The organism is Streptomyces sp. NPDC088706 (genome assembly GCF_044752765.1).
GTDB lineage: Bacteria > Actinomycetota > Actinomycetes > Streptomycetales > Streptomycetaceae > Streptomyces.
On record NZ_JBIVLW010000009.1, the window covers coordinates 1 to 55,968 of the forward strand.

Here is a 55,968-nt window from a genome sequence, read left to right on the forward strand (position 1 = left end):
GGGGCCCCCGCCCGCCCGGTCGGGGACCCCCGCCCCCCCCGGGGGGGGGGGGGGCGCGCCCCCCCGGGGGGGGGGGGGGGGGCCCGGGCCCCGCCGCCCTGCTGCGTCCGGCCGGGTCAGCCCCTGCCGCCCGGCTGGACCACCATGGCCGAGCCACCGCCCCGCCGCACCTTCTCCGCCGCCGCCAGCCAGCGGCCGTCGGGCAGCCGCTGTACGCCGGTGGCGGCGCCGATCTCCGGGTTCTGCCGGAAGGCGTGGCCGAGCGCTTCGAGCTCGGCACGGACCGGGCTGTTCCACAGGTCCGGCTCGATCTCGGTGGTCGCCGCGTTGCGCTGGCTGGCGCGCGGCGCGGCGATGGCCTCGACGAGCGGCAGGCCGCGGTCGAGATGGCCGGTCAGGGACTGGAGCACGGTGGTGATGATCGTGGCGCCGCCCGGCGAGCCGAGGGCGAGGACCGGCTTGCCGTGCTGGAGCACGATGGTCGGGGACATCGACGAGCGGGGCCGCTTGCCCGGGCCCGGCAGGTTCGGGTCGTGCACCGCCGGATTGGCCGGGGCGAAGGAGAAGTCGGTCAGCTCGTTGTTGAGGAGGAAGCCACGGCCGGGGACCGTGATCCCGCTGCCGCCGGTGGACTCGATGGTCAGGGTGTAGGAGACGACGTTGCCCCACTTGTCGGCCGTCGTCAGGTGGGTGGTGTTCTCCCCCTCGAACGTCGTCGGCGCCGCCGTACCACCGCTCCCGCAGCGGGCCGGGTTGCGCGGGTCACCGGGGGCGACCGGGCTGGTCAGCGCCGCGTCGTCCTTGATCAGGCACCCGCGCGCGTCGGCGAACCGCTGGCTCAGCAGTTCCTTCGTGGGGACGTCCTCGAAGGCCGGGTCGCCCACCCAGCGCCCCCGGTCGGCGAAGGCGATCCGGCTCGCCTCGATGAGCCGGTGGAGGTAACGGGTCCGGCTCGCCCGCGAAAGGTCGGTGGACTCCAGCATGTTGAGCGCCTGGCCCACGGTCGTACCGCCGGACGAGGAGGGCGCCATGCCGTACACGTCCAGGCCCCGGTAGCCGATCTTCGTCGGCTCCTGCCGGAGCGTGCGGTAGCCGGCCAGGTCCTTGCGGGTGAGGTCGCCGGGGCGGACGGTCCGGGTGGCCCGCGGGTCGACGGGCGGCTTGCGGACCGTACGGACGATGTCGTCGGCCAACTCGCCCCGGTACAGCGCCCCGACACCCTTGCGGCTGAGCTCGTCGTACGTACGGGCCAGGTCGGGGTTCTTGAACACCGAGCCGACCGCGGGCAGTTCACCGCCCGGCAGGAACAGCTTCGCGGAGGCCGGGAAGTCGGCGAAGCGGGCCTGGTTGGCGGCCGTCTGCGAACGGAAGGTGGAGTCCACCACGAAGCCGTCCCGGGCCAGGCGCTCGGCCGGCTTCAGCAGCGTACGCAGGGGCGTGGAGCCCCACGCGTCGAGTGCCCGCTCCCAGGTGGCCGGAGTGCCGGGGGTGCCGACGGAGAGACCGCTGGTGACCCCTTCCTCGAACGGGATGGGCTTGCCGTTCTCCAGGAAGAGGGAGGCGTCCGCGCTGCGCGGCGCGGTCTCGCGCCCGTCGATGGTCCTGACGGTGCGTTTCTTCGCGTCGTAGTGGACGAAGTAGCCTCCGCCGCCGATGCCCGCGGAATACGGCTCGGTCACCCCGAGCGCGGCAGCGGTCGCCACGGCGGCGTCCACCGCGTTGCCGCCCTTGCGCAGCACCTCGATCCCGGCGGCCGACGCGTCCCGGTCGACGCTGGCCACCGCTCCCCCGTACCCCACCGCCACCGGGGACTTGGGCGGGACGGGATGCCGCTGGTCGGTTTCGGCGGAACCCGCCGGAGCGGCGACTCCGAGCGAGGCGAGGACGGCGAGCGCGGCCACTATCGACATGTTCCGGCCGACGGAACGGTGCATACGAACCTCCAGTAAACGGATCTCCGCGCAGGCTAGCCCGCGGGCACCCGGATCGTCAGGACCGCCTCGAACGGTTACCCGAATGACCGATGAAATGCCCGGCTATGACGGACGGGCCCCGCCGCGCCCGGCGAGGTCCCCCTCGGCCTGAGGGTGGCGGGCGTTCCCCACCGACGGGCACCGGCGAGGAGGGCGCGGGCGGAATCCGACATGGGGGAAACGGAACCCGGCAGAGGGGAAATCGCCTCTCACCTGTCGAGTCCTGTCGCCCTGGAGGTTTTTCCGTTGAGTTCCGCACGCCCGCGCATCCGTCGTACCGCTCCGACCGGCCGGAGCGCCCGGCTCGCCCTGACCGTCCCGGCGGCGCTGCTCGCCGCCGCGCTCACGGGCTGTTCGGGCGGTGGAGCGGCCGGTTCCGCCGCGCGGGAGGGTGGGGACGGCAAGGGGCCCGGGACCAGCATCTCGGTCAGCCTCCGAGGGGCGGCGGCCGTCCCGGGTGAACCGGTGAAGGTCACGCTGGCCCGGGGGAAGCTGAAGACGGTGTCGGTGACGGCGGGCGAGGGCGGTGCGCTGACCGGGAAGATATCCGCCGACGGCCGGACCTGGACATCCGAGCGGGCCGCCGCGCCGGGCACCGCGTACACGGTCGAGGCCGAGGACGCGGACGGGGGCAGCGACACGGCCACGTTCACCACCGCCGAGGCGGAGAAGGTGAACAAGCTCTCGCTGGCCCCGGGCAAGAACACCACGGTCGGCATCGCCCAGCCGCTGTCGGTCGTCTTCGACCACCCGGTGAAGAACAAGGCGGCGGTCGAGAAGGCCCTGAAGGTGTCCACCTCCAACAGGACCGAGGGCTCCTGGGGCTGGCTACAGGACTACTCGGGCAAGGACCGCGTCGACTGGCGGCCCAAGGAGTACTGGAAGCCCGGTACGAAGGTCACTCTGGCGGCGGAACTGAACGGCATCGACACGGGGGCGGACGGCGGCTGGTTCGTCCGTGACTACGCGACGACGTTCACCATCGGCGCGGCCCAGGTGGTCAAGGTCGATCTCGACGGGCACCGCCTGTCCTTGCACCGCGACGGCAGGCAGGTGCTGACGGCGCCGATGTCGGGTGGTACGCCGGGCGGCGACAAGGCGTCCTGGCGGGGCACCGCCGTCCTGATGTCGAAGGAGGGCACGATCAACATGCGCTCCGAAACGGTGGGCCTCGGCGACGCCTACGACAAGATGGTCGACTACTCGATGCGGCTGACCTGGTCGGGTATGTACGCGCACGCCGCGCCGTGGAACTCCGGCTACTTCGGCAACGCCAACCGCAGTTCGGGCTGTCTCGGGATGAGCGACGCCGACGCGTCCGCGCTCTACGGGCAGGTGCGGGCGGGCGACCCGTTCGAGATCACCGGCGCCGACGCCAAGGGCACGGTCGCCGAGGGCAACGGGTACGGCGCGTGGAACGTGTCGTGGTCCGACTGGCAGACGAAGAGCGCGCTGAAGTGAGCGGCTACTGACACGGCGTCCAACAATCGTTACCTTCACGCAACACACCCAGTAGTTACCAGCGGTAAGGAACTGAGGTTACCGTCGGGTCACTTTGCACTGACCCGCGTGAGGAGTGACCCGTGGTACGTCCGAAACCGGCACTGCGCACCACCGCTTCGATCACCACCGCCGCCGTCCTGCTGACCGGAGCCGCCCTCGGCGCGGCTCCGGCGGCCGTCGCCGCCCCCGCCCCCGCCCCGGCGAGCGCCACCGCGCCGGGCCTGACGTTCCACGACATCCCCGGCTCCGGGGGCATCACGCTCAAGGGCAATGTGGTCACACCGTCCGGAGCCCCGGCCGGGGCGAAGCATCCGCTGGTCGTCTTCCCGACCAGCTGGGCCATGCCGCAGATCGAGTATCTGGCGCAGGCGCAGAAACTCGCCGACTCCGGTTACGTGGTGGTGAGTTACACCTCGCGCGGCTTCTGGCTCTCCGGCGGGAAGATCGAGGTGGCCGGTCCGCCGGACATCGCGGACGCCTCCGCCGTCATCGACTGGGCGCTGGCGAACACCTCGGCCGACCCGGACCGCATCGGCATGGGCGGAGTCTCCTACGGGGCGGGTATCAGCCTGCTGGCGGCCGGGCACGACCCGCGGATCAAGGCGGTGGCCGCGCTCAGCGGGTGGGCCGACCTGATCGACTCGATCTACAGCGGGCGGACCCAGCACCTCCAGGCCGCGGCACTGCTCGGCGGCGCCGGGCTGATCACCGGCCGCCCCAGCGACGAACTCTCCCAGACGCTCCAGGACTTCCTCGGGTCGAACCTGGCCAAGGAGCCCGAGATGATCGCCTGGGGCGCCAAGCGCTCCCCCGCGACCTACCTCGACAAGATCAACGCCAACGGCGCGGCCATCATGATGGGCAACGCCTGGGGCGACACGATCTTCCCGCCCAACCAGTACGCCTCGTTCTACGAGAAGCTCACCGGTCCCAAGCGGCTGGAGTTCCGCCCCGGCGATCACGCCACCGCCGAGCTGACCGGCCTGTTCGGGCTGCCCAACGACACCTGGACGAACACCCGGCGCTGGTTCGACCGCCACCTCAAGGGCGAGCGCAACGGCATCGACACCGAGCTCCCCGTCCAGCTCAAGTCCCGCAACGACAAGGGGTACGAGGGCTACCCGGACTGGAAGTCGGTGGGCGCGGCGAAGAACCGCATACAGCTCGACGGTACGAAGAAGGTGTGGGCGAACGTCGACTCGGGCGCCAACGGCGGCATCACGCTGCTCTCCAACGCCCTGGACCAGTTCCTGAAGCTGCCGCCCACCGTCTCCGTACCCCTTCTGCCCCGCACCTTCGCGAGCGTCTGGCAGTCGGAGAGATACGGCTCCGAGCAGCGCGTGCGGGGGACCTCGAAGCTGCACACCACGGTCACCAGCACCAAGTCGAGCGGCACCTTCGTCGCGTACCTCTACGACGTGGGGCCGCTCGGTGTGGGCAAGCTGGTCAGCAACGCCCCGTACACGTTCCACGGGCAGACGCCGGGCCGGCCGTTCCCCGTCGACCTGGAGCTGTACTCCACGGCCTACGACGTCCCGGCCGGCCACCGGCTCGCCCTGGTGATCGACACTGTCGATCCGCTGTACATCGAGCACAACCCGACCGGCGCGCAGCTGACCTTCTCCTCGCCCTCCACGGACCCGAGTCATCTCTCGGTCCCGCTGCGCGAGAAGTGATCACCGACTGCTGCCGGGCGGGCAGGGCCCGGCTACTGCCCGCCCGGCAGCAGCTTCCCCGGCTCGGCCGGGGCCACCCCCACCGCCTCCGTCCTCGGATTGCGCCGCTGCCTTCGCGCCACCCAGGTGGCGAACCACGAGAGCAACATGCACATGCCGATGTAGATCGGAGAGATCACCATCACGACAGGGATGAAGGGAAGATCGTAGTCGAGATTCGACGCGATCAGCTTTCCCGCGTGGAGGAATTCCTCGTAGGTGATCAGATAGCCCAGTGAGGTGTCCTTGAGCGCGACCACCAGCTGACTGATGATGGTCGGCAGCATCGCGCGTACCGCCTGGGGGGCCAGGACGAACGTCGTGACCTGGGTCTTGCGCATCCCCAGGGCGTACGCGGCCTCCCGCTGGCCCCGGTCCACGGAGTCGATCCCGGTCCGGAAGACCTCCGCGAGGACCGAGCCGTTGTAGAGGGTCAGCCCGGCGACCAGGGCGGGCAGCGCCTGGACCTTCAGCGCCACGAAGATGAAGAAGATCATCACCAGCACCGGCATGGCCCGGAAGAACTCGACCAGCAGGGTGGAGATCCAGCGCACCGGCCGGTGCACGGAGAGCCGGCCGACCGCGAGGACCGCACCCAGGGCGAGGGAGAGGACGGCGGCGTACCCGAACGCCTTGAGCGTGTTGCCGAGGCCGCGCAGCAGCAGTTCCTGGATGCCCTGGTATTCGAAGGGGCGCCACTTCTCGGCGGTGAACTGGTCGGTGTCGAAGAGCAGGTGGATGATCCAGCCGACGAGGGCGAGGATCACGGCCGTCGAGACGATCCCGTACAGGAGATGCCGTCTGCGGGTCTGCGGCCCCGGGATGTCGTAGAGCGCGGAGGCCGAGGGGGCATGGGTCATCGTGCGACTCCCCAGCGCTTCTCCATCACGTTGAAGAGCGCACTGATGGTGAGGGTGATGATCAGGTAGCCGACGGCGATCCAGATGAACGTCCAGATGATGCTGTAGCCCAGCTCGTTGAGCGTGCGGTAGGTGCCGAGGAGTTCGGTGACGCTGAACGCTCCCGCGATCGCGGAGTTCTTGGCCAGCGCGATGAGCGTCGATCCGACGGGCGGGATCACCGAACGGAAGGCCTGGGGCAGGACGACGTTGTTCAGGGTCTGCCCGAAGGTCATCCCGAGGCTGCGGGCGGCCTCGCCCTGGCCGGTGGGCACGGTGTTGATGCCGGAGCGCAGCACCTCGCAGATGAACGCGGAGGTGTAGCAGCCGAGCGCCAGGACGGCGAAGAGCTGGAAAGGCAGCACCAGACCGAACCGGGGCAGGCCGAGGAGGACCGCGAAGAACAGCAGCGTCAGCGGGGTGTTGCGCAGCACGGTCACCCAGACCGTGCCCAGCACCCGCAGCGATCCGACGGGGGCGACGCGGAAGGAGGCCATCACGAAGCCGAGGGCGAGGGCGAGGGCCGAGGCGTAGACGGTCAGCTCGACGGTGCCGAGGAAGCCCTTGCCGTAGAGGGAGAAGTTGTCTGTCAGTACGTCCATGGGTGGGCCGTCCCCCTCAGTTCGCCGGGTAGCGGTCGATGGGCGGCGGGGTCGGCGCGGGCACTCCGGAGAGCCCCAGCGTCGCTTCGAACGCCTTCTTCCAGTTGCCGTTCTTCTCGTTCGCCTCCAGCGCGTCGTCGAGGGCGAACCGCAGCGCGTTGTCGGAGCGCTGCACCCCGATCCCGTAGGGCTCCTCGGAGAAGGACGTGCCGACCACCTTCATCTCGTCGGGCGCCTTGGCCGCGAAGCCGAGCAGGATGGCGTCGTCGGTGGTGACGGCGTCGACCTGGTAGGTCAGCAGGTTGTCGACGCAGACCGAGTACGTGTCGTAGGCGACGAGGACCGCCTTGGGGTAGTCCTCGGCGATGCGCTGGTAGGGCGTGGTGCCGGCCGCCGAGCAGACGGTCTTGCCGGCCAGGTCCTGGGGGCCCTTGATGTCGTTCTCGTCGGTGCGCACCAGGAGCCCCTGGCCGGCCAGGTAGTACGGCCCGGCGAAGCCGACGAGCTTCTTGCGCATGTCGTTGATGGTGTAGGTGCCGACGTAGTAGTCGATCTGGCCGTTCTGGAGTGCGGTCTCGCGGTTCGCGGAGGCGATCGTCCGGAAGCGGATGGTCTTCGGTTCGAAGCCGAGCGATGCCGCCATCATCCGGGCGATCTCGATGTCGAAGCCGGAGTACACACCGCCGGCCGGGTCCTTCTCGCCTAGGTAGGGCTGGTCCTCCTTGACGCCGACGATCAGGTGGCCGCGCCGCTCCGCCTTTTGCCAGGTGGCCGATCCGGGCAGTTCGAAGCCCTTGTCCACCCGGTAGACCGGCAGTGCCTCGGCCTTCGGGCCCTTCACCGGCGGGCTGCCCTCCTTGCCGCAGGCCGCGGCGAGCACGGCGAGCAGGAGGCAGAGTGCGAGGACCGCGGTTCGGCGGACCCCGCGGTCACCGCTGGTACGCGAATCTCTGGTACGTGACACGAAAGGAAGCCCCCCGTCAGTGCTTGAGGATCTTGGACAGGAAGTCCTTGGCACGGTCGCTCTCCGGGGAGGTGAAGAAGTCCTCCGGGGTGCGGTCCTCGACGACGCGGCCGTCGGCCATGAAGACGACCCGGTTGGCGGCGGACCGGGCGAAACCCATCTCATGGGTGACCACGACCATGGTCATGCCCTCCCGGGCGAGCTGCTGCATCACTTCCAGCACCTCGTTGATCATCTCCGGGTCGAGGGCCGAGGTGGGCTCGTCGAAGAGCAGCACCTTGGGGTCCATGGCCAGGGCGCGGGCGATCGCCACGCGCTGCTGCTGGCCGCCGGAGAGCTGGGCGGGGAACTTGTCGGCCTGGGAGGCGAGGCCGACCCGCTCCAGCAGTTCCCGGGAGCGCCGGTCGGCCTCCTCCTTCTTGCGCTTGCGGACCTTGAGCTGGGCCAGTGACACGTTGGCCAGCACGGTCTTGTGGGCGAAGAGGTTGAACGACTGGAAGACCATGCCGACTTCGGCGCGGAGCTGGGCCAGGCCCTTGCCCTCGGCGGGCAGGGGTCTGCCGTCGATCAGGATGGAGCCGGACTCGATCGTCTCCAGCCGGTTGACCGCCCGGCAGAGCGTGGACTTGCCGGAGCCGGAGGGCCCGATGACCACCACCACCTCCCCGCGGCCGACGGTGAGATTGATGTCCTGAAGTACGTGCAACTCTCCGAAGTGTTTGTTGACGTCCCTCAGTTCGATCAACGGATCGACGGCCATGCGCTGCCCTACCCACTTGTCGCTGTGTCGAGGTCAGCGCAAACTATCCATCCCGGAAAGGGACTTCGCACCCGACACGCGCAAATGGCGCATAAGGCTGCTTATCGCCCTTCGGGTCCGTCGGCCGAGCGGGCGGGTCCGGCCAGGGGCCTCAGTTCTCGGCCGACTCCGCGTACACCTGGGAGAGCTCAGGGCTGCCCGACATCGCCCAGTCCAGCCCGGCGGCGACGACGTCGATCTCCCGCCCGGACTCCAGCCGCACCACCGGCTGCCCGCTCGGCCAGATGTCCCACGCGGCCCCCGGGACGGTGCGCACGATGACCGAGCCCAGATAGAGGCCGGCGTCGTTGCCCAGCCAGGGCAGCTCCTCGGGGTCGTCGCGCCAGCGGGGCGGCAGCTGGTCGAGCGCGGCCAACGAGGCGGGGGTGTCGTCGAGTTCGAGACCTTGCTGTCCCACCCGGGCACGCAGCAGTTCGCATTCGGCGAGCAGCTCGGCCACACCGTCGGGATCTGCCTCGACGGCGGCCGCGAGCGCGTGCCCCTGCGTACCACCCTGACGCTTAAGCCAGTTGTCCAAGAAGGGGATGTTCATACCACTAGGGTCCCATCCCTGTCAGGTTCCGCACCACAGGGCGCGCGGGCCTCGGTGGCCGGGGCGGCCGGTCCGGGGGCGGCCGGGGCGGCCGCAAGCCGCCCTTCTAGGGTGCGGACATGAGTGCGCATACGTATGTGTCGGACCTGTTCTCGCTGGCCGGCCGGGTCGCCGTGGTGACCGGGGGGAGTTCCGGGATCGGTCGGGCCATCACCGGGGCCCTCGCCCGGGCCGGGGCGAGTGTCGTCGTGGTGGCCCGGCGGGAGGCCGAGTTGCAGGCGGCCGTCGAGGCGTTGGAGGCCGACGGGTGCCGGGCCGCCTGGGTGAGTGCCGACCTCGGGACCCCCGAAGGTGTGCGGGCAGCGGCCGAGGGGGCGGTCGAGGCCTTCGGGGAGCCGGACATTCTCGTGAACTGTGCCGGGATCAACCAGCGGCCGCCCCTGGGCGAGCTCGGTGAGGACGTCTGGGACACCACCATGGCCGTGAACCTCAAGGCGCCGTTCCTGCTGGGACAGCGGTTCGGGCCGGCGATGGCCGAGCGGGGGTACGGGCGCATCATCCACGTCACCTCGCAACAGGCCCACCGCGCCTTCGTGAACAGCGGGGCGTACGGGGTGTCCAAGGGCGGTCTGGAGTCGCTGGCCCGCTCGCAGGCCGAGGCATGGTCACCGTACGGCGTCACCGTGAACACCCTGGTCCCGGGGTTCGTGCTGACCCCGCTCAACGAACGGCTCGCCTCCGACCCCCAGAAGGTCGCCGCGCTCGCGGCCCGCACCCTTGTCGGGCGCAACGGGCTGGCGGAGGACTTCGCGGGTGCCGCGGTGTTCCTCGCGGGGCGCTCCTCCGCGTACGTCACCGGGCAGTCGGTCTTCGTGGACGGCGGGTTCTCCGTGCACTGACGGCCCGCTCAGAGGTCGAGGTCCACCACGACCGGCGCATGGTCGGACGCGCCCTTGCCCTTGCGCTCCTCACGGTCGACGTAGCTGTCGGTGACGGCGGCGGTGAACGGGGGGTTGCCGAAGGTCAGGTCGATCCGCATGCCCTTGTTCTTCGGGAAGCGCAGCTCCCGGTAGTCCCAGAAGGTGTAGGCGCGGTCGTACTTCAGCGGGCGGGGCAGGACCTCGCCCAGCCCCTCCCCCTCCAGGGCGGAGAGGGCCGCGCGCTCGGCGGGCGTCACATGGGTGGCGCCCGCGAAGAGCGCCGGGTCCCAGACGTCCTCGTCGGTCGGGGCCACGTTGAAGTCGCCCAGCACCGCGAACGGCGGCTTCCCCGCCGCGTCAGCCGCCACGGCCTTCCGCAGGGCCTCCAGCCAGGCCAGCTTGTACGCGTAGTGCGGGTGCTCGATCTCCCGGCCGTTGGGCACGTAGACCGACCAGAGGCGCACCGGCCCGCAGGTCGCGGAGATCGCGCGGGGCTCCTCCACCCCGTCGTACGCCGGGCCGCCCGGCAGCCCGGTGACGACGTCGGTGAGGCCGACCCGGGAGAGCAGCGCGACCCCGTTCCACCGGCCGGTGGCGTTGACGGCGGATTCGTACCCCAGCTCGCGGAGGGCTTCGGCGGGGAACTGCTCGGCCGTGCACTTGGTCTCCTGGAGGCACAGCACGTCGGTGCCGGTGCTCTCCAGCCAGGCCAGCAGCCTCGGCAGCCGGGCGGTGATCGAGTTGACGTTCCAGGTGGCGATGCGCATGCCGGTAAACCTAGCGGCTCCCACTGACAGTCGGCGAAACCCCGCCGCCCGGTCGCCGGGGGGGCGGGGTCCCGGCCGTCAGAGCCGCGTGACGCCGCCCGGGGCCAGCCGGTCGTGCTCCGCGCCGCCCAGGGCGCCGATCTGGTTGTCGTAGATCGGCCGCGCCAGATCGGTCAGCAGGGCGTCGTGGACGTCGATGGCGCGGCGCGGCTCGACCTCGCGTACGTAGTCGATGACCTCGGAGATCTTGTTCCACGGGGCCATCACCGGCAGCAGCAGGGTGTCCACGGGGCGCTCGGGTACGGTGAGCGCGTCGCCGGGGTGGAAGACCGAACCGTCGACCAGGAAGCCGATGTTGGTGATCCTCGGGATGTCCGGGTGGATCACCGCGTGCAGCTCGCCGTGCACGGTGACGTCGAATCCGGCCGCCGAGAACGCGTCTCCGTCGCCCACCGTGTGCACGCGCCCCGGGAACGCGGCCGAAAGCCGCTCGGCCACGCTGCGCAGCGTCCAGATCTCGGCCGCCGGATCGGCCTCCAGCCCCGCCCGCAGCCGCGCCTCGTCGAAGTGGTCCGGGTGCTCGTGCGTGACCAGGAGCACGTCGGCGCCGAGGGCCGCGTCGTCCTCGGAGAAGCCGCCCGGGTCGATGACCAGGACGCGCCCCGCCTTCTCGATCCGCACGCAGGAGTGGGTCTTCTTGGTGAGCGTGATTGCCTCAGGCGATGCGTTCATGTCTCCATCCTGCTACGTGGGCGGGGTGGTTTCCTCCTGGATCACCGACCGCGCGATGTCGAAGGCCGCCCCGGCCGCCGGAATCCCGCAGTAGACGGCGCTGTGCAGCAGAACCTCCTTGATCTCGGCGGGTGTCAGTCCGTTACGCAGAGCCGCGCGGGTGTGCGCGGCCAGGCCCTCCAGGCGGCCGGAGGCGACGAGCGCGGTAAGGGTGACGCAACTGCGGGTACGGCGGTCGAGCCCGTCCCGGCTCCAGACTTCGCCCCAGGCGTACCGGGTGACCAGCTCCTGGAAGTCCTCGGTGAACGCGTCGGCCGAGGCGGTCACCGCGTCGACATGGGCGTCCCCCAGCACCTCGCGGCGCACCTTCGCCCCCTGCTGGTGCCGGCGGACAGGGGAAGGAAGAACAGGGGTGTGAGAGCGGTCACAGTCCGTCGGGCGACCGTGTGACCGGCGTTCTCGTGCTCCGAAAACGCGTGCGTTACCTGCTCTTCACGGAAACCGCTGCCGACGCCCAGGACCCCCTTTACGGGGTGCCGCCTAGGGGCCTGTTAAGGGTACGGAAGGTGAGAGGTGAATGCGTAACGTAGCCGATGCCGGGGGAATTCGTCGCACATCGTGCCTTCCCTCATGACATTCGGTCCGAGCCGGCGGCTCTCACGCGAAAGCCGCTGAATTCCGACAAAGAGGGTTGGCATGGATGCGTTGACCGAAGCTCTGCTGGCAGGGGTCGACGCGGAGAGGATCGGGGAGATCGATCTGCCCGATGACTATCTGGCCGCGCATCTGCGCGTCGACGACCTGAACATGTTCGACGGATTACCCGAGAGGGACGTACGCAAATCCCTGCACGTGGACCGCGTTCCGCTGCCGGAACTCGCGCCGGACGAGGTCCTGATCGCCGTGATGGCGAGTTCGATCAACTACAACACCGTGTGGTCGGCGACGTTCCAGCCGGTGTCGACCTTCGGATTCCTGCGCCGGCTGGGCCGGGAGGGTGGCTGGGCGACCCGTCACGACCTCCCCCATCACGTCGTGGGCTCCGACGCATCAGGTTTCGTCGTGCGGGCGGGCGCCGGCGTGCGCTGGAGGAACAGGCCGCCCCGGGCCTCGACCTGGGCGGCGAAGGACGCGAGCAACTGGGTCTTGCCGCAGCCGACGGGACCGCGGACCACGGCGACCGCGCTGTGTCCCTTTTCGCTCCTGTCCAGCATTCCGCCCAAGCTGGCGAGCAGTCCCGAATGATCAGGTAAGCCGTCGGAAGGCCTCCGCCGCCCCGGTACCTCGACGCTAGGCGTGAAATTACCTATGGTGCCCATACTCGTTCCTTCCCCCCGCAGACGAGCAGCAGCGTCAGAGCATAGTTGTCGCCTGACATTTTCACTATTCAAATACCGAACACCTGTACTTGTCAACGAAAATGATCTTGGCGCATACCCGTCGATCCGCCCTCACCGCACCCGCGTCACGCCGATCCGAAGACCGGGACGGCAACGATGGATCTCCTCCAGGCCGGATCGCGTGCCGTGCATTACACCTGCACACAAGGTGAACCATGTCACAAGGGAATTGCGCCAGCCGAGGACCACGAAGATCAACTCAAGGCTTTACGTCAATATTAAAGAAATAGTCGGCACCGCCGACTGCGGCGCCACGGGATTCGACGGCACCCGGCCGCGCCCTCCCGGTCCGTCAGGGGGTCGCCGCCGATACGACATAGACGACAGGGCTCGCCGGGTCGGACATATTGACCGTGATGGTTTGGGTGGGGCGCGGCTTGTGGTTGGTGTGTGTGGTGCCCGCCCAGTACTCGCCCGGGCCGAAGTGCCAGCCGGTGATGTCGAGGTCCCGGGCGCTGATGTTGACGGCCCCGGGCTCCAGGGCCGCACGGCCGGTGCCCATGCCGGTCAGGAAGCGGTCGAGCCCGGCGGAGGTCGTCCGGAACTTCGCGTACATCCGGCTGGCCTTCCAGTTGTTCGTCTCGTAGTACTGGACCCCCAGGGCGTTGCCGGGGATCGGGATCTCGAAGATCCGGCGCTGCATCCGGGAGGGCCAGCCCTCGCGGAGACCCAGCGCCGCCGCCTCGGCTTCCTTGTCCTTGCCCGAGCGGCGGCTCTGGCCCGCGGAGATCAGCAGGTAGCCGGCCGGGATGCCGATCAGCAGCACGATGATCGTGGCCGTAATGAACCGCCGCTTGAAGACCCGTCGGCGGTCCTCGGGCGGCTTGCTCTCCCCGCCGCCCGGCGACTCGGACTGGGGCGGCACCACGGGGTGGTCGGCTGCGATCATGATCAGGGTGGTCCCTCGTGCTGCGGGGCGGGGTACGGAGGCTGAGACGCCGGGCGGGCGGCTGCGGTTCAGTCGACCGTGCGGGTCGACCGGGTGTTGCGGATGGTGCTCGCGGCCTGGTCGTAGATCTGCGCGTACCGCTCGTACCGCTCGACGCGGCGCCGGTTGGCCCGGCGGAACCGGCGGGCGACCAGCCGGGCGAGGTCGGCGGCGCCGACCATACCCGCCTCCGGGCCGAGCTGCGCCTTGGCGATCCTGGCCTCGGGGCGGTAGCCGCGGCCGGTGAGGTGGCGCTTGAAGGCGTCCCGGGCCGGGCCGATCAGGAGGTCGTCCGCCGCGCTGACGCCGCCCCCGATGACGAAGCAGGAGGGGTCGAGCGCGGCGGCCAGGTTGGCGATGCCGACGCCGAGCCACTGTCCGATGTCCTGGAGGAGTTCGATGCACATGGCATCGCCCTCGCGGGCCAGTTCGGTGATGAGCGGACCGGTGATGTCGGGGATGTTGCCCTTCACCCGGTCCAGCAGATAGTGCGCGACCGGGGAGTCGGCGGCGGCCAGCTCCCTGGCCTCGCGGACCAGGGCGTTGCCGGAGCTGTACTGCTCCCAGCAGCCCCGGTTGCCGCAGGGGCAGCGGTGGCCCGAGGGCACCACCTGCATATGGCCGAACTCACCGGCCACCCCGTACTTGCCCCGCTTGACCTGGCCGTCCTCCAGGATCGCGCCGCCGATCCCCGTACCGAGCGTGATCATGACGAGGTGGTCCTCGCCGCGGCCCGCCCCGAAGCGCCACTCCGCCCAGGCGGCGGTGTTGGCGTCGTTGTCGACCATGACGGGGACGACGAGGCGGGAGGCGATGGCGTCGCGCAGGGGTTCGTCGCGCCAGGCGAGGTGCGGGGCGAAGAGGACCTTGGAGCGGTCCGCGTCCACCCAGCCCGCCGCGCCGATGCCCACCGCGTGGACGTCGTGCCGGTCGGAGAGGTCCAGGACCAGCTCGACGATGGTGTCCTCGACGACCTTGGGGCTCTTGGACTTGTCCGGCGTCTCGGTGCGCAGCTGTTCCAGGATGTTGCCGTCGGCGTCCACGACGCCCGCCATCACCTTCGTACCGCCGATGTCGATCCCGACCGTGGGGACGCGGGGAGCGGTGAGGTGCGAGCGGCGTTCCTTGGTGCCGACGGTCTTGAGGACGGTGGCGCGGGCGGAGCCGCGGTGTGCGAAGTCGCGGTACGTGCTCATCGTCCCTGCGGGGTCTGGGGGGCCGGGCCGCTGTCGCGGCCGGCGGCGGACGGCGCCCGCCGCGCTCGATTCTGCCACTGCCCGGCCCCGGGGGCCGTCGGCCCGGGTGGGCCGCGCCGGGGCGGGCCGCCGGTCGAGGTCAGCTGCCGGTCGCGTCCTGGCTGCCCGGGAGGGTGGGCGTCGGGGTGCGTTCCAGCTCGTGGCTGAGCTCCTCCAGCTCGCTGCCGCCCGCCATCTGCCGGGTCAGCTCGTCCAGCGTGACGTCGTCCTTGGTGTGGCTGGCGGACATCACGCCGCGCTTGAGCAGGATGAACCGGTCGCCGACGAGGTGGGCGTGGTGCGGGTTGTGCGTGATGAGGACCACGCCGAGCCCGGCGTCGCGGGCGGCCGCCACGTACTTGAGCACCACCCCGGACTGCTTGACGCCGAGGGCGGCGGTCGGCTCGTCCAGGACGAGGACCCTGGCCCCGAAGTAGACGGCGCGGGCGATCGCCACGCACTGGCGCTCGCCGCCGGAGAGGGTGCCGATGGGCTGGTCCACGTCGCGCAGGTCGATGCCCATGCGCAGCAGTTCGGTACGGGTCGTCCCGCGCATCTTCGCCACGTCGAGGCGCTTGAAGGGGCCGGCGCCGGTGGTGGGCTCGGAGCCGAGGAAGAAGTTCCGCCAGACCGGCATCAGCGGGACGACCGCGAGGTCCTGGTAGACGGTGGCGATGCCCCGGTCCAGGGCGTCGCGCGGGTTGGCGAGGGTGGTCTCCTCGCCTTCGATCAGGAACCGCCCGGCGTCATGCCGGTGCAACCCCGCGATGATCTTGATGAGGGTGGACTTGCCGGCCCCGTTGTCGCCGAGGACGCAGGTGATCTCGCCCGCGTGGACCTCCAGCGAGACGTGTTCCAGGGCCTTGATGTTGCCGTAGAACTTCGATACGTCGTCCAGCTCGACGAGGGGGCCGACAGGCTTCTCGGTAGTGGCCGTCATGACGTCGCCTCCGCGCGCTTGCGCACCCACGCGTTGAGCAGGGTGGCCAGGAGCAGCATCGCTCCCAGGAAGAATTTGAACCAGTCCGGGTTCCACTCGGCGTACACGATGCCCTTGCTGGTCATGCCGAAGATGAAGGCACCGACCGCCGAGCCGATCGCGGAGCCGTAGCCGCCGGTGATCAGGCAGCCGCCGATGACGGCCGCGATGATGTACGTCAGCTCGTTGCCGACGCCCTCGCCGGACTGGACGACGTCGTAGCTGAACAGCAGGTGCTGTCCGGAGATCCAGGCGGCGAAGGCGACGCCCAGGTAGAGCCCGATCTTGGTCCGGACGACGGGGACGCCGACCGCGCGGGCCGCGTCGGCCTCGCCGCCGACGGCGAAGATCCAGTTGCCGAAGCGGGTACGGAGCAGGATCCAGGTGGCGAGCGCGACGAGCGCCACCCACCACAGGATGGTCACCTTGTACTCGACGCCGCCGAGGGTGAGCGTCGAGGCGAACAGGGCCCGGGCCGACTCGAAGCCCTCCATGTCGCCGATGGCCTTGGTGGAGACGGTGCCGCTGATCAGCTTGGTGAAGCCGAGGTTGAGGCCGGTCAGCATCAGGAACGTGCCGAGCGTGATGATGAAGCTCGGCAGCTTGGTCCGGGTCAACATGAACCCGTTGAACGCGCCGATGGCGAGCGTGACCAGCAGGGACACGAAGACGCCGACCCAGACGTTGGCCGTCATCTGGTAGCTGAACATCGAGGAGATCAGCGCGGAGCTGGTCACCAGGACACCGGCGGAGAGGTCGAACTCGCCGCCGATCATCAGCAGCGCCACCGGGGCGGCCATGATGCCGAGGACGGAGGCCGCGTACAGGACCGTGCCGAAGCTGGAGGCCTGGAGGAAGCTGTCGGCGACGATCGCGAAGAAGAGGAAGACGGCTGCCGCGCCGACGACCGAGCCGAGCTCGGGGCGGCCGAGCAGCTTGCGCAGCGGCGAGGTGCGGACGAGGCGCTCGTCGAGCTGGTCGGGCGCGGCGGTGGAGCCGCTCATCGGGTGCCCCGCTCGGTGAAGTCGGCCAGGGCGTCGGCGTCGTCCTTGGTGATGATCTGCGGGCCGGTCAGGACGGGCAGGCCGCCGCCGAGGACGTTGCGGTTGTAGCGGTAGAGCCAGAGCAGGTCGACGGCCTCGTACCCCTGGAGGTAGGGCTGCTGGTCGACGGCGAAGCCGAGCTTGTCGCTCTGGAGGCCGGTGGCGACCTTGGCGTTCAGGTCGAAGGTGTCGATCTCGGCCTTGCTGCCCGCCGTCTGCTTGGCCTGCACGGCGGCGTCGGCGAAGGGGGCGCCGAGGGTGACGACCGCGTCGATGCTCTTGTCGGACTGGAGCTTGGCCTCGATGGACGCGGTGACGTCGGGCATGTTGGTGCCGTCGACGTACAGGTTCTGCATCGTGCCGTCGAAGGTCTTCTTCGCCCCGGCGCAGCGCTGCTCGTGGCCCACGTTGCCCTGCTCGTGCAGGACGCAGAGCGCCTTCTTGCGGTCCCGCTCGTTCAGCTCGTCGCCGACGGCCTCACCGGCGATCGACTCGTCCTGGCCGATGTGGGTCAGGGCGCCGAACTCCTTGGACTCGGCGGAGCCGGAGTTCACCGTGATGACCGGGATGCCGGCCTTGACGGCCTTGGCCACCACGCCCTTCATCGCGTCGGGCTTGGCCAGCGAGACGATCAGCCCGTCGACCTTCTTGTCGATCGCGGTCTGGACGAGCTGGGCCTGCTGCTGGGCCTCGTCGCTGTGCGAGTAGAGGAAGTTGATGTTGTCCTTGACGGCCGCCTGCTCGGCGCCCTTCTGGACGATGTCCCAGAAGGTGTCGCCGTCGCCCGAGTGGGTGACCATGGCGAAGGTCCAGCGGGGCGTGTTCACCGCGGCCCGGCCCTCGGCGGCCTCGGCCGCGCGCTCTTCCGCCCGCTTGCCGCCGGTGCTGCTGCATCCCGCGAGGGAGGCGCCCAGCACCACTGCCAGCACGGCGCCCAGCGCACGTACCCCTGTCCGAACCCTTGCCACGACGCCGTGCCCTTCTGCTGCTGCTCGCTGTGCGCTTGACGGGGCCGGGGAGTGTACGCGGCCCCGGGCCGACTGCCCAGTATCCCCGAGCCTTGCCCGCTCCCGCCCGGGGGCCCGGGTCTTCAGCCCGTCCGGGGGCTCACCCCCAGCCCGTGCGGGGTGCTCACACCAGCCCGTCCGGCGTTTGAGGACGGAACCGTCGATGTGGGGGCGGTCGTCCTCGGGGGGAGCCCGATGCTCAGGATCATCTGCCTGCGGGCCCACCCACGCAAGGGTTCCGTCCTCAAACGCCGGACGGGCTGGAGGGGGCGCGCCGGCGCAAGGGTTCCGTCCTCAAACGCCGGACGGGCTGGAGGGGGCGCGCCCTGACGGGCTGGGTTCAGCGCACCAGTAGCTGGAACTCGAACGCGTAGCGCGAGGCCCGGTAGACGTGGGAGCCGAACTCGACGGCGCGCCCCGTGTCGTCGTACGTCGTGCGCTCCATCGTGAGCAGCGGCGCCCCCGGCTCCTCGCCCAGGGCGTGGGCCTCCCCCGCCGTCGCGGCGCGTGCGCCGACGGACTGGCGGGCGCTGTGCAGTGTGATGCCCGAGGCGCGCATCATCCGGTAGAGGCCGGTGGACTCCAGCTGCCGCGCCGGGAGGGCGAGCAGGTCCGGAGGCAGGTGGTTGCGCAGGAGGGCCATCGGCTCGTCGTGGGCGTAGCGCAGCCGCTCGACGAGGTGGACCTCGGTGCCCTCGGCGAGGCCGAGTGCGGCGGCGATCTCGGCGGTGGCCGGCTCCGTGGCGGTGCGCAGGACCTTGGTGGCGGGGCGCTGGCCGGCCGCCTCCAGATCGTCGTAGAGCGAGCTGAGCTCCAGCGGGCGGCGGACCTGGCTGTGGACGACCTGGGTGCCGACGCCCCGGCGGCGCACCATCAGCCCCTTGTCGACGAGCGACTGGATGGCCTGGCGGACGGTGGGGCGGGAGAGGCCGAGGCGGGCGGCGAGGTCGATCTCGTTGCCGAGCAGGGTGCCGGGGGCCAGCCGGCCCTGTTCGACGGCGGCCTCCAGTTGCTGTGCCAGCTGGAAGTAGAGCGGCACCGGGCTGGTGCGGTCCACACTCAGCGGCAGCGGCTGATCGGCTCCTTGTGCGGTCACGGGGCGAGCGTAGTTCGATTGTCCGGACAAAGCCATGGTGAGCGCCGCCGGTGGGCGTCGGGGCGAGGACTGCGGCGCCATTTGTCAGGACAAACGCTTGACATGATGACCGGCCGACGTCACCTTGGGGCCATGCGCATCGGACTCATCGGGACGGGACGTATCGGCACCTTTCACTCGGAGGTGCTGAGCCGTCACCCCGCCGTGGACTCCCTGCTGGTGGCGGACGCGGATCCGGAGCGCGCCGCCGCGGCGGCCACCCGGACCGGAGCCACCGCCGTCACGGTGGACGCGATGTTCACCGGCGGGAGCCGGGACCTCCCCGACGCGCTGGTGATCTGTTCGGCCACGGCCGCCCACGCCCCGCTCATCGCCCGGGCCGCCCGGGCCGGGCTCCCCGCGTTCTGCGAGAAGCCGATCGCCCTGGACCTGCCCGGCACGCTCGGCGCCCTCGCGGCGGTCGAGGCGGCGGGCAGCGTCCTCCAGCTGGGTTTCATGCGGCGCTTCGACGCCGGGTACGGCGAGGCCAGGGCGGCGGTGCGGGAGGGCAGGCTCGGCAGGCTGCACACCGTACGGGCCGTCACCTCCGACCCCGCCCCGCCGCCCGCCGCCTACCTCCCGCTCTCCGGCGGGCTCTACCGGGACTGCCTGGTCCACGACTTCGACATCCTGCGATGGGTGACGGGCCGCGAGGTCGGCGAGGTGTACGCCGCCGGGTCGGACCGGGGGCCCGCGATGTTCCGGGAGGCGGGGGACGTGGACACGGCCGCGGTCCTGCTCACTTTGGAGGACGGCACGCTCGCCACCGCCACCGCGACCCGCCGCAACGGCGCCGGCTACGACGTCCGCATGGAGCTGGCCGGCGAGCTGGACCAGATCGCCGTCGGCCTCGACGACCGTACGCCGCTGACCTCGGCCGAGCCGGAAGGTCCCGGTGCCCCGCCGAAGCCCTGGCCGGGCTTCCTGGAGCGGTTCGCCCGGGCGTACGAGGCGGAGCTGGACGCCTTCCTCCGCGTCGCCCGGGGCGAGCTGCCCAACCCGTGCGACGGGCGGGAGGCCCTGCACGCCCTGCGGATCGCCGAGGCCTGCGAGATCTCCCGGCGCGAGCGCCGCCCGGTGGCGATGACGGAGGTCCCCGGCGGGTGAGCGGCGCCGCCGGAGCCGGCAGCCGCCCGCCCTACCAGGCCACGGGCAGGCTCAACGGTCCCCGCATCAGGATGCCGGTGCGCCAGTCGAGCGACGCCGGGTCGGCGGTGAGCCGCAGCTGCGGGCAGCGCTCCAGCAGCGACCGGAGGGCGACCCGCACCTCGATCCGGGCCAGCGGGGCACCCAGGCAGTAGTGGATGCCGTGCCCGAAGGCGATGTGGCCCCGGGCGTCCCGGGTGATGTCGAAGCGGGACGCGTCGGGGAAGCGGGCCGGGTCCCGGTTGGCGTCCGACACGGCCACGAGGACCAGTTCGCCGCCGCCGGGGATCACCGTGCCGTCGATGTCGATCGGTTCGGTCGTGAAGCGGTACGTCGGTGTCTCGACGGGCCCCTCGAAGCGCAGGATCTCCTCGACCGCTGCGTCGATCAGCCCGAAGTCGGCGCGCAGGGCGGCCAGTTGGTCCGGGTGTGCGAGCAGGTTGTGCACACCGTTGGTGATGAGGTTGACGGTGGTCTCGTGGCCGGCGACGAGCAGCAGCCAGGCCATGCCCATCAGTTCGTCGGCGGAGAGCCGGTCACCGTCCTCGTCGGCCGTGTGGATCAGCGCGCTCATCAAGTCGTCACCCGGCCGCGCCCGTTTGTCCTGGAGCAGCCGGGACAGATAGCCGGCCATGGCCTGGGTGGAGGCCGCGCGCTTCGAGGCATCGACCGAGGAGACCGCCTGGTTGGACCACTCACGGAAGGCCCTCCGGTCCAGGAAGGGCACGCCGAGCAGCTCGCAGATGACGTTCATCGGCAGCGGGTAGGAGAGCGCCTCGACGAGATCGGCCCGCCGGTCGGGTGCCGCGAGCATCCGCTCCAGCAGTTCGTCGGTCATCTCCTGGATGCGTGGGGCCAGTTGCTCCATCCGGCGGGGGGTGAACTCCCGGGCGACCAGCTTGCGCAGCCGGGTGTGGTCGGGTGCGTCGCTGCTGAGCATCGAGGTGCCCGCGGACACCTTGGTGACGCCGAGCGCGGGCGAGGCCTTGGCCCACTGCTTGGAGAGCCGCTGGTCGGCCAGGAGCGTCCGCCCGGCCTCGTACCCCACGACGAGCCAGGCGTGGGTGCCCTCGGGGATGCGGACCCGGTGGACCGGGCCCTTGGCCCGTAACGCGGCGTAGAGCGGATACGGGTCGCGGGTGAAGTCGTCGCCGAGCGCGGCGAGATCGACCAGGGCGTCGGTTCCTGAGGTCGCTTCGGTGGTCACCAGGTACCCCTTCTCCATCGATGGGTGTGGGAGCGGGAAGGCCCGCCGGCGCACCGGAAGCCGCCTGCCCCTCCGCGACCGGACGGCCGCGCTCCGTCCGCTCGCCGCGGACCACGTGCACCGGGCCCTCGGCGCGCGGCTCCGTAGGCCGCTCCCCCCTCAGCGTAGGCCGCCGCTCTCCCCGCCGTCCGTGTCGAGCAGCCCGGCATCGTGGACCAACAGGGCGATCTGCACCCGGTTGTTCAGGTCGAGTCTGGCCAGAATCCGCGAGACGTGGGTCTTGACGGTGGCCACGCTGAGGTAGAGCTCGCCCGCGATCTCCGCGTTGGAATGCCCGCGCCCGACCGCGACCGCCACCGCCCTCTCGCGCTCCGCCAGCTCCGCGAACCGCCTGCGGGCCCGCTCGGCCCGGCTGGTGCGGTCGTCCCGCGCACCTCCCGCGGCACGGGCCATGAGCTGCCGGGTGACGGCGGGCGAGAGCACCGGGTCGCCGGCGGCGACCCGGCGGACCGAGTCCACGATCCTGGCGGGCGGGGTGTCCTTCAGGACGAATCCCGCCGCTCCGGCGCGGATGGCCCGCAGCACCTGCTCGTCGGCGTGGAATGTGGTGAGGACGACGACTTCGGGTGCGTCGGGGCGGCGGCGCAGCTCCTCGGTCGCGGTGAGCCCGTCCATGCCGGGCATCCGGATGTCCATCAGGACGACGTCGGGGCGCAGCCGTTCGACCAGGCCGGCGACCTCGCTGCCGTCCGCGCCCTCCCCCACGATGTCGATGTCGTCGGCCCCGCCCAGCATCAGGGTGAGCCCGGCCCGCACGAGCGGGTCGTCGTCGACGATGAGCAGCCGGACGGGCCGGGGCGCGGAGGGGGCGGTCGACGCCGGGGTGTTCATGACGGCCACCGTAGCCAGTGGCTCCCGCGCGGCCGGCTCCCCCGCCTCATCCGGCGGGCCACGGCAGCCGGGCCCGCACCACGAAGCCGCCCTGGGGCGTGGGGCCGTGGTCCAGCCGTCCCCCGGCGAGCGTGGCCCGTTCGGTGAGGCCGATGAGCCCCTGGCCGGAGCCGGGTACCCGCTCGAAGGGTTCGGTGGGGGCCGGGTTCGCCACCTCGATGGTGAGGCCGTCCCCGGGCCCGCCGGTCACGGTGATGGTGACCTCGGCGCCCGGGGCGTGCTTGCGGGCGTTGGTCAGACACTCCTGGGCGATGCGGTACACCGTGCGGCCGGAGGCGGCGGGGGCGTCCGCCGGGGCGGCGACGCGCTGGTCGACGGTGACCTTCATGCCCGCCTGGCGGGACTCGTCGACCAGGGCGCCCAGGGTGGTGAGGGTGGGCTGCGGCCGCTCGCCCTCACCGGTGTCCCCGGGGCCGCGCAGCACGCCGATGATCTCCCGTAGGTCCTGGAGCGCCTCGTGGGCGCTGTCCCGGATGACGCCGGCGGCCCGGGCGATCTCGGCGGCCGGGGCGTCGGGCCGGAACTCCAGGGCACCGGCGTGGACGCTGAGCAGGGTGAGCCGGTGGGCGAGGACGTCGTGCATCTCCCGGGCGATGGCCTCCCGGGCCAGCCGCTGGGCCTGTTCGGCGCGGAGCTCCGCCTCGGCCTCGGCGCGGCGGGCCCGTTCGCGGAGCGTGTGCACGAGCTGGCGCCGGGACCGTACGACCATGCCCCAACTGAGCACCAGCAGGATCAGCAGGACCCCGAAGAGGAGCGAGGCGACGAAGCCGGTCTGCGGGTCGGGGCGCAGGAACGGCTGGAGGGGCGCCACGATCAGCGCGCCCGCACCGACGCTCGCCACCGGCTTGAACGGGCGGTGGACGGCCAGGCTGAACAGGGCGACCAGCAGGGCGCCGCCCGCGACGGGCTCCACGATGGACAGGACGGTCAGGGCGACGGCGAGCGGGACGGGCCAGCGCCGCCGGAGCCAGAGAGCGCAGCAGGCGGCGGCGCCGATCACCGAGTCGGCGAGGATCACCGGGGCCGGGGTCGAGCCCTCGGCGTCGATCGCGGCGAGGGCGAGCAGGGCGATGCCCGCAGCGCAGAGGAAGGCCGCGAGGTCGACGGCCCAGTCGCGTACGGTCCGCCGCGACCGCGACCGGGTCCGGGGCCGGTCGCCGGGCAGCTCGGGATCGGCCATCGCCGAGGGGAGCAGCCAGCGGTACTCGGTGCGCGTCATATCGACAAAGTTACGCAGCCGGGTGGCCGGGACGGGCCCCGCGCGGCACGGGAGCGACCAAAGTCGGCGGGCCGGCTACTTTCGGCGCGGCCGAGGGGTCTTATGGCCGACGCGGCGGGGGCGGGGCGGGCGGGAGCCTCGGCCCATGAAGAAATTCGTCGAGTCGGTCGGGTTCCTCGTCTTCGCCCAGGGCGTCGGCGGGCTGCTGTACGAGTGGACCGGTTGGTTCCGGCTGTGGGCGGTGGTGCGGCATGTCGACTTCCTCGACGCCCGCTCGGTGTTCGTCAACATCGTGCTGGTGGTGACGGGGATCGTCGTGATGGCCGCGGCGGACGCGATCAGGACCTGATCAGCCGTCCGTCCTGCCTGCGCGGTCCGCCTGTGCCGCGCTGCGGCGCCCCCGGTGATGGTGATGCCCCGGGCGGCGAGGCGGCTCACACGCGGAACGATCACGCTACGCGCCGGGCACGGCGGAAAGGAACACCTGTCCCACGGGCCGGAATCCGGCCGGATCATCCGCCGGTATCGCCCGTGGTCAGGAGCGGACCCGCCGGTGGACGGGACGGACGGCCGGGCGGCGGGTGGTCCGGCGGCACCTTCGGCCGTCCCTAGAATGACGCCTCGATAACTCTGAGGTACGGAGTGGTCACATGGCGGCAGTACGGCTGGACGGGCGGGTCGAGCGGGGCAACCAGACGCGGCAGCTGATCCTGGGACGCGCGGTGCAGATCGCCTCGGTGGAGGGGCTGGAAGGCCTCTCCCTGGGGCGGCTGGCGACCGAGCTGAAGATCAGCAAGAGCGGGGTCTTCGCCCTCTTCGGGTCGAAGGAGGAGCTGCAGCTCGCCACCGTGCGCGCCGCGGTCGTGGTCTACGTCGACCATGTGCTGCGCCCGACCCGCTCGGTGCCTCCGGGGATCGGCCGGATCTGGCGGATGTGCGAGGCGTGGATCGCGTACTCCCGGGAGCGGGTCTTCCGGGGCGGCTGCTTCTTCTACGCCGCCACCGCCGAGTTCGACGCCCGCGGCGGCAAGGTGCACGACGCGCTGGCCGCGGCGCAGACCGGCTGGGTCACCTTCGTGGAGGAGACGATCGAGGAGGCGCGGGTCACGGGCGAGCTGGCCGGGGAGACCGACGTACGGCAGCTGGCCTTCGAGGTGATCGCCTTCCTCGAACTGGCCAACGCGGAGTCGGTGCTCCAGAACAACAGCCTCGGGTACGCCAAGGCGGCGCGGGCGATCCTGCTGCGGTTGCGGGCGGCGGCGACGGAGACCGCGCGGCTGCCGGTGCTGTAGCGGTCCCGGCGTGGGCCTCGGCTTCGGCGTGCGTGAGCTACGGCTTCGGCGTGCGTGAGCTACGGCTTCGGCGTGCGTGAGCTACGGCTTCGGCGTGCGTGAGCTACGGCTTCGGCGTGCGTGAGCTACGGCCGGGACGGGGGATGCACGCCCCGTCCGATTCCCGCCGGTGTCCGGGCCGCCGGGCGACTTTGCTGGTTCCTGTCGCCGGATCGGCGGCGCTCCCCGACGGCGAGGAACCCCACCATGTCCAGCACCACCATCACCACCCCCGCCCCCCGGGCCGCTCTGGTCACCGGAGGCAGCCGCGGCATCGGCGCGGCCATCGCCCTGCGGCTCGCCGAGGCGGGCGCGGACGTCGCCATCACCTACGTCCAGGACGCGGAGGCCGCCCGCGCGGTCGTGGCGAAGATCAAGGGGACGGGCCGGCGCGGGGTCGCCCTGCGCAGCGACGCGGCGGACGCCGGGGCCGCCGCCGATGCGGTGCACGGCGCGGCGGACGCGCTCGGCCGGCTCGATGTCCTGGTCAACAACGCGGGCATCGGGGTACTCGGTCCGATAGCGGAGTTGCCGGACACCGAGGTCGAGCGGGTCCTGGCGGTGAACGTGCGGGCGGTCTTCCTCGCCTGCCGGGCGGCGGCGGACCGGCTGGCCGACGGCGGCCGCATCATCTCGGTCGGCACCGCGCTGAGCCGCTACACGGGAGGGACCGGGTCGACGCTCTACACGATGAGCAAGTCCGCCCTCGCCGGGCTGACCAAGCCGCTCGCCCGGGAGCTGGGGCCGCGCGGCATCACGGTGAACCTGGTCCAGCCGGGCCCGGTGGACACCGACCTCAACCCGGCGGGCGGGCCGTTCGCCGAGGGGCAGCGGGCGGCCACCGCGCTGGGCCGCTTCGGTACGGCGGACGAGGTGGCCTCCCTCGTGACGTACCTGGCTGGCGCGGAGGCGGGCTTCATCACCGGCACGGAGGTCGTCGTGGACGGCGGTCACGCGGCCTGAGCCCGCCGCCTTCCTCCCGGACCCGCGATCCCCGTGATTGCGCCGAGCTGCCCCGTCCCGGTCACCCGCCTACGCTGGCCCGGACGGGGCAGGACGTGACGTGACGCGACAAGGGGCTACGGAAAGGTCGGGACCGACCATGGGCGACACACCGGTTCGCACGCTCAACGACGGCACCTCCCTGTCGGCGGTGGGCCTCGGCACCTACCCGCTGGACGACGCGGAGGCGGAGGAGGCCGTCGCGGGAGCCCTGGAGCTCGGTTACCGGCTCGTCGACACCGCGCTGAACTACGGCAACGAGTCCGGCACCGGCCGGGGTATCGCCCGCAGCGGTGTCCCGCGTGAGGAGGTCCGCCTCACCACGAAGGTGCCGGGGCGGCAGCACGGGTACGAGCAGACGCTGGCCTCGTTCGAGGAGTCGCGGGCCCGGCTGGGCGTCGAGTACGTCGACCTCTATCTGATCCACTGGCCACTCCCCCATGTCGACAAGTACGTCGACACCTGGAAGGCCATGATCAGGCTCCGCGCGGACGGTCTCGTCCGCTCCATCGGCGTCTCCAACTTCACCGCCGCCCATCTGGAGCGGCTGGAGCGGGAGACGGGCGTGCTGCCGTCGGTGAACCAGATCGAGATGCACCCGCTGCTCCCTCAGGAGGAGTTGCGGGCGGTGCACGCGGCGAAGGGCATCGTCACGGAGGCCTGGAGCCCGCTGGCCCGGGGCCGTGAGGTGCTGGAGGACCCCTCGACGGTCGCCATCGCCGAGGATCACGGGGTGACGCCGGGGCAGGTGGTGCTCCGGTGGCACACCCAGGTCGGCGCGGTACCGATCCCGAAGTCGGCGGACCCGGGGCGGCAGCGGGAGAACCTGGACCTGTTCGGGTTCGAGCTGACGGCGCAGGAGCTGACCACGATCGCGTCGGGGCGGCAGCGGCGCTTCGGCGGCGACCCGGACACGCACGAGGAGTTCTGAGGCGCGCTGGACGGTCCGGCGAGCCACCGTGATCCCCCTGCGATCGCGGTGGCGCCGGTCCGGTCGCGTGCGGTCAGCCGCCCAGCTCCCGGTGCCGGGCCGCCAGCGCGTCCGCGCCGCCCTCGGTGAGGGACCCGTACAGCCGGAGCCGGGAGATCCCGCCGTCCGGGAAGATGTCGATCCGTACGTGGGTGGCGCGCACCGGCCCGTCCAGGACGAAGCGGTGGTCGGTGTCGGGCTGGAGCCGGGTCCGGGGCAGGAGCTCCGACCAGTCACCGTCCTCGCCGTCCCGTACCGAAAGGCTCGCCCAGCCCGCCGAGTTGCCCTTGAGGTAGGCGGTGTCGATCTCGACGGCCCGGATCTCGGACCGCGCGGCCAGGCGGTAGCGGATCCAGTCGTTGCCCCGGTCGCGCCGGCGACGGGTCTCCCAGCCGTCGTCCATCGTGCGCGAGCGGCCGGGCTGGATGGTGTTGGTGGCCGGGGAGTAGAAGCGGTCGGAGGCGTCCTCGACCTGGCCGCCGTTCTCCAGCGCGGCGAGGTCGAACGTCCCCAGCGCGGTGAGCCACGCGGGGTCCGGGGCGACCTCTCCGTACACGCGCAGCCGGGCGATCCCGCCGTCCGGGTGCTGGTTGATCCGCAGGTGGGTGAAGCGCTGCTCGGCGTCGACGGCGAACCCGTTGGCCGCGTGGCCGCCGACCGGTGTGCGCGGGACGAGCGTCGTCCACTTCACGTCGGGGGCGAGCAGGTCCTCGGGGGACGGGGAGCCGGGCAGCGAGACCGCGTCGACAGAGACGGCCTGCGGGTAGTTGCCGCGGAAGTGGGCGGTGTCCAGGACGACGCCCCGGATGACACCGGGGGCGCCGAGGCGGACGAGGGCCCAGTCGTGGTCGTCGGGGTTGGGGTGCGGTTCGGCGGCGCCGGCCCCGCGGCGGCGGCGGGTCTCCCAGCCGTCCATGATCTTGCCCTTGTGGCCGAAGTGCTCCGGGTCGAAGACGGCCGGCCCGGGCTTCAGCAGGTTCTCACGCTCGGCGAAGAACTCGTCGTTGGCGGCGACGACCCCGGCCCCGAGGCGGCGGTCGGCCAGGTCGACGAGGTGGGCGAAGGGAAAGTCGGCCGTGCGGTGGTCGGCGTACGGGTCGCCGCCCGCGTACGGGCGGGCGTCACCGGTGAAACGGGGTATCGCGGCGTCCGTCATGGTCAGGGGTTCCTTTCAGGAACGGTCAGTGGTCGCGTTCGAGGAGGCGGCCGGTGGGCTCGGCCAGGACGCCGTCGGTGACGATGCGGACACCGCGCAGCCAGCTGGAGCGGACCACGCCGTGCAGGGTCTTCCCGGCGTAGGCGGTGACCTGGTTGCGGTGGTGGAGCTCGGCGGGGTCGACGGTGAAGGCCGCTTCGGGGGCGAGGACCGCGAAGTCGGCGTCGCGTCCGGCCTCGATGGCACCCTTCCGGCTCAGTCCGGCGAGCTCGGCGGGGGCGGTGGACATCCAGCGGGCCACGTCGTCCAGGGAGTGGCCGCGCCTGCGGGCCTCGGTCCAGATGGCGGGCAGACCGAGCTGGAGGGAGGAGATCCCGCCCCAGGCGGAGGCGAAGTCCGGGGTCTTCAGGTCCGTGGTGCAGGGCGAGTGGTCGGAGACGACGCAGTCGATCGTGCCGTCGGCCAGCCCGGCCCACAGGGCGTCCTGGTTGGCGGCCTCGCGGATCGGCGGGCAGCACTTGAACTCCGTCGCCCCGTCCGGGACCTCCTCGGCGGTGAGGGTGAGGAAGTGCGGACAGGACTCGACGGTGACGCGGACGCCCTCACGCTTGGCTGCGGCGATCAGCGGCAGGGCGTCGCTGGAGGACAGGTGCAGGACGTGGACCCGGGCGTTCAGCCGTTCGGCGTGGGCGATGAGCCCCTCGATCGCGGTGTTCTCGGCGTCGCGCGGGCGGGAGGCGAGGAAGTCGGCGTAGGCGGGGCCGGGGCGCTGCGGGGCCTCGGCGAGGTGGTGCGGATCCTCGGCGTGGACGATGAGCAGCCCGCCGAACCCGGCGATCTCCGCCAGGGAGCGGGCCAGCTGCTCCTGGTCCAGCTCGGGGAACTCCTCCACCCCGGAGGGCGACAGGAAGCACTTGAAGCCGAAGACCCCGGCCTCGTACAGCGGGCGCAGATCCTTCACGTTGGAGGGGATCGCACCGCCCCAGAAGCCCGTGTCGACGTGTGCCTTGGGGGCGGCGACCTGCTGCTTGATCCGCAGGTGCTCGACGGTGGTGGTCGGCGGGAGGGAGTTGAGCGGCATGTCCAGGAGCGTGGTGATGCCGCCGGCCGCCGCCGCGCGGGTGGCGGTCCAGAAGCCCTCCCACTCGGTGCGGCCGGGGTCGTTCACATGGACATGGGTGTCGACCAGGCCGGGGAGCAGGGCGTCGTCGCCGAAGTCCTCCAGGCGGGCGCCGGCGGGCACCTCGGCGTCGTACGGCAGGACCGCGTCGATGGTGCCGCCCGCGACGGCGACCGTCGCGGGGCGGGTGCCCTCGGGGGTGACGACGCGCGTCGAGCGCAGTACCAGGTTCACATCCGGACCGGACACCCGTGCTCCTTCACTCCAGAAATGATCACGACAGGAATTCAACGAACTGTTGAAGCCTTCGAAGGAGTCTTCACTCGGGAATCGCCCTCGTCAAGACCCCACTTTCCCCTGCGGTGAGTCGGCGGGCCCGCTCCGCGATCCGGCGGGGGCCGACTAGAAATTTCCACAAAGTAGAAGTCGTATTTCGGAGTGCGGAACGTAGCATGGGCCAGAAGAGACCGCACCGCACCGCCGCACCGACCGTCGGCACCCGGACAAAACAGCCCCTGACCGGCACGGAAGCCGACCGGAGGGCGGTGGGCCGATCGGCGGGCGCCCGGTAGGCTGCTGCCTTGCCTTCCGCTTCGAAAGGACCGTTGACGTGCCGCCGTCCCACGCCAGCACAGCCGACTCCAAGCCCACCGGTGCCAGCGGCGGGGTGCAGTCCCTTGAGCGCGCCTTCGACCTGCTGGAGCGGATGGCCGACGCCGGGGGCGAGGTCGGGCTGAGTGAGCTGTCCGCGAGCAGCGGCCTGCCCCTGCCGACCATCCACCGGCTGATGCGCACCCTCGTCGTCTGCGGTTACGTGCGCCAGCAGCCCAACCGCCGCTACGCGCTGGGCCCCCGGCTGATCCGCCTGGGCGAGTCCGCCGCCCGGCTGCTGGGCACCTGGGCCCGCCCCTACCTCCAGCGGCTGGTGGAGGAGACCGGCGAGACGGCGAACATGGCGCTGCTGGACGGCGACGAGATCGTGTACGTCGCCCAGGTGCCCTCCAAGCACTCCATGCGGATGTTCACCGAGGTGGGCCGCCGGGTCCTGCCGCACTCCACCGGTGTGGGCAAGGCGCTGCTCGCCGACACCCCGGCCGACGAGGTCCGCGCGCTGCTCGCCCGTACCGGCATGCCGGCCGCGACCGAGAAGACGATCACCACGCCCGAGGGCTTCCTCGACGCCCTGGAGCAGGTGCGCCGGGCGGGGTACGCGGTGGACGACAACGAGCAGGAGATCGGGGTCCGCTGCCTGGCGGTATCCGTACCGAACTCCCCCACCTCGGCCGCCATCTCCATCTCGGGCCCGGCGGGCCGGGTGACGGAGAGCGCGACCGAGCGGATCGTGCCGATCCTCCAGCAGGTCGCGGGGGAGCTGTCGGACGCGCTGGCGAGCAACGGGACGGGCGGCTGACCCGCCGAGGGGGCCGGCCGGCGCGGACGCGGTCAGCCGTCCGTCGTCCGCGACCGCGGCGCGCAGGCCTCACCCGCGCGGGGGCTCGCCGAAGAGATCCACCGCGTTGCGTACGTCGCGCAGCGCCGCCGCGAGGGCGCTGACCGAACCGATCGACCCCGCGATCAGCAGCAGCGAGCTGCGCATGCGGGGGATCTCCGGGACCCCGCCGACCGCCATGGCATCGAGTGCCGCGAGCTCATCCTCGGCGATGGGCCGGTCCGGGAATTCGAAGGAGAGCGAGGCCAGTTCGCGGCGGAGCCGGGAGACGGCCATGCGCAGCTCCGCCACCCTCGGGTCCTCGCCACTGCCGGTGACCCGCTTCTGCCCCACGCTTCGCAACACAGCACTCCCCCTCGCACGTCCTGGTGCCGGTGTGACCCCCGCGCCGCCGGACTGTGGCCAAGTACCGGGGCGCGTCCGCAAGTTAACGCCATGACAGGCTGTGTGCGCCACTCCACGGACAGAAATCAGGGTGACCCCTGAGAGTGACATGCGTGTCGCGTGTGCGAACGGCTCGGTGGTATCCAGGGCTCATGGCTTCTCATGCGAAGAATCCCAAGGTGGCGGGGGTGCTGCTCGCCGCGGGCGGCGGCCGGCGGCTCGGCGGCCGCCCCAAGGCCCTGCTGGAGCACCGCGGCCGCCCCTTGGTCGAGCACGCCCTGCGGGCGCTGCGCAACGGCGGCTGCGGCCCGCTCCATGTGGTGCTGGGCGCGGCCGCCGGCGAGGTGCGGGCCCGCGCCGACCTGACGGGCTCAGTGGTGACCGTCAATCCGGGGTGGGAGGAGGGCATGGGCTCCTCGCTCCGGCTGGGCCTGGCCGCCCTGTCCGCCACGGACGCGGACGCGGCGCTGGTCCTGCTGGTGGACCAGCCGGGGATCGGCGCGGAGGCGGTGGCGCGGGTGCGTGTCGCGTACCGGTCGCGGACGAGCCTGGTGGCCGCCGCGTACGACGGGGAGCGCGGCCATCCGGTGCTGTTCGGGGCGGACCGGTGGGCGGACGTCGCGGCGGGGGCGGTGGGCGACCAGGGGGCCCGGGCGTATCTGCGGGAGCACCGCGAGGGGATCACGCTGGTGGAGTGTTCGGACGTGGCGCAGGCGTACGACATCGACACCGCGCAGGACCTGAGCCATTTGGAGTGAGTCCGCCAACCCTCCGTTGCCGCCCTGGCACGCTGCGCCGCCGCGGAGCGATATCTGTCGACCCGGAGAATCTCGACATCAACAAACGATTGAACTTCCACCATGAGGAAACTACTATCCACTGGTCAGAAGCCCTCTGAACCTCAGACGGCACCCACGGCCGTATCTCGGAGCCATGGCACGCCGTGCCGTCTCAGGCGACCCGGCGGCCATGGGACGCCGCCGCCCGCTGAAGGAGTGACAGCTCATGTCCGCACCAGCGCCGTCCACGCTGGCCATCGTCGATGCCGAGCCCCTGCCCCGGCAGGATGAGGTCCTGACCGACGCGGCCCTCGCGTTCGTGGCCGAGCTGCACCGGCAGTTCACGCCGCGCCGCAATGAGCTGCTCGCCCGGCGCACCGAGCGCCGCGCCGAGATCGCCCGTACCTCTACGCTGGACTTCCTGCCCGAGACGGCGGCGGTCCGCGCGGACGACTCCTGGAAGGTCGCACCGGCCCCGGCCGCCCTCAACGACCGCCGGGTGGAGATCACCGGTCCGACCGACCGCAAGATGACGATCAACGCGCTGAACTCGGGCGCCCGCATCTGGCTCGCCGACTTCGAGGACGCCTCCGCTCCCACCTGGGAGAACGTGATCCTCGGCCAGCTCAATCTGACCGACGCCTACGAGCGGCGCATCGACTTCACCGACCCGGGGACGGGCAAGTCGTACGCGCTCAAGCCCGCCGACGAGCTCGCCACCGTCGTCACCCGCCCGCGCGGCTGGCACCTGGACGAGCGCCACCTCCAGCTGGACGGCACCCCGGTGCCCGGCGCGCTGGTCGACTTCGGCCTCTACTTCTTCCACAACGCCCAGCGCCTCATCGACCTCGGCAAGGGTCCGTACTTCTACCTGCCGAAGACGGAGTCCCACCTGGAGGCCCGCCTCTGGAACGACATCTTCGTCTTCGCCCAGGACTACGCCGGCATCCCGCGGGGCACGGTCCGCGCGACGGTCCTGATCGAGACGATCACCGCCGCGTACGAGATGGAGGAGATCCTCTACGAGCTGCGCGACCACGCCTCCGGCCTGAACGCGGGCCGCTGGGACTACCTCTTCTCCATCGTCAAGAACTTCCGGGACGGCGGCGCCAAGTTCGTCCTGCCGGACCGCAACGCGGTGACGATGACCGCCCCGTTCATGCGGGCGTACACCGAACTCCTGGTCCGCACCTGCCACAAGCGCGGCGCGCACGCGATCGGCGGCATGGCGGCCTTCATCCCCTCGCGCCGGGACGCCGAGGTCAACAAGGTGGCTTTCGAGAAGGTCAAGGCCGACAAGGACCGCGAGGCGCACGACGGCTTCGACGGCTCCTGGGTCGCCCACCCCGACCTGGTCCCGATCGCCCTGGCCTCCTTCGACGCGGTCCTCGGCGAGAAGCCGAACCAGAAGGACCGGCTGCGCGAGGACGTCTCGGTGGCGGCGGGCGACCTGATCGCCATCGACACCCTCGACGCCAAGCCCACGTACGAGGGCCTGCGCAACGCCGTCGCGGTCGGCATCCGCTACATCGAGGCCTGGCTGCGGGGCCTGGGCGCGGTGGCCATCTTCAACCTGATGGAGGACGCGGCCACCGCCGAGATCTCCCGCTCCCAGATCTGGCAGTGGATCAACGCGGACGTGGTCTTCGACAACGGCGAGCACGCCACCGCGGACCTCGCCCGCGAGGTCGCCGCCGAGGAACTGGCCGCGATCCGCGAGGAGGTCGGCGAGGAGACCTTCACCGCGGGCAAGTGGCAGCAGGCCCACGACCTCCTGCTCCAGGTCTCCCTGGACCAGGACTACGCGGACTTCCTGACCCTGCCGGCGTACGAGCAGCTGCGCTGACCCCTCGCCCCTACGGACCACCGCCCCCGGCACCGCACAACGCCGGGGGCGGTGGCGTGCGCGGGCCCTCGCGCGGAACCCGTACGGCCGGTGCGCGGCCGGCCGATGAGTTCTCGGGCCGGGGCCGGTCCGCACAGGTATGAACACTCACACACTGGAGACAGCCGGCGCGGACCTCGTGCACGATGTGCGCGGGCCGCTGCCGACCGCTGACGGGCGCCCGCCGCTGCTCATGATCGGGCAGCCCATGGACGCCACCGGGTTCGCCGCGCTCGCGGCGCGCTTCCCGGAGCGGACCGTGGTCACGTATGACCCGCGCGGGCTCGGGCGCAGCACCCGCAAGGACGGGCGGACCGACCACACGCCCGAAACCCAGGCCGACGATGTGCACGCCCTCATCGGCGCTCTGGGGGCCGGGCCGGTCGAGATGTTCGCCAGCAGTGGCGGCGCGGTCACCGCGCTCGCGGTCGTGGCGAGGTATCCCGACGACGTGACCGTCCTGGTCGCTCACGAGCCACCGCTCATCACGCTCACCCCGGACGGTCCGGCCGCCGTGCGCGCCCGGGCCGGTGTCCGGGAGGCGTACGAGCGGCGGGGGTGGGGGGCCGGGATGGCCGCGTTCGTGGTCATGACCTCGTGGGAGGGCGAGTTCACCGAGGCGTACTTCGCGCAGCCCGATGCCGACCCCGCCGCGTTCGGGATGCCCACCGAGGACGACGGTTCGCGTGACGATCCGCTGCTGTCCGACCGTTCCTGGGCGATCAGCGACCACCGGCCGGACGCCGACGCGATCGCCGCGGCCGCGACCCGGGTGGTGATCGCCGTGGGTGAGGAGTCCCGGGACGTGCAGACCGGGCGCACCTCCGCCGCGGCCGCCGAACTGCTCGGACAGCGGGTGACCGTGTTCCCGAGCCATCACGCCGGCTTCGTGGACGGGGAGTTCGGCTATCCGGGGAAGCCCGACGAGTTCGCGCAGCGGCTGCGTGAGGTGCTCGACGGCGCCGCGTAGCCGTCGGTCCGGGGTGCCCTGCCGCGCGGACGGCAGGGCACCCCTCGTCGGGCGGGGGAGCCCCCCCGTCGGGCGTCGGAGCTGTCGCCCGGTCAAAAACAGGTGGTGTCCGGCTCGTTGACAGCCGGGTACCCACCGGCCACCCTCCTGGGAGAGCGCTCTCCCCTGCTCGACCGGAGAGCGCTCTCCATGTCGGCCCCGGGCCTCAGGCCCGCCCCTTCCGCCAGGAGAGAATGTGCACGGACCCAGTACAGCCATACCCGCCGCCCGTCGGCCGGGCGCGTTGTTGATCATTCTGCTCGCCGTCCTCGCCACGTCCCTGGTGGTGCTGGCGCCGCCGCCGGCCCGGGCGGCGGAGGCCCTGCTCTCGCAGGGCCGGCCGGCCACCGCCTCGTCCCAGGAGGGCGGGGCGTTCGGCGCCCCGGCCGCCGTGGACGGCAACCTCACGGGGACCCGCTGGGCCAGCGAGTGGCGCGATCCGCAGTGGCTCCAGGTGGACCTGGGCGAGCGGGCGGACCTCAGCCGTGCCGTGCTGACCTGGGAGTCGGCGTACGCCGCCCGGTACGAGATCCAGGCCTCCGACAACGGGACCGACTGGCGCACCCTCAGGTCGGTGACGGCGGGCGACGGCGGCACCGACGACCTGGCGCTGTCCGGCGCCGGCCGGTACGTCAGGATGCTCGGCACCGCGCGCGCCGGCGGCTACGGGTACTCACTCTGGGAGTTCCAGGTGTACGGCAGCCGGGGCACGCCTCCGCCCACCGGCGGCGCGGTCCGCGTCACCGGGAGCCAGGGCAACTGGCAGCTGACGGTGGGCGGACAGCCGTACCAGGTCAAGGGGCTCACCTGGGGCCCGTCCGTGGCCGACGCCGCCCGCCATCTGCCGGACCTGAGGTCCATGGGCGTCAACACCATCCGCACCTGGGGGACGGACGGCTCCAGCAAGCAGCTGCTGGACCAGGCCGCCGCCCACGGGATCCGGGTCGTCAGCGGCTTCTGGCTCCAGCCGGGCGGCGGTCCGGGCAGTGGCGGCTGCGTGGACTACCTGACCGACGAGGCGTACAAGTCGTCCTCGCTCACCGAGTTCGCCAGGTGGGTCGAGGCCTACCAGGACCACCCCGGCGTCCTCATGTGGAACGTCGGCAACGAGTCCGTCCTCGGCCTGCAGAACTGCTACGGCGGCGACGAGCTGGAGAGGCAGCGCAACGCCTACACCTCCTTCGTCAACGACGTCGCCAGGAGGATCCACGCGATCGACCCGAACCATCCGGTCACCTCGACCGACGCCTGGACCGGCGCCTGGCCCTACTACCGGCGCAACGCCCCGGACCTCGACCTGTACTCGATGAACTCCTACGGCGACATCTGCGGGGTGCGCGAGGACTGGGAGTCGGGCGGCTACACCAAGCCCTACATCATCACCGAGGGCGGCCCGGCCGGCGAGTGGGAGGTTCCCGACGACGCCAACGGCGTACCGGACGAGCCCACCGACGTACAGAAGGCGGACGGGTACACCGCCGCGTGGAACTGCGTCACCGGGCACCGGGGCGTGGCCCTGGGCGCGACCCTCTTCCACTACGGCGTCGAGCACGACTTCGGCGGCGTGTGGTTCAACCTGGTCCCGGACGGCAAGAAGCGCCTCTCCTACTACGCCGTCAAGAAGGCCTACGCCGGTTCCGTCGCGGGTGACAACACGCCGCCGGTCATCAGCGGCATGACCGTGCAGGGGGCCGGTGCGGCACCGGCCGGCCGGGAGTTCACGATCGGCGCCCAGATCCGCGACCCGGACGGCGACCCGCTCACGTACAAGGTGTTCCTCAGCGGCAACTACGCCACCGGGGACAAGGCGCTGGTGGAGGCGCGGTGGCGGGCCACGGGCGACGGCACCTTCGCGGTGACCGCTCCGGAGCGGCTCGGCGTGTGGAAGGTCTACATCGAGGCCGAGGACGGCCGGGGCAACGTCGGCATCGAGACCAGGTCGGTCAAGGTCGTCGCGCCGCCCGTCGCCGGTACCAACCTGGCGCTGGGCCGTCCCACCACCGCCACCTCCGCGCAGGCGGGGAGCTCGGGCTGCCCCTGCACCCCGGCCATGGCCACCGACGGCCGGCTCGACACGCGCTGGGCCAGCGACTGGAGCGACCCGCAGTCGATCCAGGTGGACCTCGGCGAGCGGAAGTCTCTCCGCCACCTCCAGCTGGTGTGGGACCCGGCCTTCGCCCGGGCGTACGAGGTCCAGGTCTCCGACAACGGCACCGACTGGCGGACCGTGCACACCACGACCACCGGCAACGGTGACGTGGACGGCATCGACGTCACCGCGACCGCGCGCCATGTGCGGCTGCGGCTCACCCAGCGCGGCACGGGCTGGGGGTACTCCCTCTGGGAGTTCGGCCTCTACGGCTGACGTCGTACGGTGCCGCCGGGTGCGCGACCCCGGCGGCACCGGGCCAAGCCGTGGCGGCCGTTCACGTCCACCCCGCCCCCAGTGCCAGGAATCCGCGGATCAGGGCGGCCAGGATCGCCGGCAGCGGCCGGACGGAGCGGAGGTGGGTGTCGTCGCCGGTCCGTGCCGGTCCCACCCCGCCGATGGTGACCGCCGTCGCCGGGACCCGGAGGCTCACCCGGCCGCCGTACGCCGGCGCAGCGGATGCGCCGGCGACATGACTCGATGCGACGACGTGGCTCGGTGCTCCGTGCTCAGTCGGCCAGGACGATCGTGGGCTGGGCCGAGAAGTCACCCCACGTACCGTCCGGGAGCTTGGCCCTGAGCTTCACCGAGTAGCGCGTGCCGGCCGGTTCCGCGAGGTTCAGCCGGTAGGCGGCCCGCCCCTTCGGAGGCGTACCGCCCCAGACGATGGTGGTGGTCAGCTTGCCGTTCAGATAGAGCTGGTAGGCGGGGATCACACCGCCCGTGTCGGGCTGGTCCCAGGACAGGTCGACGGTGAACTCGGCGCCCTCCTTGCCGGTCTCGGTGCGCAGCCCGGTGGGGGCCGTGCTCGCGGGGGCGCCGGGAGCGGACTCGGTGGTGAGGTCGAGCGCCTTGCTGTCGGCCGAGGACTTGTCGGAGGCGTCCCGGGCCCGGACGGTGAAGGTGTAGACGGTTCCGGGGCGCAGACCCGTGAGCTTCGCCGTCGTCCCGGTGGCCGCGACGCTGTGGATCCGGGAACCCTCCTGGTAGATGTCGTACGAGGTGACGCCGACGTCGTCCGTCGACCTGGTCCAGGAGAGGGTGGCAGCGCGGCTTCCCTCGGCGGCGCCCGTCAGCCTCGCCGGAACGGTGGGGGGCGCGTCGTCCTCGGGCGGGGTGGCCTGGGTGGTGACGGGGACGGCCCTGCTGGGGGCGGAGAGGTTTCCGGCCGCGTCCTTGGAGCGGACGGTGAAGGTGTAGTCGGTCGAGGCCGCGAGCCCGTCGACGTCGATCATGTGCTTGGCCGCCGGAACGCTCTTGACCTTGGCCTTCCCGCGGTAGACGTCATAACCGGCGACCGCCTTGTTGTCGGCGGCCGCCTCCCACATGACGTGCACCGACGTGGAGCTGCTCGCCTGCGCGGTCACGCCCTTGGGGGTGCCGGGGGGCTGCGAGTCGGTTTCCGCGGTACCGCCGCAGGCGGTGAGGAGGGGGGCGAGGAGCAGGGCGGCGGAACAGGCCGACGCGGCAGATATGTGGGGGCGTCGCACAGTGGTGCCTTCCATCCGGACAGCAATGGTCCAGACCTGTATGCCATGGTGTGGGGGTTGCCGACAAGAGGACGGTGCGGAACCTTCCGCTATGCGGGGGTGTGCGCCGCGTCCTGGTGCGGTGTGTGCGCCGCGTCCTGGGGTGGGGGGGCTGAGGGCGCGCGGTCCGCCGCACGGTTCCGTTCCGGTGCTCCTGCCACCGGAAAGCGCGCCCTTCCACGGCGGACCGGGCTCACCTACGATTCGGACCGTCACAGGAAGAGACCACGGGAGCGCCGCCACGACCGTTCTCAGGACGTACGCACGCCTCCGGACCGATGACCTCGACCAGGCGCTGCCGCTGCTGGAGGAGCTCACCGGCGAGCCGCCCCGTCTGCGGCCGGCGTTCCATGAGGCCGCCCTCGCCGCCCTCGGCAACTTCCTGCTCTCCACCGGCGCCTCAGCTGGTGAAGAACTCCGTGATGTGCGCGGCCACCTGGTCGGCCCGGGTCTCGTGCATCCGGTGGCCGCCGGGGACGGTGATCAGCCGGCAGTCCGGGATCAGGGAGGCCATGTCCGCCTGGCGCTCCTGCGGCATGCGGCTCTCCGGGCCGCCGGTGATGATCATCGTGGGGGCGACGATCTCGCCGAGCCCCTCGGCCGCGTCCGGACCGGGGTCGGCGAGCTGGTCCCGTACGGCGGGCACCGCGTTCTCGTCGTAGTCCACCGGGCCCTCGGGGCGCCCGGCCGGGCCCGGGTCGCCGGGGAACGGGGCCGGGGTCTCCACCAGCACCAGCCGCTCCACCCGGTCGGAGTGTTCGTGGGCCAGCAGCCGGGCGACCACGCCGCCCATGCCGTGGCCGACGAGCCCCACCCGGTTCAGCTCCAGCTCGTCGAGGAAGCCCACGACGTCCTCGGCCATCAGCTCCAGGTCGTACTCCTCGGGCCAGTCGCTCTCGCCGTGGCCGCGCAGGTCCAGAGCGAAGACCCGCCACTCCTGGCCCAGCAGGGGACCGGCCGCCTCCCAGTCCGCGGCACTGCCGCCGAGGCCGTGCAGCAGCACGACGGGCGAGCCGAACGGATCGCCCCAGGTCCGGTAGGCGAGGCGCACGTCGCCGACATCCACAACTGACTGATCTTCCATGCCCCTGACGCTACAGCCGCCGAGCGGCCGTCCGCTCGGGGCGGCGACCGGAGGGGTACCCGAACGCGTTCCTCGACGGCGGAAGCCCCGTGCCGGGCACGGGGCTTCACCGGGCTGCGAGCGGGTCCCTCAGTGGACGCCCACCCCCGCTGCCGCCGGGACCACGTGTTCGCCGTTCGCCGGCTCCTCGTCCGCCGCGTCCGGCTTGCGGCCGACGTGGTTGAAGGCGAGGTTCAGCACGATGGCCACCACACAACCGGTGGAGATGCCCGAGTCGAGGACGACCAGCAGGTCCTCGGGGAAGGCGTGGTAGAACTGCGGCGCCGCGATCGGGATCAGGCCGATGCCGACGGCCGCCGCCACGATCAGCGCGTTCTCGCCCTTCTCCAGGGCGGCGGTGGCCAGGGTCTGGATACCGCTGGCCGCGACCGTGCCGAACAGGACGATGCCCGCGCCGCCGAGCACCGGCAGCGGTACCAGGGCGATGACCGAGGCGGCGACCGGGACCAGGCCCAGCACGATCAGGATCACCCCGCCCGCCGCCACGACGAAGCGGCTGCGGATCTTCGTCATGGCGACCAGGCCGACGTTCTGGGCGAAGGCGCTGCACATGAACCCGTTGAAGACCGGGCTGATGGCGCTGCCCAGGGTGTCGGCGCGCAGGCCGCCCTCGATGATCCTCTCGTCCGCCGGGCGGCCGACGATCTTGCCGAGGGCCAGCATGTCCGCCGTGGACTCGGTCATGCAGACCAGCATCACGATGCACATGGAGATGATCGCGGCGATCTCGAACTGCGGAGCGCCGAAGGCGAACGGGGTCGGGAAGCCGACCACGTCGGCGTTCTTGACGGCGCCGAAGTCGGTGATTCCGGCCGGGATGGCGATCAGGGTGCCGATCACCAGGCCGAGGAGGATCGCGATCTGCTGGAGGAAGCCGCGCAGCAGTTTGCGCAGGGTCAGCACGATCACCAGGGTCACGGCGGCCATGGTGATGTTGGTCATCGAACCGTAGTCGTCCGCCGTCGCGTTGCCGCCCTGCGACCAGTTGAAGGCGACCGGGAGCAGCGAGACACCGATCAGGGTGATCACGGTGCCGGTGACGACCGGCGGGAAGAAGCGGACCAGTTTGCAGAAGTAGGGGGCGAGGACGAAGCCGAGGAGGCTGGCGACGATGATCGCCCCGCATATCACGGCTATCCCGTCGTGCCCCCGGTCCTTGCCGATGGCGATCATCGGTGCCACCCCGGCGAACGAGACGCCGTTGACGAAGGGCAGCCGGGCGCCGACGCGCCAGAAGCCGATGGTCTGGAGCAGGGTGGCGATGCCCGCGGTGAAGAGGCTCGCCCCCATCAGGAAGGCGGTCTCCTTGGCGGTGAGGCCGACGGCCGGCCCCACGATGAGCGGCGGGGCCACGACGCCCGCGTACATGGCGGCCACGTGCTGGAGGCCGCTGGTGAACATCTTCAGGGGCGGGAGGGTCTCGTCGACCGGATGTTTCCGGCCGTCTGCTGCTTCTGCTGCTTCTGCTGCTTCTGCTGCTTCTGCTGCTTCTGCTGCTTCTGCTGCTGTGACGGCGTCATCCGTCGCGTCGGGGGCGGCTGCATCTGCGTCTTTGCGAAACCTGGGCTCAGCGGCCACGGCGGTTCCTCCGGTCGGTTACACGTCTTCGGCGACGTGGGGTTCAGGGAGGTGGTGCGTAAGTGGTGCGGTGTGCGTGCGGCTCTCTCAGGTGGTGCAGGTCGTGCAGAGGGGGGTGCGGGGGGGGTGCGCGCCCGGTGGGGCGTGCGGGCAGCGTTCTTCACCGGTCCGGCGGCGCCCACCATCGGGTGCGCGTCCGCCGGACCGGCTGCCGCGGACCCCGCTCGGGTCCACGGCGGCCGGTCTCGGGCCGTCCCCCTCGACCGGCCGGTCGGGGTTACCGCCGGGGATCGGTGACTGCCCGGCGGTTCGGGGACACCGCCGGGTCAGGCTCCGGCGGCGATCTGCGCGAGGCGGCGGGCCTCGTCGCGGGTGACGCGGGCGATGGCGTCCTCGTCCACCGTGGTGAGGTGGTTGCCCTCGACGACCGGCTTGCCGTCGACGAGGGAGAGGGTCACCGGGGCGGCCGCGCCGAAGATGAGCGCGGTCACCGGGTCGGCGATCGAGGAGTGGGCCAGGGTGTCCAGCTTCCACAGGACGAGGTCGGCGAGCTTGCCTGCCTCCAGGGAGCCGATCTGGTCGGCGCGGCCCAGCACCTGGGCTCCGCCGTAGGTCCCGAGGCGCAGGGCCTGGCGGGCGTCGAGAGCGGCCTCGCGGTGGGCGCCGAGGCGGTTGATGAGGAGGGCGTTGCGCAGCTCGGTGTGGAGTTCGCCGGACTCGTTGGAGGCGGTGCCGTCCACACCGAGGCCGACCGGGACTCCGGCCGCGAGCATGTCGGGGACGCGGGCGATCCCCGCCGCGAGGCGGGCGTTGGAGGACGGGCAGTGGGCGACGCCCGTTCCGGTACGGGCGAAGGCGGCGATGTCGGAGTCGTTCATATGGACGCAGTGGGCCATCCACACGTCGTCGCCGAGCCAGCCGGTCGACTCGAAGTACGCGGTCGGGCCCATCCCGAACAGCTCCTTGCAGAACTGCTCCTCCTCGACGGTCTCGGAGCCGTGGGTGTGCAGCCGCACACCCTTGCGGCGGGCCAACTCCGCACCCTGGCGCATCAGTTCGGTGGAGACCGAGAACGGCGAGCAGGGTGCGACGGCCACCTGGGTCATGGCGTCGAAGGAGGCGTCGTGGTGGACGTCGACGGTGGCCTCGGTGGCGGCGAGCGCGCCTTCGAGGGTCTCGACGGCGAAGTCCGGGGGCAGGCCGCCGTCCTTCTCGCTGCGGTCCATGGAGCCCCGGGCCAGGGTGAACCGTACGCCCATCTCGCGGGCGGCCCCGATGATGGCGCCGGACAGGTCTCCGGAGCCCTTGGGGAAGACGTAGTGGTGGTCCATGGCGGTGGTGACGCCGCCTCGGGCCATCATGGCGAGCGAGCCCTGCGCTGCGGCGCGGGCCATCGGCTCGTCGATGCGCGCCCAGGTCGGGTAGAGGGCGACCAGCCAGTCGAAGAGGTTGTGGTCGGTGGCCAGGCCCCGGGTGATCCACTGGTAGAAGTGGTGGTGGGTGTTGACCAGGCCGGGCGTCGCGAGGTGCCCGGTGGCGTCGATGCGCCGGACGACCCCGGCCAGGCCCTCCGGCGCCTTGCCGGCGCCGACGGACTCGATGCGGTTGCCCGCCACGACGATGTACCCGGATGCGTACTCCGTGTCGTGGGCGTCGACGGTGGCGATCGAACAGTTCTCGATGATGATGCGCTGAGGGTCTGCCGAAGCTGCCATGGTGCTTCCTTCTTCTTTCTGTGGCGATGCGGGCACGGCAGGACCCTAGGAGGATTTGAGTGCCACAGCGGTGCGGCTGTGGGTGCCGAGATGGTGGAAGAACAGGTTGAGCACGACCGCGACCAGTGCTCCCGCGCTGATCCCGGAGCCGAGGACGGTCTGCGCCCAGGCCGGGAATCCGGCGTAGAAGGTGGGCGTGGCGAGCGGGATGATCCCCGCGCCGAGCGCGACGGCGACCAGGATGATGTTGGAGCTGTCGTCCAGCCCGGCCTCGGAGAGCGTACGGATGCCGCTGACCGCGATGGAGCCGAAGAGGACGATCCCGGCGCCGCCGAGGACGGGCATCGGGACGAGGGAGACGACCGCGCCGAGCACCGGGAAGGCGCCGAGGACCAGCAGGGCGCCGCCCGCCGCCGCGACGACGTACCGGCTGCGTACCCGGGTCAGCGAGACGACGCCGACGTTCTGCGCGAAGGCGCTGGTGGGGAAGCCGCCGAAGACCGGGCCGAGCAGGGTGGCGATGCCGTCCGTACGGAGACCTCGCGTGATCGTACGGCCGTCGGTGCGGCGGTCGCAGATCTCGCCGAGGGCCAGCATGCCGGCCGAGGACTCCGTCATCAGGACGAGCATGACGATGCAGAGGGAGAGGATCGCGGCCGGGTGGAACTCCGGTGCGCCGAAGGCGAAAGGGGTCGGCAGCGCGGCGAGCGGTGCGGACTTCAGCGCGGAGAAGTCGGCGAGCCCGAACGGGATCGCCGCCAGCGTACCGACGAACATGCCGACCAGCAGGGCCACTTGCTTGAGGAAGCCACGGCCGAAGCGCTGGATGAGCAGGATGACGACGAGCGTGAAGGCGGCCAGCGCCAGGTACTTCATCGCGCCGAAGTCGGCGGCGGTGGCGTCGCCACCCTGCGCCCAGGCGACCGGAACGGGCATGAGCGTGACGCCGATGAGGGTGATGACGACACCGGTGACGAGCGGCGGGAAAAAGCGCAGCAGCCGGCCGAAGAACGGCCCGACCGTCAGGCAGAAGACGCCCGCGACGAGCACCGCTCCGTAGATCTCGGGGAGTTGGTGGCCGGGCGCGCTGGTCTCGGCGATGGCGAGCATCGGGGCGATTCCGGCGGAGGAGGCCGCGTTGACGAACGGCAGCCGGTTGCCGGCGAACGCGCCGAGGCCGATCGTCTGCACGATGGTGGCGAGTCCGGCGATCAGGAGGCTCGCCGCGATGAGCCGGGTCATCCCGGCGGTGTCCAGGCCGACGGCCTGGCCGATGATCAGCGGAGGGGTGACGACGCCCGCGTACATGGCGGCGATGTGCTGGAGAGCCGCAGGACCGAGCCGCGCGGGAGGGAGCTTCTCGTCGCACGGGTGGACTGCCGTGCCGGTAAAGGGTTTCGGGGCTTCGGCCGACCCCGTTGCAGGCTGTGCCATGGGTGTTTCCTCCGGGATGACCGGCCCCCGCCCGACTGCGGGCGGACGGGGGCGGGTTCAGTGCCGCGTCAGAGGTTGGTCATGTCGACCGGGATCTTCGGCTCGACGCCGTCCCGGAGCACGGTGGCCTCGATCAGACCGTAGGGGCGGTCCGCCGCGAAGTAGACAGCCCCGTCGGCGGTATCGTTCTTCAGTCCGAACGGTTCGAGGTCCACCAGGAAGTGGTGGTTGTTCGGCAGCGAGAAGCGGATCTCGTCGATCTCGCTGCGGCTGTTGATGATCCGCGAACCCATCTGGTACAGGGTCTGCTGGAGAGAGAGCGAGTACGTCTCGGCGAAGGCCTGGAGCATGTGCTTGCGCGCCTGCTCGTAGGACTTCTCCCAGTTCGGCATGCGCTGCTCGTCGCTGGTCCAGTTGTAGCGCCAGCGCGCGGAGACGTCGGTCGCCAGGATGCGGTCGTACGCCTCCTTCAGCGTCGTGTACTTGTCCTTGACGTAGCCCCAGAACTCGGAGTTGGTCGAGTTCATCACGGTGAGGTCCTTGAGCCCCGAGATGACCTCCCAGTTCTCACCGTCGTAGGTGATCTGGGAGACGCGGGTCTCCATGCCCTTGCGGGCGAAGGAGTGCTTGACCTCGTCGGCGCCGATGAACTTGGAGTTGCCGTCGGAGGTCGCGATGCGCTCCCAGGCGTACTCCTCGATCCGGATGCGGGCGCGGTGGATCGGCTCCTGCGAGGAGACGAAGTGCCGGGCGAGGTGGATGCCGAACTGCTCGGCGGACTCGATCCCGTGCTCCTTGGCGAACGCGAACACCGTGTTCTTGGTGGTGTCGGTCGGCAGGACGTTGGCGTTGGAGCCGGAGTAGTGCACGTCGTCCATGTCACCGGAGAGGGCGACCGAGACGTTCAGGTCCTTGATGTGGTGGGTGTCGCCGTCCCGCGTGATCTTTACGACGCGGTTCTCTGCTTTGCCGTACTGGTTCTGGCCGAGAATCGTGGGCATGTCGGTGCTAGCTCCCTCGGTAAACGGAGTAGCCGAACGGGTTGAGCAGCAGCGGTACGTGGTAGTGCTCGCCCGGCACGACCGCGAAGGCGATCGTCACTTCCGGGAAGAACGCGCCGCTGTCCCTTACGCGGGGGGCGTCCTGCTGCGCCTCGGCTTGCTTCTTGGAAAAGTACGTCTCGGTGTCGCATTCGAGACGCACATGGGTCGTTCCCTCCGGCAGCGCCGGCAGGTCCTTGCAGCGCCCGTCCGCATCGGTCGCGGAGGCTCCGAGCGTCACGTACGGCGCGTCGCTGCCGCCGCGGGCGGCGAGCGAGACGGCGACGGACGCGGCGGGGCGGCCGATGCTGGTGTCCAGGATGTGCGTGGACACCGATGCGGTCGTGTCGGTACTCAAGACCGTCACTCTCCTAGATCTCAAGAGTCCTGCACGGGAGCTTCCTCTGCGAGGGTCTCCCGTACCAGACGGGTCAGCCGGATGCGGTTGATCTTGCCCAGTTCGGTGCGCACGATCTCCTGCTCCTGCTCGGGCGAGTTCCCGATCCGGGACTTCACCGCGTCGCGCATCTGCTCACCGGTGGCGCCGGTGGCACAGATCAGGAAGACATGTCCGAACCGCTCCTGGTAGGCCAGGTTCAGTTCGAGCATCTCGGTCTTGAGCTCCTCGGAGGCGCCGGCCATCCCCCGCTGCTCGCGGGAGGAGGTCAGGTCGCCGGGGATCGGACGCCCGATCGGCGGGTGGCCCGCCATCGCCTCGGCCAGGTCCTGCGCGGTGAGCTCGGCCATGGCGGCGTCGCTCGCGGAGAGCAGGGCTTCCTCGGTGGCGTACGGACGACCGGCGAGGACGGTCCCTCCCCAGGCCGCACTGGCACAGACCTCGTGCAGTGCGGGGGTGGCCTCGCCGTCCGCCAGGGTGTTGAACCGGGTGAGGCCCGGTGTGGAGCTCGAAGTCACGGGAGCCTCCGTGGCTGTTTTTCGCTGTGCGTTGTTCGGGCTGCGGATAGCTAACGCCCTCCGCAACACCACGTCAACACTTTGTTGAAATCTGGCGAACGGAGAAAGCCGCCGTCCCGGCATGCGGACGGCGGCTTTCCTGAGGGTACGGCCAACTACTCACCCTTGGCCGTATGTTCCCGGTTCAGGTAGTTGTACACGGTGAACCGGCTCACCCCCAGGGCGCCGGCCACGGTCTCCACCCCGTGCCGTACGGAGAAGGCACCGCGTGCCTCCAGGGTCCGGACGACGGACTGCTTGGCCTTCCGGTCCAGGTCGGCGAGCGGCATCCCGTGCCGTCGCTCCATCGCGGCGAGGATGTGGTCCAGCGAGTCGGAGAGCTGGGGCAGGCGTACGGCTATGACGTCCCGGCCCTCCCACGCGAGCACCACGTCGTCGGGCTGGGCCTGCTCGGGGCCGAGCAGCTCGGCGCCCATCGCGTCGACGAGAGGCTTGACGGCCGATACGAAGGGGTGGTCGACGGTGACCGGAGCGTGATCGGCGGACTCGGTCACCGTACCTCCTCCCCGATCACGTTGACCTGGAGCGAGACCCGGGTGGCACCCGAGGCCAGGGTCCGGCGCAGCAGGGAGTCCACGGCGGTGAGCACCTCGTCCGCGCCCCCTTCCGCCGTGTTGCCGAACGGGCCGACGTCCACGGCGTCGAGCTGGGCGCCCTGGATGACCTCGCGGGCCACCACCGCGTGGGCGGGCGCCTCGTCCAGATCGAAGGGCTCGGTGGTGAATTCCACCCTCAAGCGCACTGTGCCTCCCTGATGTCCTCGCCGCGGGTGCGGGCTCGCGCGGCTCGGCCACGACTGTAACCGCGGCCGGGGTCAGGCGCCCGCCTGGATGTCCCCCCTGGTGGAGGAGGTGATGGCGTCGCCGTGCGCGAAATCGCCCGGCGGGATGCCCGGGTGGTGGCCCTCCCGGTCCGGGGCGACCTCGGCGGCGGGGCCGAGCGCCAGGCGGGAGACGATCCGGTAGCGGTCGCCCCGGTAGAGCGAGTGGACGTACTCCACCGGGCGGCCCGTGGTGTCCGAGGTCAGCCGTTCGAAGAGCAGGGCGCGACCTGGGCGCCGGAGAACGTCACCCTCGCCTCGCAGAGCGGGAACTCGGTGATGAACCTGGAGACCTCCACCGCCGGCACCGGGGCCTCGACCGAGCACACCGAGATCCTGACGAGGTCGACCAAGTTCAAGAACGGGACGTACGCGTCCCGGGTGAAGTTCAGCGACGCCCCGCGCTCGGGCCCGGACGGCGACCGGATCGTGCAGACGTTCTTCACGGTCAACGACCTGAAGGCTCCGATGGCGGACGACTACGCGGAGTACGACTTCGAGTACCTGCCCAACGGCGGCTGGGGCGAGCCGGCCAACATCCTCTACACCACCTCGTGGGAGACCTACCGGCCCGACCCGTGGGAGGCGGTGAACGCCCACAGCGAGGTCCGGCAGTCGTACGCGGGCTGGCACGACCTGGTGGTGACCATCGACGACGACCGGATCACGTACTACGTCGACGGGCAGCACTTCGGGACGCACGGGGCGGCCTACCTGCCCGAGCGGCCCATGTCGATCAACTTCAACCAGTGGCTGATCGACCTGCGGGGGCAGCCGAGCACCACACCCCGGTCCTACGACCAGCAGGTGGACTACGTCCTGCATGTGAAGGACCAGGTGCTCACCCCGGCGCAGGTGAACGCGATGGTCGGGGCGTACCGCACCGCGGGGACGACGTTCCAGGACACGGTTCCGGCCGGATAGGAGGCCGCTGGGAGGGCGGCCGGGGAGCGGCGCGTACGGCGCGTGAGCTGGGCGGGGCGGGGGTCGACAGCGGCCCCCGCCCCGCCCGAATTTTGCTCCGCCCCCTTGACAGTCCCACCACCCCCCAGGCAATCTTCCGTTAAGCAGAAACTAACTTCCGCAATACGGAAGGAGCGCCGACATCCTCATGGGATACCCGGACCAGCGCTTCGATGTGAACCTTTCGATCCTCTTCACCGAACTCCCGCTCCTGGAGCGTCCCGCGGCAGCCGCCGCGGCGGGCTTCACGGCGGTCGAGCTGTGGTGGCCCTGGATCGAGACCCCCACCCCCATCCGGGCGGAGCTCGACGCCCTGAAGAAGGCGCTCGACGACGCCGGCACCCAGCTGGTGGGGCTGAACTTCTACGCCGGACAGCTGCCCGGCCCCGACCGCGGCGCGCTCTCCGTGCCCGGCACGGAGTCGGACCGCTTCCGGGAGAACATCGACGTGGCGGCCGACTTCGCCGCCTCGGTCGGCTGCACGGCGCTCAACGCGCTGTACGGCAACCGCGTCGAGGGCGTGGACCCGCGGGTCCAGGACGCGCTCGCCCTGGAGAACCTGGTGCTGGCCGCCCGCGCGGCGGACCGGGTCGGGGCGGTCCTCCTCGTCGAGACCCTCAACAAGCCGGAGTCGCCGCTCTATCCGCTGGTCAGCGCACCGGCCGCGATCGAGGTCGTCGACAAGGTCAACGCGGCGACGGGCCTCGGGAACGCCAAGTTCCTGCTGGACCTGTACCACCTGTCGATGAACGGTGAGGACCTGAGCCAGGTCATCGAGGCGTACGCCGCGAAGACCGGCCACGTCCAGATCGCCGACAACCCGGGCCGGGGCGCGCCGGGCACCGGCACCCTCCCGCTGGAGCGGCTCCTCGACGAGCTGAAGGACGCCGGGTACGCGGGCTGGGTCGGCCTGGAGTACAAGCCGGGCGACCTGCCGAGCGCGGAGTCCTTCGACTGGCTCCCGGCGTCGGCCCGAGCGGCCCACTGACCGGCCGCGGACGGGACGGGCCCACCGAACGGTGAGACCGACCCCCTTACGTACACACGTTTTTCAGGAAGGCACCCGCATGAGCAACAACCTCCCCAAGGTCGCCTGGATCGGTCTCGGCATCATGGGCTCCCCCATGTCGGAGAACCTGGTCAAAGCCGGTTACGCCGTCACCGGCTACACCCTGGAGCAGGACAAGGTCGACCGGCTGGTCGCGGCCGGCGGCACCGGCGCCTCCTCGATCGCGGACGCGGTCGAGGACGCGGATGTCGTCATCACGATGGTGCCCGCATCCCCGCAGGTCGAGGCCATCGCCTACGGCCCCGATGGCATCCTGGAGAACGCCAGGCGCGGCGCGCTGCTGGTGGACATGTCCTCCATCACCCCGCAGACCTCGGTCGACCTCGCCGAGAACGCGGCCGAGAAGGGCATCCGGGTCCTGGACGCGCCGGTCTCCGGCGGCGAGGCCGGTGCCATCGAGGCGGTGCTGTCCATCATGGTCGGCGGTGAGCAGGCGGACTTCGACGCCGCGAAGCCGCTGCTTGAGGCGCTCGGCAGGACCATCGTGCTCTGCGGCCCGCACGGCTCCGGCCAGACGGTGAAGGCGGCCAACCAGCTGATCGTCGCGGTCAACATCCAGGCCTGCGCCGAGGCCGTGGTCTTCCTGGAGAAGTCCGGGGTGGACCTCGCCGCCGCGCTGGACGTGCTGGGCGGCGGGCTGGCCGGCTCGACCGTGCTGACCCGCAAGAAGGACAACTTCCTGAAGCGGGACTTCGCCCCCGGCTTCCGCATCGACCTGCATCACAAGGACATGGGCATCGTGACCGACGCCGCCCGCAACGTCGGCGCGGCCCTGCCCGTCGGCGGTGTGGTCGCCCAGCTGGTCGCCTCGCTGCGCGCCCAGGGCGACGGCGGCCTGGACCACTCGGCACTGCTGCGCTCGGTCGAGCGGCTCTCCGGCTCCCAGGTCTGACCCCTCGCTCCGCAAGGAGCCCCTGATCTCCGGGCCGCGGTGGCGCTGACACCTGTCCTGTCGCGCCCAGGCGCTGCCGCGGCCCGGAACCACACACTTCGTTTTCAACAAACTGTTGACGTTCTCTCTGCGGCGAACCTACGCTCCTCAAGCCGTCAGCAGCTCGTACGAAAGGTCATCCCGCCACATGGCTAAGCGTGTGCTCACGACCGAGTCAGGCGCCCCGGTCGCCGACAACCAGAACTCCGCCACCGCCGGTGTCGGTGGACCGCTCCTCCTCCAGGACCAGCACCTCCTGGAGAAGCTGGCCCGGTTCAACCGTGAGCGCATCCCGGAGCGCGTGGTGCACGCCCGCGGCTCCGGCGCGTACGGCTACTTCGAGGTGACCGACGACGTCACCGGCTTCACCAGTGCCGACTTCCTCTCCGAAGTGGGCAAGCGCACCGAGACGTTCATCCGCTTCTCCACCGTGGCCGACTCCCTCGGCGGCGCGGACGCGGTCCGCGACCCGCGCGGCTTCGCCCTCAAGTTCTATACGAACGAGGGGAATTACGACCTGGTCGGCAACAACACCCCGGTGTTCTTCATCAAGGACCCGATCAAGTTCCCCGACTTCATCCACTCGCAGAAGCGCGACCCGTTCACGGGCAAGCAGGAGCCGGACAACGTCTGGGACTTCTGGGGGAACTCCCCCGAGGCGACGCACCAGGTCACCTGGCTGATGGGGGACCGCGGCATCCCCGCCTCGTACCGGCACATGAACGGCTTCGGGTCGCACACCTACCAGTGGACGAACGCCGAGGGCGAGGCGTTCTTCGTCAAGTACCACTTCAAGACCAACCAGGGCGTGCGCTCCCTCTCCAGCGAGCAGGCCGCCGAGCTGGTCGGCAAGGACGCCGACTCGCACCAGACGGACCTGCTCCAGGCCATCGAGCGGGGCGTCAACCCGTCCTGGACGCTGCACGTCCAGGTGATGCCGGCCGCCGAGGCCGTGCACTACCGGTTCAACCCGTTCGACCTCACCAAGGTGTGGCCGCACGCCGACCACCCGCTCCAGCGGGTCGGCCGCCTGGTGCTGGACCGGAACCCGGACAACGTCTTCGCCGAGGTCGAGCAGGCCGCGTTCTCGCCGAACAACTTCGTGCCCGGCATCGGCCCGTCCCCGGACAAGATGCTCCAGGGCCGGCTGTTCGCCTACGCGGACGCGCACCGCTACCGCCTGGGCGTCAACCACACCCAGCTGCCGGTCAACGCCCCCAAGGCGGCCGAGGTCGACAACTACGGCCGCGACGGGCTGCACGCCACCCGCTACGGCTCACGCCACGACAAGAACTACGAGCCCAACTCGTACGCCGGCCCGGCCCAGACCGACGCCGCGCTCGGCGCCCCGCTGGCGATCCACGGCTGGACGGGCACGCACGAGGCGCCCGCACACGCCAAGGACGACGACTTCTTCCAGGCGGGCGAGCTCTTCCGGCTCATGTCCGAGGACGAGAAGGGCCGGCTGGTCGCCAACATCGCCGGCGGCCTCTCGCAGGTCACCCGCGACGACGTGATCGAGAAGAACCTCGCCCACTTCCACGCCGCCGACGCCGACTACGGCAAGCGCGTCGAGGAGGCCGTCCGCGCCCTGCGCGAGGACTAGCGGCACCATGGACCCTGCCCGCACCGCGCACCCGGATGAGGGGTGCAGCGCGGCGCGGGCAGGACGACGAGGCCGCGGCGGCTGTGCGATGCCAGTGCGGTGGTGAAGGTCCCGGGGACCGTCCTCTGACCTGAAGGAGACGCCCTCACCCGGGACCGATCGCCGCCGCCGCGGTCCCTGTCAACCCGAGCACCACCCCTACGCACCACCTTGCGTCACCCCTGATCGAGGGCGCGGAGTACGGCTACGGTCCCGTACTGCGCGCCCTCTTCGGCATGTCCCCCACCCCGTTCCGGGCCTCCTCCCCGCGCGCCCCGCCCGGTGGCTTGAATCCGTATAGACCGCGTACAGAGTCTGCCCAGAGCCCTGCGTGCAGTATGGGCGCGCATTGACCGCCTCTGCCGTTCTGGCACACACCCTGCCCCGCACCCGCGGGGCCGTGTGCGGTGCGATCCCGCTTCCTTTCTCCCTCACTCCTCAGCGCGACAGACGGCTACCCGCACGGCATGTACGGCACGTCACAGTCATCAGGTGAATTCAAGGGGAAGCAGATGCTCGAAGTTGGTACTTCCCGGGTCGAGACCGAGCCCGCCAGCCGTTTCCTTACCACCGTCGACGAGGTCACCGCGTTACTCGCGACGGCGGCCGACAAGGTCGACTCGCAGTTCGCGGGCGACGCGCGCACCGCACTCCTCGGCCGGGTGGCCGAGATCAACAAGGCCGCGGCGGCCGGTGACCCGCAGGCCCTGTACGCGCAGCAGTTCCTGCTCGACCGGGTCTACCGCCTGCACACCAGACTCACCGACCAGGAGACGGCCGAGGGCTCGGTCGTCGCACACGAGATCGGCCGGCAGCTGGAGGCCGCGACCGCCGAGGCGCAGGACCGGCTGATCGAGCCGGGTCTGCTGGAGGAGGCCCCCGCGGAACCGCGCGCCTACCTCTCCTGGCTGAAGAGGACCGCCCGTGAGCACCGGGTCTACAAGCACCCCTATTACCACGAGTTCATCCGCAACCGGGCCTCGGAGTCCGACCTGCGCAACTACGTGATGCAGGAGTCCGTGGTCGACGGCCGCTTCGACGACCTGCTGGCGATGATGCAGGTCGGCACGGCGGGTGCGGCGAAGATGGAGATCGCCGCCAACTTCTGGGACGAGATGGGCAACGGCGACCACGCCCAGGTCCATACCACCCTCTTCAACAAGATCTTCGAGGTCTTCGAGATCCCGGACGAGGAGCTGGAGCGCTCGCTCACCGCCAACTCGCTCCTCAACGGCAACCTGGCCGTCCTGCTGTGCCGTTACCGCGCCCTGTACCCGGAGGCCGTCGGCTACCTCGGCATGACCGAGTGGATGGCCCCGGACCGGTTCGTCCAGGTCGTGCACGCCTGGGAGCGGCTCGGCCTGCCGGACGTCGGCATCGTCTACCACCGGCTGCACATCACCATCGACTCCCAGCACGCCCAGGGCTGGTTCCACAACGTGGTACTGCCCGCCGCCGAGTCCCCCCGGATGCGCCGGGCCATCGCCCGCGGCATCCTGTGGCGGCTCAACTCCTCGGCGACGTACCTGGACGAGCGCATGCCGTCGGTCACCGCCTGAATTCCGCCACCACCCACCAGGAGGGGAGAGCACATGCCGCTCGGCGCCCAAGGATTCACCGTCATCGACCTGCCCGAGGTCGCACCCGACATCCTGCCCAGCTACGACCGTTGCCCGGTCGACGACTACATGGGCAACGGGACCCGCTTCAAGCGGTTCTCGCAGTACAAGCTCACGCCCGCCGAGAACGAGAACTGGTCGTTCAAGCGGCTTCCGCACCGCGACTACACCACGTACAAGAAGTTCAACCCGGTCGGCGGCGGCATCCGCCGCGTCTACGAGCCGATCGAGGTGGACTTCACCCCGCTCATCGCCGAAGGCATCCGCGAACTCGGCCTGGACCGCTCCGAGCCGTGGCAGATCAACGTCCACCAGAACCGGACCCGCGCCGACGGCGGCAGGCCCGGCCCGCTCACCCCGGAAGGCGTGCACCACGACGGGCACGAGTTCGTCATGATCGCCATCCTGAACAAGGTGAACGTGGCGGGCGGCACCACCCGGCTGTGGAAGCCGGGCGCGGAGGCCCCCTTCTGGTCGGGCACACTCGACGCCGGCCAGGCGGTCCTGCTGGACGACCGGGGGCTCGCCCACGACGTCACCGACGTCCTGTCCGCCGACGGCGGTCCCAGCCACCGCGACATCGTGATCATCGCCTTCTCCCGCTGGGCGGAGAAGTGGTACGGCGAGGAGCACGACGCGGCGGCCCTCGAAGAGCAAGAGGCCTGATGTACGGGGCCGCTCCCGGCCGGACCTCGCCGGGAGCGGCCCCGACCCCCGCCACCTACCTGAGACGAGTCATGACCGACTTCTTCAAGTATCAGGCACTGGGCAACGACTACGTGGTGATCGACCCCCGCCACACCGACGTCCCCGTCTCGCCGGAGTCCGTACGGCTCATCTGCGACCGGCACTTCGGCATCGGCGCGGACGGGGTGCTGCACGGCCCGCTGGAGGAGCCCCGCCCCGGGGTCCCCGTCCCGCTGGCCCTGTTCAACTCGGACGGCTCCGTCTGCGGGCGCAGCGGCAACGGGCTGCGGATGTTCGCCCTGCACCTGGCCGAGCGGGAACCGGGGACCTGGGCGGGCGGTGAGCCGTTCACGCTCCGCACCGCCGCGGGCGACAGCCCCGTACAGATCCTCGATCCGGCGGCCGGGATCGTCCAGGTCGGTCTGGGGACTCCCCGGTTCGACGCCGCCGCCCTGCCGCTGCTGAACGAGGACGGCACCCCCGCCGAGGGGCCGACGCTCTCCGTGCCGCTGACGGTCGGCGAGCACAAGCTGACGGTGACCGCGCTCCACAACGGCAACCCGCACACCGTGGTGCCGGTGGCCGAGCCGACCGCCGGGCTGGCCCGGAGCCTGGGCCCCGAGATCGCCGGGCACGCCCGCTTCCCGCACCGCACCAACGTGCAGTTCCTGCGGGTGGTGAGCCGGGGCGTCCTGGAGATCGAGGTGTACGAGCGTGGCGCCGGCTACGCGCTGGCCTCGGGCAGCAGCGCCTGCGCCGCCGCCTCCGCCGCCCGCGAACTGGGCCTCTGCGAGGACCGGGTGGAGGTCAGGATGCCCGGTGGAAGTGTCACCGTGACCCTCGCCCCGGACGGGTCGGTGACCCTGACCGGGGAATCCCAGCAGGTGGCGACCGGTGTGTTCGCCCCGCCGCTGCGCGCCCGGCTGGGCCGCACCCCGGAGACCGGCCGATGACCGCCGCCGCCGGACCGGCCGGCGAGTACCCGATGCAGCGGTGGGTCTTCGAGGACGCCGCCGGACGCTTCGACATCGACCTCGGGGACAGCAACATGCTGCCCGGGCGGCTCGACGAGCTCTCCGTGCCGCCCGGCCTGGAGCTGGACTACGGACACGACCGGGGCATCGGCCCGCTCCGCGACCGGGTCGCGGGCCTCTACGACGGCGACCCCGCCTCCGTACTGATCACCCAGGGGGCGCAGCAGGCCCTCTACCTCGTCTACGCCTCCCTGCTCGCCCCCGGCGCCCAGGTGATCGTGTTCCGTCCGGGATGGCAGCAGTCCTGGGACATCACCGCCGATCTGGGCTGCCAGGTCGACTGCGCCCCCTACCGCGAGGACCTGACCTTCGACGTGGCGGCCGCCACCGCGCTGGCCGGCCCGGGGCTGCGGCTGATCGTCGCCAACTCCCCCTGCAATCCCACCGGTCGGCGGATCGCCGACGCCGATCTGCGCGGACTGCTGGAGCTGGCGGAGCGGCGGGACGCCTATCTGCTGCTGGACGAGGAGTACGCGCTCGACCTCAGGGACTCCCCCGCGCGCGGCAGCGACCGGGTGATCTCGGTCTCCAGCCTCTCCAAGGTGTACGGGTTCCCCGGTCTGCGGGTCGGCTGGCTGTACGGGCCGCCGGAGGTCGTCGAGGGGTGCGCGCGGCGCAAGTTCCTCTCCACCATCGCCAATTCGGTGCTCTGCGAGACACTGGCCTGCGATGTGCTGGACCGCCGGGACCACTATCTGCGCCGGTACGCGGACATCACCGGCCAAGGTCTCAAGCTGGTAAGGGAGTTCGCGGAGCGCAACGCGGACGCCGTGCAGCTCACCGAGCCCGAGAACACCCCCTTCGCCTGGCTCCGGCTCACCACCGGGGAGCAGCCGCTGACGCTCTGCCGCCGGGTGCTGGACGCCGGGGTGC

53 protein-coding genes and 2 pseudogenes (1 of these 55 only partly in view) are annotated in these 55,968 nt (G+C 71.2%); 22 read left to right on the plus strand and 33 right to left on the minus strand.

Annotation, left to right across the window (positions count from 1 at the left end):
• Positions 1 to 116: 116 nt before the first annotated feature.
• Positions 117 to 1,934 carry a gamma-glutamyltransferase gene (gene ggt / locus ACIQAK_RS20870; RefSeq protein ID WP_366390100.1) on the minus strand — a complete coding sequence of 606 codons (1,818 nt, stop codon included), beginning with the start codon at positions 1,932 to 1,934 and terminating at the stop codon, positions 117 to 119.
• A 285-nt stretch (positions 1,935 to 2,219) separates the two neighbouring features.
• Here ggt and ACIQAK_RS20875 point away from each other — a divergent pair, with 285 nt between their 5' ends.
• Together ACIQAK_RS20875 and ACIQAK_RS20880 are read left to right on the plus strand one after the other, a co-directional pair.
• Positions 2,220 to 3,434: an Ig-like domain-containing protein gene (locus ACIQAK_RS20875; RefSeq protein ID WP_366390099.1), complete on the plus strand. Its 1,215-nt coding sequence runs from the start codon at positions 2,220 to 2,222 to the stop codon at positions 3,432 to 3,434.
• 122 nt (positions 3,435 to 3,556) lie between these two features.
• Positions 3,557 to 5,152: a CocE/NonD family hydrolase gene (locus tag ACIQAK_RS20880; protein ID WP_366390098.1), complete on the plus strand. Its 1,596-nt coding sequence runs from the start codon at positions 3,557 to 3,559 to the stop codon at positions 5,150 to 5,152.
• A 32-nt stretch (positions 5,153 to 5,184) separates the two neighbouring features.
• On the opposite strand, the gene ACIQAK_RS20885 is transcribed toward ACIQAK_RS20880, so the two are convergent.
• From ACIQAK_RS20885 to ACIQAK_RS20905, 5 genes are all read right to left on the minus strand, one after another.
• The gene (locus ACIQAK_RS20885; RefSeq protein WP_366390097.1) at positions 5,185 to 6,051 is read right to left on the minus strand and encodes an amino acid ABC transporter permease; all 867 of its coding nucleotides are present in this window, start codon (positions 6,049 to 6,051) and stop codon (positions 5,185 to 5,187) included.
• Positions 6,048 to 6,692, minus strand: a complete 645-nt coding sequence (locus ACIQAK_RS20890; protein WP_366390096.1) for an amino acid ABC transporter permease — start codon at positions 6,690 to 6,692, stop codon at positions 6,048 to 6,050. Before ACIQAK_RS20890 ends, ACIQAK_RS20885 begins: the two co-directional genes overlap by 4 nt.
• A gap of 16 nt (positions 6,693 to 6,708) precedes the next feature.
• Positions 6,709 to 7,656 carry a glutamate ABC transporter substrate-binding protein gene (locus ACIQAK_RS20895; protein WP_401369191.1) on the minus strand — a complete coding sequence of 316 codons (948 nt, stop codon included), beginning with the start codon at positions 7,654 to 7,656 and terminating at the stop codon, positions 6,709 to 6,711.
• 16 nt (positions 7,657 to 7,672) lie between these two features.
• Complete coding sequence (locus tag ACIQAK_RS20900; protein ID WP_366390095.1) at positions 7,673 to 8,416, minus strand: amino acid ABC transporter ATP-binding protein; 744 nt, start codon at positions 8,414 to 8,416, stop codon at positions 7,673 to 7,675.
• Positions 8,417 to 8,567: 151 nt separating this feature from the next.
• Positions 8,568 to 9,008, minus strand: coding sequence for a DUF6278 family protein (locus tag ACIQAK_RS20905; protein WP_366390094.1), 441 nt, complete (start codon positions 9,006 to 9,008; stop codon positions 8,568 to 8,570).
• Between the two features lie 119 nt (positions 9,009 to 9,127).
• Between ACIQAK_RS20905 and ACIQAK_RS20910 the strand changes: the two genes are divergently transcribed.
• The gene (locus ACIQAK_RS20910) at positions 9,128 to 9,907 is read left to right on the plus strand and encodes an SDR family oxidoreductase (RefSeq protein ID WP_366390093.1); all 780 of its coding nucleotides are present in this window, start codon (positions 9,128 to 9,130) and stop codon (positions 9,905 to 9,907) included.
• A gap of 8 nt (positions 9,908 to 9,915) precedes the next feature.
• Here the strand turns inward: ACIQAK_RS20910 and ACIQAK_RS20915 are convergent, their stop codons facing one another.
• The 3 genes and pseudogenes from ACIQAK_RS20915 to pcaC all read right to left on the minus strand — a co-directional run.
• Positions 9,916 to 10,695 carry an exodeoxyribonuclease III gene (locus tag ACIQAK_RS20915; RefSeq protein WP_366390092.1) on the minus strand — a complete coding sequence of 260 codons (780 nt, stop codon included), beginning with the start codon at positions 10,693 to 10,695 and terminating at the stop codon, positions 9,916 to 9,918.
• Positions 10,696 to 10,773: 78 nt separating this feature from the next.
• Positions 10,774 to 11,427: an MBL fold metallo-hydrolase gene (locus ACIQAK_RS20920; protein ID WP_366390091.1), complete on the minus strand. Its 654-nt coding sequence runs from the start codon at positions 11,425 to 11,427 to the stop codon at positions 10,774 to 10,776.
• Positions 11,428 to 11,439: 12 nt separating this feature from the next.
• Positions 11,440 to 11,814 (minus strand): annotated as a pseudogene (pcaC, locus tag ACIQAK_RS20925) (4-carboxymuconolactone decarboxylase); the annotation flags it as partial.
• 309 nt (positions 11,815 to 12,123) lie between these two features.
• Here pcaC and ACIQAK_RS20930 point away from each other — a divergent pair.
• Complete coding sequence (locus ACIQAK_RS20930; RefSeq protein WP_366390090.1) at positions 12,124 to 12,672, plus strand: hypothetical protein; 549 nt, start codon at positions 12,124 to 12,126, stop codon at positions 12,670 to 12,672.
• Positions 12,673 to 13,119: 447 nt separating this feature from the next.
• Here the strand turns inward: ACIQAK_RS20930 and ACIQAK_RS20935 are convergent, their stop codons facing one another.
• The 6 genes from ACIQAK_RS20935 to ACIQAK_RS20960 form a co-directional block, all read right to left on the minus strand.
• Positions 13,120 to 13,716 (minus strand): hypothetical protein, encoded by a 597-nt coding sequence (locus ACIQAK_RS20935; RefSeq protein WP_366390089.1) that lies wholly within the window; start codon positions 13,714 to 13,716, stop codon positions 13,120 to 13,122.
• A gap of 68 nt (positions 13,717 to 13,784) precedes the next feature.
• Positions 13,785 to 14,951, minus strand: coding sequence for an ROK family glucokinase (locus ACIQAK_RS20940; protein WP_015612388.1), 1,167 nt, complete (start codon positions 14,949 to 14,951; stop codon positions 13,785 to 13,787).
• Between the two features lie 139 nt (positions 14,952 to 15,090).
• On the minus strand, positions 15,091 to 15,930 hold the full coding sequence (locus ACIQAK_RS20945) for an ATP-binding cassette domain-containing protein (RefSeq protein ID WP_366390088.1): 840 nt from the start codon (positions 15,928 to 15,930) through the stop codon (positions 15,091 to 15,093).
• Positions 15,927 to 16,973, minus strand: a complete 1,047-nt coding sequence (locus ACIQAK_RS20950; protein ID WP_366390087.1) for an ABC transporter permease — start codon at positions 16,971 to 16,973, stop codon at positions 15,927 to 15,929. Before ACIQAK_RS20950 ends, ACIQAK_RS20945 begins: the two co-directional genes overlap by 4 nt.
• Positions 16,970 to 17,950 (minus strand): sugar ABC transporter substrate-binding protein, encoded by a 981-nt coding sequence (locus tag ACIQAK_RS20955; RefSeq protein ID WP_366390135.1) that lies wholly within the window; start codon positions 17,948 to 17,950, stop codon positions 16,970 to 16,972. Before ACIQAK_RS20955 ends, ACIQAK_RS20950 begins: the two co-directional genes overlap by 4 nt.
• A 409-nt stretch (positions 17,951 to 18,359) precedes the next feature.
• A complete protein-coding gene (locus ACIQAK_RS20960) occupies positions 18,360 to 19,115 on the minus strand; it encodes a GntR family transcriptional regulator (protein ID WP_366390086.1) in 756 nt (251 codons plus the stop codon).
• Positions 19,116 to 19,247: 132 nt separating this feature from the next.
• Here ACIQAK_RS20960 and ACIQAK_RS20965 point away from each other — a divergent pair, with 132 nt between their 5' ends.
• A complete protein-coding gene (locus ACIQAK_RS20965; protein WP_366390085.1) occupies positions 19,248 to 20,261 on the plus strand; it encodes a Gfo/Idh/MocA family oxidoreductase in 1,014 nt (337 codons plus the stop codon).
• 31 nt (positions 20,262 to 20,292) lie between these two features.
• Here ACIQAK_RS20965 and ACIQAK_RS20970 read toward each other — a convergent pair whose 3' ends face one another.
• The 3 genes from ACIQAK_RS20970 to ACIQAK_RS20980 all read right to left on the minus strand — a co-directional run bounded on the left by ACIQAK_RS20970 (position 20,293) and on the right by ACIQAK_RS20980 (position 23,677).
• Positions 20,293 to 21,525 (minus strand): cytochrome P450, encoded by a 1,233-nt coding sequence (locus ACIQAK_RS20970; RefSeq protein WP_366390084.1) that lies wholly within the window; start codon positions 21,523 to 21,525, stop codon positions 20,293 to 20,295.
• Positions 21,526 to 21,666: 141 nt separating this feature from the next.
• Positions 21,667 to 22,398, minus strand: coding sequence for a response regulator transcription factor (locus tag ACIQAK_RS20975; RefSeq protein WP_366390083.1), 732 nt, complete (start codon positions 22,396 to 22,398; stop codon positions 21,667 to 21,669).
• 46 nt (positions 22,399 to 22,444) lie between these two features.
• A complete protein-coding gene (locus tag ACIQAK_RS20980; protein ID WP_366390082.1) occupies positions 22,445 to 23,677 on the minus strand; it encodes a histidine kinase in 1,233 nt (410 codons plus the stop codon).
• Positions 23,678 to 23,822: 145 nt separating this feature from the next.
• Between ACIQAK_RS20980 and ACIQAK_RS20985 the strand changes: the two genes are divergently transcribed.
• From ACIQAK_RS20985 to ACIQAK_RS21000, 4 genes are all read left to right on the plus strand, one after another.
• On the plus strand, positions 23,823 to 24,026 hold the full coding sequence (locus ACIQAK_RS20985; protein WP_366390081.1) for a hypothetical protein: 204 nt from the start codon (positions 23,823 to 23,825) through the stop codon (positions 24,024 to 24,026).
• Between the two features lie 301 nt (positions 24,027 to 24,327).
• A complete protein-coding gene (locus tag ACIQAK_RS20990; protein WP_366390080.1) occupies positions 24,328 to 24,969 on the plus strand; it encodes a TetR/AcrR family transcriptional regulator in 642 nt (213 codons plus the stop codon).
• A 246-nt stretch (positions 24,970 to 25,215) separates the two neighbouring features.
• Complete coding sequence (locus tag ACIQAK_RS20995; RefSeq protein WP_366390079.1) at positions 25,216 to 25,971, plus strand: SDR family oxidoreductase; 756 nt, start codon at positions 25,216 to 25,218, stop codon at positions 25,969 to 25,971.
• 139 nt (positions 25,972 to 26,110) lie between these two features.
• Positions 26,111 to 26,941, plus strand: coding sequence for an aldo/keto reductase (locus ACIQAK_RS21000; protein ID WP_366390078.1), 831 nt, complete (start codon positions 26,111 to 26,113; stop codon positions 26,939 to 26,941).
• A 73-nt stretch (positions 26,942 to 27,014) separates the two neighbouring features.
• On the opposite strand, the gene alc is transcribed toward ACIQAK_RS21000, so the two are convergent.
• Positions 27,015 to 28,136 (minus strand): allantoicase, encoded by a 1,122-nt coding sequence (gene alc / locus ACIQAK_RS21005; RefSeq protein WP_366390077.1) that lies wholly within the window; start codon positions 28,134 to 28,136, stop codon positions 27,015 to 27,017.
• 25 nt (positions 28,137 to 28,161) lie between these two features.
• Positions 28,162 to 29,505 (minus strand): allantoinase AllB, encoded by a 1,344-nt coding sequence (allB, locus tag ACIQAK_RS21010; protein ID WP_366390076.1) that lies wholly within the window; start codon positions 29,503 to 29,505, stop codon positions 28,162 to 28,164.
• Positions 29,506 to 29,866: 361 nt separating this feature from the next.
• Between allB and ACIQAK_RS21015 the strand changes: the two genes are divergently transcribed.
• The gene (locus tag ACIQAK_RS21015) at positions 29,867 to 30,667 is read left to right on the plus strand and encodes an IclR family transcriptional regulator (RefSeq protein WP_366390075.1); all 801 of its coding nucleotides are present in this window, start codon (positions 29,867 to 29,869) and stop codon (positions 30,665 to 30,667) included.
• Positions 30,668 to 30,736: 69 nt separating this feature from the next.
• Here the strand turns inward: ACIQAK_RS21015 and ACIQAK_RS21020 are convergent, their stop codons facing one another.
• Positions 30,737 to 31,039: a DUF5955 family protein gene (locus tag ACIQAK_RS21020; protein WP_366390134.1), complete on the minus strand. Its 303-nt coding sequence runs from the start codon at positions 31,037 to 31,039 to the stop codon at positions 30,737 to 30,739.
• Between the two features lie 203 nt (positions 31,040 to 31,242).
• Between ACIQAK_RS21020 and ACIQAK_RS21025 the strand changes: the two genes are divergently transcribed.
• The 4 genes from ACIQAK_RS21025 (at position 31,243) to ACIQAK_RS21040 (ending at position 37,128) form a co-directional block, all read left to right on the plus strand.
• Entirely contained in the window at positions 31,243 to 31,848 is a 606-nt protein-coding gene (locus ACIQAK_RS21025; RefSeq protein WP_366390074.1) for a nucleotidyltransferase family protein, read from the plus strand.
• A 247-nt stretch (positions 31,849 to 32,095) separates the two neighbouring features.
• Complete coding sequence (gene aceB / locus ACIQAK_RS21030) at positions 32,096 to 33,715, plus strand: malate synthase A (RefSeq protein ID WP_366390073.1); 1,620 nt, start codon at positions 32,096 to 32,098, stop codon at positions 33,713 to 33,715.
• A gap of 139 nt (positions 33,716 to 33,854) precedes the next feature.
• A complete protein-coding gene (locus ACIQAK_RS21035; RefSeq protein ID WP_366390072.1) occupies positions 33,855 to 34,724 on the plus strand; it encodes an alpha/beta hydrolase in 870 nt (289 codons plus the stop codon).
• Between the two features lie 235 nt (positions 34,725 to 34,959).
• Positions 34,960 to 37,128: a discoidin domain-containing protein gene (locus ACIQAK_RS21040; protein WP_366390071.1), complete on the plus strand. Its 2,169-nt coding sequence runs from the start codon at positions 34,960 to 34,962 to the stop codon at positions 37,126 to 37,128.
• Positions 37,129 to 37,189: 61 nt separating this feature from the next.
• Here the strand turns inward: ACIQAK_RS21040 and ACIQAK_RS21045 are convergent, their stop codons facing one another.
• The 12 genes from ACIQAK_RS21045 to ACIQAK_RS21100 form a co-directional block, all read right to left on the minus strand.
• A complete protein-coding gene (locus tag ACIQAK_RS21045) occupies positions 37,190 to 37,345 on the minus strand; it encodes a hypothetical protein (protein WP_366390070.1) in 156 nt (51 codons plus the stop codon).
• 76 nt (positions 37,346 to 37,421) lie between these two features.
• Positions 37,422 to 38,417, minus strand: a complete 996-nt coding sequence (locus ACIQAK_RS21050) for a fibronectin type III domain-containing protein (protein WP_366390069.1) — start codon at positions 38,415 to 38,417, stop codon at positions 37,422 to 37,424.
• A 424-nt stretch (positions 38,418 to 38,841) separates the two neighbouring features.
• Positions 38,842 to 39,525, minus strand: a complete 684-nt coding sequence (locus tag ACIQAK_RS21055) for an alpha/beta hydrolase (protein ID WP_366390068.1) — start codon at positions 39,523 to 39,525, stop codon at positions 38,842 to 38,844.
• 129 nt (positions 39,526 to 39,654) lie between these two features.
• The gene (locus tag ACIQAK_RS21060; protein WP_366390133.1) at positions 39,655 to 40,992 is read right to left on the minus strand and encodes a nucleobase:cation symporter-2 family protein; all 1,338 of its coding nucleotides are present in this window, start codon (positions 40,990 to 40,992) and stop codon (positions 39,655 to 39,657) included.
• 497 nt (positions 40,993 to 41,489) lie between these two features.
• Positions 41,490 to 42,878, minus strand: coding sequence for an 8-oxoguanine deaminase (locus ACIQAK_RS21065; RefSeq protein WP_366390067.1), 1,389 nt, complete (start codon positions 42,876 to 42,878; stop codon positions 41,490 to 41,492).
• Positions 42,879 to 42,923: 45 nt separating this feature from the next.
• The gene (locus ACIQAK_RS21070) at positions 42,924 to 44,312 is read right to left on the minus strand and encodes a nucleobase:cation symporter-2 family protein (RefSeq protein ID WP_366390066.1); all 1,389 of its coding nucleotides are present in this window, start codon (positions 44,310 to 44,312) and stop codon (positions 42,924 to 42,926) included.
• Positions 44,313 to 44,380: 68 nt separating this feature from the next.
• On the minus strand, positions 44,381 to 45,313 hold the full coding sequence (gene pucL / locus ACIQAK_RS21075; RefSeq protein ID WP_366390065.1) for a factor-independent urate hydroxylase: 933 nt from the start codon (positions 45,311 to 45,313) through the stop codon (positions 44,381 to 44,383).
• A 7-nt stretch (positions 45,314 to 45,320) separates the two neighbouring features.
• Complete coding sequence (gene uraH / locus ACIQAK_RS21080; protein WP_366390064.1) at positions 45,321 to 45,710, minus strand: hydroxyisourate hydrolase; 390 nt, start codon at positions 45,708 to 45,710, stop codon at positions 45,321 to 45,323.
• 20 nt (positions 45,711 to 45,730) lie between these two features.
• Entirely contained in the window at positions 45,731 to 46,267 is a 537-nt protein-coding gene (gene uraD, locus ACIQAK_RS21085; protein ID WP_366390063.1) for a 2-oxo-4-hydroxy-4-carboxy-5-ureidoimidazoline decarboxylase, read from the minus strand.
• A 155-nt stretch (positions 46,268 to 46,422) separates the two neighbouring features.
• Positions 46,423 to 46,821 (minus strand): helix-turn-helix domain-containing protein, encoded by a 399-nt coding sequence (locus tag ACIQAK_RS21090; RefSeq protein ID WP_065477468.1) that lies wholly within the window; start codon positions 46,819 to 46,821, stop codon positions 46,423 to 46,425.
• Entirely contained in the window at positions 46,818 to 47,069 is a 252-nt protein-coding gene (locus tag ACIQAK_RS21095; RefSeq protein WP_366390062.1) for a hypothetical protein, read from the minus strand. The genes ACIQAK_RS21090 and ACIQAK_RS21095 overlap by 4 nt, the downstream gene beginning before the upstream one ends.
• A gap of 72 nt (positions 47,070 to 47,141) precedes the next feature.
• Positions 47,142 to 47,474 (minus strand): UTRA domain-containing protein, encoded by a 333-nt coding sequence (locus ACIQAK_RS21100; protein WP_401369108.1) that lies wholly within the window; start codon positions 47,472 to 47,474, stop codon positions 47,142 to 47,144.
• Here ACIQAK_RS21100 and ACIQAK_RS21105 point away from each other — a divergent pair.
• The 8 genes and pseudogenes from ACIQAK_RS21105 to ACIQAK_RS21140 all read left to right on the plus strand — a co-directional run.
• Positions 47,370 to 48,071 (plus strand): annotated as a pseudogene (locus ACIQAK_RS21105) (glycoside hydrolase family 16 protein); the annotation flags it as partial. The gene ACIQAK_RS21100 and the pseudogene ACIQAK_RS21105 sit on opposite strands and share 105 nt — an antisense overlap.
• 187 nt (positions 48,072 to 48,258) lie before the next feature.
• Positions 48,259 to 49,098: a TIM barrel protein gene (locus ACIQAK_RS21110; RefSeq protein ID WP_366390061.1), complete on the plus strand. Its 840-nt coding sequence runs from the start codon at positions 48,259 to 48,261 to the stop codon at positions 49,096 to 49,098.
• Between the two features lie 79 nt (positions 49,099 to 49,177).
• Positions 49,178 to 50,071: a 2-hydroxy-3-oxopropionate reductase gene (locus ACIQAK_RS21115; RefSeq protein WP_366390060.1), complete on the plus strand. Its 894-nt coding sequence runs from the start codon at positions 49,178 to 49,180 to the stop codon at positions 50,069 to 50,071.
• A 187-nt stretch (positions 50,072 to 50,258) separates the two neighbouring features.
• Complete coding sequence (locus ACIQAK_RS21120; protein ID WP_366390059.1) at positions 50,259 to 51,716, plus strand: catalase; 1,458 nt, start codon at positions 50,259 to 50,261, stop codon at positions 51,714 to 51,716.
• Positions 51,717 to 52,267: 551 nt separating this feature from the next.
• A complete protein-coding gene (locus ACIQAK_RS21125; RefSeq protein WP_366390058.1) occupies positions 52,268 to 53,314 on the plus strand; it encodes an iron-containing redox enzyme family protein in 1,047 nt (348 codons plus the stop codon).
• Between the two features lie 33 nt (positions 53,315 to 53,347).
• The gene (locus ACIQAK_RS21130; RefSeq protein ID WP_366390057.1) at positions 53,348 to 54,040 is read left to right on the plus strand and encodes a 2OG-Fe dioxygenase family protein; all 693 of its coding nucleotides are present in this window, start codon (positions 53,348 to 53,350) and stop codon (positions 54,038 to 54,040) included.
• A 71-nt stretch (positions 54,041 to 54,111) separates the two neighbouring features.
• A complete protein-coding gene (gene dapF, locus ACIQAK_RS21135) occupies positions 54,112 to 55,014 on the plus strand; it encodes a diaminopimelate epimerase (RefSeq protein ID WP_366390056.1) in 903 nt (300 codons plus the stop codon).
• Positions 55,011 to 55,968, plus strand: partial view of a pyridoxal phosphate-dependent aminotransferase gene (locus ACIQAK_RS21140; RefSeq protein ID WP_366390055.1) — the 5' portion only. 185 nt of this gene lie beyond the right edge of the window; 958 of the gene's 1,143 nt are visible here — the first part of the coding sequence; the start codon lies at positions 55,011 to 55,013; its stop codon lies off the right edge, out of view. The genes dapF and ACIQAK_RS21140 overlap by 4 nt, the downstream gene beginning before the upstream one ends.

Bases quoted from the DNA above. Each gene is read 5' to 3' on its own strand.
- ggt (WP_366390100.1), bottom strand. From the start codon at position 1,934: ATGCACCGTTCCGTCGGCCGGAACATGTCGATAGTGGCCGCGCTCGCC.
- ACIQAK_RS20945 (WP_366390088.1), bottom strand. From the start codon at position 15,930: ATGACGGCCACTACCGAGAAGCCTGTCGGCCCCCTCGTCGAGCTGGAC.
- ACIQAK_RS21065 (WP_366390067.1), bottom strand. From the start codon at position 42,878: ATGGCAGCTTCGGCAGACCCTCAGCGCATCATCATCGAGAACTGTTCG.
- ACIQAK_RS21130 (WP_366390057.1), top strand. From the start codon at position 53,348: ATGCCGCTCGGCGCCCAAGGATTCACCGTCATCGACCTGCCCGAGGTC.
- ACIQAK_RS20900 (WP_366390095.1), bottom strand. From the start codon at position 8,416: ATGGCCGTCGATCCGTTGATCGAACTGAGGGACGTCAACAAACACTTC.
- ACIQAK_RS20965 (WP_366390085.1), top strand. From the start codon at position 19,248: ATGCGCATCGGACTCATCGGGACGGGACGTATCGGCACCTTTCACTCG.
- ACIQAK_RS21120 (WP_366390059.1), top strand. From the start codon at position 50,259: ATGGCTAAGCGTGTGCTCACGACCGAGTCAGGCGCCCCGGTCGCCGAC.
- ACIQAK_RS20935 (WP_366390089.1), bottom strand. From the start codon at position 13,716: ATGATCGCAGCCGACCACCCCGTGGTGCCGCCCCAGTCCGAGTCGCCG.
- ACIQAK_RS20910 (WP_366390093.1), top strand. From the start codon at position 9,128: ATGAGTGCGCATACGTATGTGTCGGACCTGTTCTCGCTGGCCGGCCGG.
- ACIQAK_RS20920 (WP_366390091.1), bottom strand. From the start codon at position 11,427: ATGAACGCATCGCCTGAGGCAATCACGCTCACCAAGAAGACCCACTCC.
- pucL (WP_366390065.1), bottom strand. From the start codon at position 45,313: ATGCCCACGATTCTCGGCCAGAACCAGTACGGCAAAGCAGAGAACCGC.
- ACIQAK_RS21055 (WP_366390068.1), bottom strand. From the start codon at position 39,525: ATGGAAGATCAGTCAGTTGTGGATGTCGGCGACGTGCGCCTCGCCTAC.
- ACIQAK_RS21115 (WP_366390060.1), top strand. From the start codon at position 49,178: ATGAGCAACAACCTCCCCAAGGTCGCCTGGATCGGTCTCGGCATCATG.
- ACIQAK_RS21035 (WP_366390072.1), top strand. From the start codon at position 33,855: ATGAACACTCACACACTGGAGACAGCCGGCGCGGACCTCGTGCACGAT.
- ACIQAK_RS20940 (WP_015612388.1), bottom strand. From the start codon at position 14,951: ATGAGCACGTACCGCGACTTCGCACACCGCGGCTCCGCCCGCGCCACC.
- ACIQAK_RS20890 (WP_366390096.1), bottom strand. From the start codon at position 6,692: ATGGACGTACTGACAGACAACTTCTCCCTCTACGGCAAGGGCTTCCTC.
- ACIQAK_RS20905 (WP_366390094.1), bottom strand. From the start codon at position 9,008: ATGAACATCCCCTTCTTGGACAACTGGCTTAAGCGTCAGGGTGGTACG.
- ACIQAK_RS20990 (WP_366390080.1), top strand. From the start codon at position 24,328: ATGGCGGCAGTACGGCTGGACGGGCGGGTCGAGCGGGGCAACCAGACG.
- ACIQAK_RS20975 (WP_366390083.1), bottom strand. From the start codon at position 22,398: ATGAACACCCCGGCGTCGACCGCCCCCTCCGCGCCCCGGCCCGTCCGG.
- alc (WP_366390077.1), bottom strand. From the start codon at position 28,136: ATGACGGACGCCGCGATACCCCGTTTCACCGGTGACGCCCGCCCGTAC.
- ACIQAK_RS20985 (WP_366390081.1), top strand. From the start codon at position 23,823: ATGAAGAAATTCGTCGAGTCGGTCGGGTTCCTCGTCTTCGCCCAGGGC.
- ACIQAK_RS21025 (WP_366390074.1), top strand. From the start codon at position 31,243: ATGGCTTCTCATGCGAAGAATCCCAAGGTGGCGGGGGTGCTGCTCGCC.
- ACIQAK_RS21125 (WP_366390058.1), top strand. From the start codon at position 52,268: ATGCTCGAAGTTGGTACTTCCCGGGTCGAGACCGAGCCCGCCAGCCGT.
- dapF (WP_366390056.1), top strand. From the start codon at position 54,112: ATGACCGACTTCTTCAAGTATCAGGCACTGGGCAACGACTACGTGGTG.
- ACIQAK_RS20980 (WP_366390082.1), bottom strand. From the start codon at position 23,677: ATGACGCGCACCGAGTACCGCTGGCTGCTCCCCTCGGCGATGGCCGAT.
- ACIQAK_RS21070 (WP_366390066.1), bottom strand. From the start codon at position 44,312: ATGGCACAGCCTGCAACGGGGTCGGCCGAAGCCCCGAAACCCTTTACC.
- ACIQAK_RS20915 (WP_366390092.1), bottom strand. From the start codon at position 10,695: ATGCGCATCGCCACCTGGAACGTCAACTCGATCACCGCCCGGCTGCCG.
- ACIQAK_RS20930 (WP_366390090.1), top strand. From the start codon at position 12,124: ATGGATGCGTTGACCGAAGCTCTGCTGGCAGGGGTCGACGCGGAGAGG.
- ACIQAK_RS20885 (WP_366390097.1), bottom strand. From the start codon at position 6,051: ATGACCCATGCCCCCTCGGCCTCCGCGCTCTACGACATCCCGGGGCCG.
- ACIQAK_RS21050 (WP_366390069.1), bottom strand. From the start codon at position 38,417: ATGGAAGGCACCACTGTGCGACGCCCCCACATATCTGCCGCGTCGGCC.
- aceB (WP_366390073.1), top strand. From the start codon at position 32,096: ATGTCCGCACCAGCGCCGTCCACGCTGGCCATCGTCGATGCCGAGCCC.
- ACIQAK_RS21000 (WP_366390078.1), top strand. From the start codon at position 26,111: ATGGGCGACACACCGGTTCGCACGCTCAACGACGGCACCTCCCTGTCG.
- ACIQAK_RS20950 (WP_366390087.1), bottom strand. From the start codon at position 16,973: ATGAGCGGCTCCACCGCCGCGCCCGACCAGCTCGACGAGCGCCTCGTC.
- ACIQAK_RS21110 (WP_366390061.1), top strand. From the start codon at position 48,259: ATGGGATACCCGGACCAGCGCTTCGATGTGAACCTTTCGATCCTCTTC.
- ACIQAK_RS20970 (WP_366390084.1), bottom strand. From the start codon at position 21,525: ATGGAGAAGGGGTACCTGGTGACCACCGAAGCGACCTCAGGAACCGAC.
- ACIQAK_RS20995 (WP_366390079.1), top strand. From the start codon at position 25,216: ATGTCCAGCACCACCATCACCACCCCCGCCCCCCGGGCCGCTCTGGTC.